Annotated in this window: 56 protein-coding genes and 4 tRNA genes (1 of these 60 running past the window's edge); 34 read left to right on the forward strand and 26 right to left on the reverse strand. The window is 40.2% G+C overall.

The features are described 5' to 3' along the window. Positions 1-192: GNAT family N-acetyltransferase (locus J8M01_RS09900; protein WP_211057875.1), on the forward strand; the 192-nt coding region annotated here is incomplete at its 5' end. A 67-nt stretch (positions 193-259) separates the two neighbouring features. Here J8M01_RS09900 and J8M01_RS09905 read toward each other — a convergent pair. The 6 genes from J8M01_RS09905 to J8M01_RS09930 form a co-directional block, all read right to left on the reverse strand. Beyond that, positions 260-1,606, reverse strand: a complete 1,347-nt coding sequence (locus tag J8M01_RS09905; RefSeq protein WP_192506885.1) for a sodium-dependent transporter — start codon at positions 1,604-1,606, stop codon at positions 260-262. Between the two features lie 223 nt (positions 1,607-1,829). Further along, on the reverse strand, positions 1,830-3,128 hold the full coding sequence (locus tag J8M01_RS09910) for an ATP-binding protein (protein WP_211057876.1): 1,299 nt from the start codon (positions 3,126-3,128) through the stop codon (positions 1,830-1,832). 9 nt (positions 3,129-3,137) lie between these two features. Continuing rightward, positions 3,138-3,845 (reverse strand): response regulator transcription factor, encoded by a 708-nt coding sequence (locus tag J8M01_RS09915; protein WP_192506887.1) that lies wholly within the window; start codon positions 3,843-3,845, stop codon positions 3,138-3,140. Then, the gene (locus J8M01_RS09920; RefSeq protein ID WP_192506888.1) at positions 3,845-4,225 is read right to left on the reverse strand and encodes a DUF3019 domain-containing protein; all 381 of its coding nucleotides are present in this window, start codon (positions 4,223-4,225) and stop codon (positions 3,845-3,847) included. The genes J8M01_RS09915 and J8M01_RS09920 overlap by 1 nt, the downstream gene beginning before the upstream one ends. Further along, complete coding sequence (locus J8M01_RS09925; protein ID WP_192506889.1) at positions 4,215-5,054, reverse strand: MipA/OmpV family protein; 840 nt, start codon at positions 5,052-5,054, stop codon at positions 4,215-4,217. Before J8M01_RS09925 ends, J8M01_RS09920 begins: the two co-directional genes overlap by 11 nt. 74 nt (positions 5,055-5,128) lie before the next feature. After that, positions 5,129-5,932 (reverse strand): hypothetical protein, encoded by an 804-nt coding sequence (locus tag J8M01_RS09930; RefSeq protein ID WP_192506890.1) that lies wholly within the window; start codon positions 5,930-5,932, stop codon positions 5,129-5,131. A gap of 95 nt (positions 5,933-6,027) precedes the next feature. Between J8M01_RS09930 and J8M01_RS09935 the strand changes: the two genes are divergently transcribed. Then, positions 6,028-7,167, forward strand: a complete 1,140-nt coding sequence (locus tag J8M01_RS09935; protein ID WP_211057877.1) for a serine hydrolase domain-containing protein — start codon at positions 6,028-6,030, stop codon at positions 7,165-7,167. Between the two features lie 18 nt (positions 7,168-7,185). Here J8M01_RS09935 and yhbY read toward each other — a convergent pair whose 3' ends face one another. Beyond that, the gene (gene yhbY, locus J8M01_RS09940; RefSeq protein ID WP_192506892.1) at positions 7,186-7,482 is read right to left on the reverse strand and encodes a ribosome assembly RNA-binding protein YhbY; all 297 of its coding nucleotides are present in this window, start codon (positions 7,480-7,482) and stop codon (positions 7,186-7,188) included. An 85-nt stretch (positions 7,483-7,567) separates the two neighbouring features. Between yhbY and rlmE the strand changes: the two genes are divergently transcribed. The 11 genes from rlmE to J8M01_RS09995 all read left to right on the forward strand — a co-directional run bounded on the left by rlmE (position 7,568) and on the right by J8M01_RS09995 (position 19,463). After that, a complete protein-coding gene (gene rlmE / locus J8M01_RS09945; protein WP_192506893.1) occupies positions 7,568-8,197 on the forward strand; it encodes a 23S rRNA (uridine(2552)-2'-O)-methyltransferase RlmE in 630 nt (209 codons plus the stop codon). A gap of 67 nt (positions 8,198-8,264) precedes the next feature. Further along, positions 8,265-10,199: an ATP-dependent zinc metalloprotease FtsH gene (gene ftsH / locus J8M01_RS09950; protein ID WP_192506894.1), complete on the forward strand. Its 1,935-nt coding sequence runs from the start codon at positions 8,265-8,267 to the stop codon at positions 10,197-10,199. Positions 10,200-10,343: 144 nt separating this feature from the next. Further along, on the forward strand, positions 10,344-11,189 hold the full coding sequence (gene folP, locus J8M01_RS09955; RefSeq protein ID WP_211057878.1) for a dihydropteroate synthase: 846 nt from the start codon (positions 10,344-10,346) through the stop codon (positions 11,187-11,189). Further along, positions 11,186-12,526 (forward strand): phosphoglucosamine mutase, encoded by a 1,341-nt coding sequence (gene glmM, locus J8M01_RS09960; protein ID WP_192506896.1) that lies wholly within the window; start codon positions 11,186-11,188, stop codon positions 12,524-12,526. The genes folP and glmM overlap by 4 nt, the downstream gene beginning before the upstream one ends. A 79-nt stretch (positions 12,527-12,605) precedes the next feature. After that, on the forward strand, positions 12,606-13,355 hold the full coding sequence (gene tpiA, locus J8M01_RS09965) for a triose-phosphate isomerase (protein ID WP_211047808.1): 750 nt from the start codon (positions 12,606-12,608) through the stop codon (positions 13,353-13,355). A gap of 1 nt (position 13,356) precedes the next feature. Next, positions 13,357-13,707, forward strand: coding sequence for a preprotein translocase subunit SecG (gene secG, locus J8M01_RS09970; RefSeq protein WP_192506898.1), 351 nt, complete (start codon positions 13,357-13,359; stop codon positions 13,705-13,707). A gap of 68 nt (positions 13,708-13,775) precedes the next feature. Further along, a tRNA-Leu gene (locus tag J8M01_RS09975) sits at positions 13,776-13,860 on the forward strand. Positions 13,861-14,104: 244 nt separating this feature from the next. Further along, positions 14,105-16,018: a UvrD-helicase domain-containing protein gene (locus tag J8M01_RS09980; RefSeq protein ID WP_211057879.1), complete on the forward strand. Its 1,914-nt coding sequence runs from the start codon at positions 14,105-14,107 to the stop codon at positions 16,016-16,018. Between the two features lie 93 nt (positions 16,019-16,111). Next, positions 16,112-17,230 carry an FIST N-terminal domain-containing protein gene (locus J8M01_RS09985; protein ID WP_211057880.1) on the forward strand — a complete coding sequence of 373 codons (1,119 nt, stop codon included), beginning with the start codon at positions 16,112-16,114 and terminating at the stop codon, positions 17,228-17,230. Between the two features lies 1 nt (position 17,231). After that, the gene (locus J8M01_RS09990; protein ID WP_211057881.1) at positions 17,232-19,130 is read left to right on the forward strand and encodes a bifunctional diguanylate cyclase/phosphodiesterase; all 1,899 of its coding nucleotides are present in this window, start codon (positions 17,232-17,234) and stop codon (positions 19,128-19,130) included. A gap of 102 nt (positions 19,131-19,232) precedes the next feature. Then, complete coding sequence (locus J8M01_RS09995; protein WP_192506902.1) at positions 19,233-19,463, forward strand: hypothetical protein; 231 nt, start codon at positions 19,233-19,235, stop codon at positions 19,461-19,463. A 59-nt stretch (positions 19,464-19,522) separates the two neighbouring features. Here the strand turns inward: J8M01_RS09995 and queC are convergent, their stop codons facing one another. Next, entirely contained in the window at positions 19,523-20,182 is a 660-nt protein-coding gene (gene queC / locus J8M01_RS10000; RefSeq protein ID WP_210996200.1) for a 7-cyano-7-deazaguanine synthase QueC, read from the reverse strand. Between the two features lie 122 nt (positions 20,183-20,304). On the opposite strand from queC, the gene queE reads away from it, so the two are divergent. After that, positions 20,305-20,970 carry a 7-carboxy-7-deazaguanine synthase QueE gene (gene queE, locus J8M01_RS10005; protein ID WP_211057882.1) on the forward strand — a complete coding sequence of 222 codons (666 nt, stop codon included), beginning with the start codon at positions 20,305-20,307 and terminating at the stop codon, positions 20,968-20,970. An 80-nt stretch (positions 20,971-21,050) separates the two neighbouring features. On the opposite strand, the gene bcp is transcribed toward queE, so the two are convergent. Together bcp and J8M01_RS10015 are read right to left on the reverse strand one after the other, a co-directional pair. Then, the gene (bcp, locus tag J8M01_RS10010) at positions 21,051-21,524 is read right to left on the reverse strand and encodes a thioredoxin-dependent thiol peroxidase (RefSeq protein ID WP_211057883.1); all 474 of its coding nucleotides are present in this window, start codon (positions 21,522-21,524) and stop codon (positions 21,051-21,053) included. A gap of 11 nt (positions 21,525-21,535) precedes the next feature. Continuing rightward, entirely contained in the window at positions 21,536-22,069 is a 534-nt protein-coding gene (locus J8M01_RS10015; protein WP_210996197.1) for an ACT domain-containing protein, read from the reverse strand. A 349-nt stretch (positions 22,070-22,418) separates the two neighbouring features. Here J8M01_RS10015 and bamC point away from each other — a divergent pair, with 349 nt between their 5' ends. Both bamC and J8M01_RS10025 read left to right on the forward strand, forming a co-directional pair. After that, complete coding sequence (gene bamC / locus J8M01_RS10020) at positions 22,419-23,480, forward strand: outer membrane protein assembly factor BamC (protein ID WP_211057884.1); 1,062 nt, start codon at positions 22,419-22,421, stop codon at positions 23,478-23,480. A gap of 64 nt (positions 23,481-23,544) precedes the next feature. Next, a complete protein-coding gene (locus J8M01_RS10025) occupies positions 23,545-24,918 on the forward strand; it encodes a YjiH family protein (protein WP_211057885.1) in 1,374 nt (457 codons plus the stop codon). 24 nt (positions 24,919-24,942) lie between these two features. Here J8M01_RS10025 and J8M01_RS10030 read toward each other — a convergent pair whose 3' ends face one another. Continuing rightward, positions 24,943-25,104, reverse strand: a complete 162-nt coding sequence (locus J8M01_RS10030) for a DUF2897 family protein (protein WP_192506909.1) — start codon at positions 25,102-25,104, stop codon at positions 24,943-24,945. A 216-nt stretch (positions 25,105-25,320) separates the two neighbouring features. On the opposite strand from J8M01_RS10030, the gene J8M01_RS10035 reads away from it, so the two are divergent. Next, entirely contained in the window at positions 25,321-26,649 is a 1,329-nt protein-coding gene (locus tag J8M01_RS10035; protein WP_211057886.1) for an ankyrin repeat domain-containing protein, read from the forward strand. 50 nt (positions 26,650-26,699) lie between these two features. On the opposite strand, the gene J8M01_RS10040 is transcribed toward J8M01_RS10035, so the two are convergent. From J8M01_RS10040 to J8M01_RS10060, 5 genes are read right to left on the reverse strand one after another with little or no spacing between them, the layout of a single operon-like run. Further along, positions 26,700-27,137 carry a DUF2069 domain-containing protein gene (locus tag J8M01_RS10040; protein ID WP_192506911.1) on the reverse strand — a complete coding sequence of 146 codons (438 nt, stop codon included), beginning with the start codon at positions 27,135-27,137 and terminating at the stop codon, positions 26,700-26,702. Beyond that, positions 27,134-27,685: an NAD(P)H:quinone oxidoreductase gene (gene wrbA / locus J8M01_RS10045; RefSeq protein WP_192506912.1), complete on the reverse strand. Its 552-nt coding sequence runs from the start codon at positions 27,683-27,685 to the stop codon at positions 27,134-27,136. Before wrbA ends, J8M01_RS10040 begins: the two co-directional genes overlap by 4 nt. Further along, positions 27,686-28,033 (reverse strand): arsenate reductase (glutaredoxin), encoded by a 348-nt coding sequence (gene arsC, locus J8M01_RS10050; protein WP_192506913.1) that lies wholly within the window; start codon positions 28,031-28,033, stop codon positions 27,686-27,688. A gap of 48 nt (positions 28,034-28,081) precedes the next feature. After that, positions 28,082-29,533, reverse strand: a complete 1,452-nt coding sequence (locus tag J8M01_RS10055; RefSeq protein ID WP_211057887.1) for a M48 family metalloprotease — start codon at positions 29,531-29,533, stop codon at positions 28,082-28,084. 1 nt (position 29,534) lies between these two features. After that, the gene (locus J8M01_RS10060) at positions 29,535-30,200 is read right to left on the reverse strand and encodes a hypothetical protein (protein WP_211047818.1); all 666 of its coding nucleotides are present in this window, start codon (positions 30,198-30,200) and stop codon (positions 29,535-29,537) included. 157 nt (positions 30,201-30,357) lie between these two features. Between J8M01_RS10060 and J8M01_RS10065 the strand changes: the two genes are divergently transcribed. Together J8M01_RS10065 and J8M01_RS10070 are read left to right on the forward strand one after the other, a co-directional pair. After that, a complete protein-coding gene (locus J8M01_RS10065; RefSeq protein WP_192506916.1) occupies positions 30,358-30,579 on the forward strand; it encodes a hypothetical protein in 222 nt (73 codons plus the stop codon). Beyond that, positions 30,572-31,654 carry an AI-2E family transporter gene (locus J8M01_RS10070; protein ID WP_192506917.1) on the forward strand — a complete coding sequence of 361 codons (1,083 nt, stop codon included), beginning with the start codon at positions 30,572-30,574 and terminating at the stop codon, positions 31,652-31,654. The genes J8M01_RS10065 and J8M01_RS10070 overlap by 8 nt, the downstream gene beginning before the upstream one ends. A gap of 202 nt (positions 31,655-31,856) precedes the next feature. Here J8M01_RS10070 and J8M01_RS10075 read toward each other — a convergent pair whose 3' ends face one another. Continuing rightward, positions 31,857-32,897: a LacI family DNA-binding transcriptional regulator gene (locus J8M01_RS10075; RefSeq protein WP_192506918.1), complete on the reverse strand. Its 1,041-nt coding sequence runs from the start codon at positions 32,895-32,897 to the stop codon at positions 31,857-31,859. 297 nt (positions 32,898-33,194) lie between these two features. On the opposite strand from J8M01_RS10075, the gene pgi reads away from it, so the two are divergent. The 5 genes from pgi (at position 33,195) to J8M01_RS10100 (ending at position 42,506) form a co-directional block, all read left to right on the forward strand. After that, entirely contained in the window at positions 33,195-34,835 is a 1,641-nt protein-coding gene (gene pgi / locus J8M01_RS10080; RefSeq protein ID WP_211057888.1) for a glucose-6-phosphate isomerase, read from the forward strand. A 319-nt stretch (positions 34,836-35,154) separates the two neighbouring features. Next, positions 35,155-36,627 carry a glucose-6-phosphate dehydrogenase gene (gene zwf, locus J8M01_RS10085; protein ID WP_211057889.1) on the forward strand — a complete coding sequence of 491 codons (1,473 nt, stop codon included), beginning with the start codon at positions 35,155-35,157 and terminating at the stop codon, positions 36,625-36,627. Beyond that, positions 36,627-37,334 (forward strand): 6-phosphogluconolactonase, encoded by a 708-nt coding sequence (pgl, locus tag J8M01_RS10090; protein ID WP_211047822.1) that lies wholly within the window; start codon positions 36,627-36,629, stop codon positions 37,332-37,334. The genes zwf and pgl overlap by 1 nt, the downstream gene beginning before the upstream one ends. A 783-nt stretch (positions 37,335-38,117) precedes the next feature. Further along, on the forward strand, positions 38,118-40,739 hold the full coding sequence (locus tag J8M01_RS10095) for a TonB-dependent receptor (protein ID WP_192506922.1): 2,622 nt from the start codon (positions 38,118-38,120) through the stop codon (positions 40,737-40,739). A gap of 204 nt (positions 40,740-40,943) precedes the next feature. Then, on the forward strand, positions 40,944-42,506 hold the full coding sequence (locus J8M01_RS10100) for a tryptophan halogenase family protein (protein ID WP_211057890.1): 1,563 nt from the start codon (positions 40,944-40,946) through the stop codon (positions 42,504-42,506). On the opposite strand, the gene J8M01_RS10105 is transcribed toward J8M01_RS10100, so the two are convergent. Continuing rightward, on the reverse strand, positions 42,503-43,177 hold the full coding sequence (locus J8M01_RS10105) for a DUF6445 family protein (RefSeq protein WP_192506924.1): 675 nt from the start codon (positions 43,175-43,177) through the stop codon (positions 42,503-42,505). The genes J8M01_RS10100 and J8M01_RS10105 overlap by 4 nt on opposite strands. Before the next feature lie 382 nt (positions 43,178-43,559). Between J8M01_RS10105 and J8M01_RS10110 the strand changes: the two genes are divergently transcribed. From J8M01_RS10110 to J8M01_RS10135, 6 genes are all read left to right on the forward strand, one after another. Next, complete coding sequence (locus J8M01_RS10110) at positions 43,560-44,270, forward strand: SapC family protein (protein ID WP_192508512.1); 711 nt, start codon at positions 43,560-43,562, stop codon at positions 44,268-44,270. A gap of 172 nt (positions 44,271-44,442) precedes the next feature. After that, a complete protein-coding gene (locus J8M01_RS10115; RefSeq protein ID WP_225738388.1) occupies positions 44,443-45,435 on the forward strand; it encodes an isoaspartyl peptidase/L-asparaginase in 993 nt (330 codons plus the stop codon). 70 nt (positions 45,436-45,505) lie between these two features. Further along, on the forward strand, positions 45,506-45,934 hold the full coding sequence (locus J8M01_RS10120) for a CBS domain-containing protein (RefSeq protein WP_192506926.1): 429 nt from the start codon (positions 45,506-45,508) through the stop codon (positions 45,932-45,934). A 96-nt stretch (positions 45,935-46,030) separates the two neighbouring features. Continuing rightward, a complete protein-coding gene (gene hrpA, locus J8M01_RS10125; RefSeq protein ID WP_211057891.1) occupies positions 46,031-49,915 on the forward strand; it encodes an ATP-dependent RNA helicase HrpA in 3,885 nt (1,294 codons plus the stop codon). An 89-nt stretch (positions 49,916-50,004) separates the two neighbouring features. Beyond that, the gene (locus tag J8M01_RS10130) at positions 50,005-50,388 is read left to right on the forward strand and encodes a response regulator (protein WP_192508513.1); all 384 of its coding nucleotides are present in this window, start codon (positions 50,005-50,007) and stop codon (positions 50,386-50,388) included. A 9-nt stretch (positions 50,389-50,397) separates the two neighbouring features. Then, complete coding sequence (locus tag J8M01_RS10135) at positions 50,398-50,688, forward strand: PilZ domain-containing protein (RefSeq protein ID WP_211057892.1); 291 nt, start codon at positions 50,398-50,400, stop codon at positions 50,686-50,688. A gap of 59 nt (positions 50,689-50,747) precedes the next feature. Here the strand turns inward: J8M01_RS10135 and J8M01_RS10140 are convergent, their stop codons facing one another. Further along, on the reverse strand, positions 50,748-51,938 hold the full coding sequence (locus tag J8M01_RS10140; RefSeq protein ID WP_192506929.1) for a class I SAM-dependent methyltransferase: 1,191 nt from the start codon (positions 51,936-51,938) through the stop codon (positions 50,748-50,750). A gap of 118 nt (positions 51,939-52,056) precedes the next feature. Here J8M01_RS10140 and J8M01_RS10145 point away from each other — a divergent pair, with 118 nt between their 5' ends. Beyond that, entirely contained in the window at positions 52,057-52,683 is a 627-nt protein-coding gene (locus J8M01_RS10145) for an HD domain-containing protein (protein ID WP_211057893.1), read from the forward strand. Between the two features lie 9 nt (positions 52,684-52,692). Here the strand turns inward: J8M01_RS10145 and J8M01_RS10150 are convergent, their stop codons facing one another. After that, complete coding sequence (locus J8M01_RS10150) at positions 52,693-53,673, reverse strand: ion channel (protein ID WP_210996183.1); 981 nt, start codon at positions 53,671-53,673, stop codon at positions 52,693-52,695. A gap of 86 nt (positions 53,674-53,759) precedes the next feature. On the opposite strand from J8M01_RS10150, the gene J8M01_RS10155 reads away from it, so the two are divergent. Next, complete coding sequence (locus J8M01_RS10155; protein WP_210996182.1) at positions 53,760-54,440, forward strand: SprT family zinc-dependent metalloprotease; 681 nt, start codon at positions 53,760-53,762, stop codon at positions 54,438-54,440. A gap of 36 nt (positions 54,441-54,476) precedes the next feature. Here J8M01_RS10155 and J8M01_RS10160 read toward each other — a convergent pair. The 3 genes from J8M01_RS10160 to J8M01_RS10170 all read right to left on the reverse strand — a co-directional run bounded on the left by J8M01_RS10160 (position 54,477) and on the right by J8M01_RS10170 (position 54,780). Next, positions 54,477-54,561: transfer RNA gene (locus J8M01_RS10160), tRNA-Tyr, on the reverse strand. 26 nt (positions 54,562-54,587) lie between these two features. After that, positions 54,588-54,672, reverse strand: a tRNA-Tyr gene (locus J8M01_RS10165). A 23-nt stretch (positions 54,673-54,695) separates the two neighbouring features. Further along, positions 54,696-54,780 (reverse strand) — tRNA-Tyr (locus J8M01_RS10170). A 112-nt stretch (positions 54,781-54,892) separates the two neighbouring features. Here J8M01_RS10170 and J8M01_RS10175 point away from each other — a divergent pair. After that, on the forward strand, positions 54,893-55,414 hold the full coding sequence (locus J8M01_RS10175) for a VC2046/SO_2500 family protein (RefSeq protein WP_210996181.1): 522 nt from the start codon (positions 54,893-54,895) through the stop codon (positions 55,412-55,414). A gap of 25 nt (positions 55,415-55,439) precedes the next feature. On the opposite strand, the gene J8M01_RS10180 is transcribed toward J8M01_RS10175, so the two are convergent. From J8M01_RS10180 to J8M01_RS10190, 3 genes are all read right to left on the reverse strand, one after another. Continuing rightward, a complete protein-coding gene (locus J8M01_RS10180) occupies positions 55,440-55,895 on the reverse strand; it encodes a YchJ family metal-binding protein (RefSeq protein ID WP_282098760.1) in 456 nt (151 codons plus the stop codon). A 12-nt stretch (positions 55,896-55,907) separates the two neighbouring features. Continuing rightward, complete coding sequence (locus tag J8M01_RS10185; protein WP_210996179.1) at positions 55,908-56,342, reverse strand: SulA-like leucine-rich domain-containing protein; 435 nt, start codon at positions 56,340-56,342, stop codon at positions 55,908-55,910. A gap of 325 nt (positions 56,343-56,667) precedes the next feature. Next, a complete protein-coding gene (locus J8M01_RS10190; RefSeq protein WP_211057894.1) occupies positions 56,668-57,129 on the reverse strand; it encodes a sel1 repeat family protein in 462 nt (153 codons plus the stop codon). A gap of 121 nt (positions 57,130-57,250) precedes the next feature. On the opposite strand from J8M01_RS10190, the gene J8M01_RS10195 reads away from it, so the two are divergent. Next, positions 57,251-57,671, forward strand: the 5' end (the start) of a protein-coding gene (locus J8M01_RS10195) for an NCS2 family permease (RefSeq protein ID WP_211057895.1). Its footprint extends 869 nt past the window's final position; only the first 421 of its 1,290 coding nucleotides appear in the window; the start codon lies at positions 57,251-57,253; its stop codon lies beyond the right edge, outside the window.

Below are 57,671 nucleotides of genomic sequence, written 5' to 3' on the forward strand. Positions count from 1 at the left end.
GTGGGACTTGCAAGCCAATTAATGAGTCGAACTATCGAGTTAGCAAGTACATATAAAGAAGCAAGAGACATTTTTTTATCTGCGCAAACTCAATTGCTGAGTTTTTATCAAGGCTTAGGCTTTCATGCGATAGGTGAGTCATATTTAGAAGATGGTATTGCGCACCAAGATATGGTGCTCAAACATAAATGAAATATGCTTTATGTCTTTCATAATTAAGGTGCTGTGCTCAGCACCTTAATTATGATGTTTGTCAAATCTATAAGGAATGAATGAACACTAAGGCAATGGCCAATGGGCAAATGAACTTAATGTACCAAGGCCAAACTTTCCAAAACCAACTAGCTGCAATGTCAGGGCTACCAGATTCAATTTCTTTAAGTAACGCACTGCGGTTCCAGAGCCAGCCTACGAATACACAACAAAACATGCCTAGTAGTGGTTGACCAAACTGTGTCGTAGCACTGACCACTAAGCCAAATAAGGTATTGAAGTTAAAAATGATGGTAAAGCTGACAATGGTGATCAGTACACCAATAATCCATGTTGCTTGAATGCGTTTTAGTGCAAACTTTTCTACGGCGTAAGACACTGGAGCTTCAAGCATTGAAATAGAGGAAGTCAACGCTGCAATACTCATCAATGCAAAGAATGCAAACCCAACAAATAGCCCCATTTGTCCCATACTGCTAAATAACGCAGGTAAAACTTGAAATACCAAGGTATCTTCAGAGAGTAGAGAACCATCGGCAGCGAATATTTCAACCCCTTGCGCCTGAGCTACATACATCGCTGGAATAATAAGTAATCCCGCGACAAAAGCAATGAGAACATCGATGAGTGTTACATAGGCGCCTAAAGATACTAAATTTTCTTTTTTACTAATGTAAGAGCCGTAAATGATCATGACACTAGTGCCAAGAGATAGAGAAAAGAAGGCCTGGCCTAATGCGCTCACTAATAAATCAGGGTTTAAAATGGATGAGAAATCAGGGATCAAATAGGCTTTAAGACCATCACTCGCGCCATCTTGCATTAGTACGTAAACGATAAGCAGAAATAGAATACTAAGCAGCGCAGGCATTAGCCTTTTTGACCACTTTTCAATACCGTTTTCGACTCCTTTACTGATAATAGAAATTGTCAAAATGATAAAGAGTGACGTAAAAATGAGATCTCGGTTTAACGACTGTGTGTTTAACCAGCTGGTCACATTGGTTGTACCGGTAAGCTTAGTCAAGGGTTCAAGTGTTGCGCTGAACATCCATCCAGCAACGATTGCGTAGAAGCTGAGAATTAGACCCGCACAAATAATACCGCCGAACCCGACGAAAAACGCGAAGCGTTTATGAATGGGCCTATCCGATAATTTTTGCAATGAAGATACCGCATTAGCTTGGCCGTGTCGGCCAATAACGAGTTCAGCCATTAAGGCTGGATATGCGAGACAAAAAGCCAGAATTAAGTAGACGAGCACGAATGCGGCACCACCGTTGCTCGCTGTTTGTGTTGGAAAGCCCCAAATATTGCCAAGACCGACAGCTGAACCTGCTGCGGCCATAATGAAACCAAAGCGAGAGCTAAACTCTCCGCGTACACTGCTCATATTGTTTATACTTCTCTATTTTTATAACGGCGCCCACAATTTACTGTAATTAATAGTAAATAAAAAGTGCTAATTACATTGAAACTACCATGATCTAGAACAAAAGTAGATAGTAGCGCATACTGTAATGTTTAAGCTGCGAAAATCTGTGTTTCAAAATACATAAAAATGTTTATCTATCATTGATTTGAGCTGTTGCTGAGAAGTGGGTGTTGAAGTATATTTACACTGCTTTATTTGGTTTACAGTTGATACTTAATGTGAACTTTGCGCCACCAAGTGTCTCAGATTGTGATACTGATGCTTTACCGTGATGCCAGTCAACCACTTTCGCAACGATTGCAAGGCCTAATCCGTATCCTTTCTCATCACGGTTACGGTGGTTTTGTTCTTGGAAAAATGGACTAAATACTTTGTGCCAATTATTTGGGGCTATACCAGGCCCGTCATCTTCTACGTCGATTAATATTAAATGCTCATGTTGTTGTACTCTGACCAAAATATTACGCGATGCAAACTCACACGCATTACTGAGTAGGTTGGTAATGGCACGCGCGAGCCAATGTAAGTCGGCATATAAGTATACTTGCGGGTCAACATCGTAGCTTCCGATGAGGTCAGCTTTAGTAAGCTTTGGTTGTATTTGGTCTATGAGTGCAGCTATGTAGGTTTGTGCCTGTGTCGATTCAAAAGTCAGCAAATGTGCTTTTTGCTCAAGTGTTGCAAACGACAAATAGCTTGCCAGCATGTCCTCCATTTGATCTAGATCGTTTTCCATACGTACTAAAATAGAACGAACTTGATTTAAATCCGGTTCCTCTATGGCGGCGTCTAATCCAAAACGCAAACATGCCACAGGCGTACGTATATCGTGGGATAAACTTGATGCCATGAGCTTATTTTCAGCAAGCAGCTTGTCAATTTGGTTCGCCATTCGGTTAAAGGTAAGTTCTACATCTTTAATATATGTGAAGTGGTTTACTTTGATGCGAGCACTTAAGTCACCACTGGCAAATTGCTTAGCGGCTTCTGTGAGTACGGATAGCCTTTTAGCTAGGGGCGACAAAATAAACCACATAAATCCACATACCCCAGCATAAAAAAGTAAGGTAAGTAGCACATCGTTACTTTGCTCGGGTTCTGGTTTTTGTAGTCTTAATTCAAGGTAATCAGGGAGTAAATTATCATGGGTTTTCAATAAATAAAAGCCCAATTCATCCTCAAGAACAAGCTCTTTTTTCAGGGCCATTTGTTGTTTTAGTTCATGAGGTAAGGCGAGCGTGTCACCTTGTTTATACGTTAGAGTTACGTCAAAATCAGCACTTAGGCGTTTGGCAAACGAGGCGCGTTGATGCTCCGGTTGCCTGGCTATTTGCAATGCAAAGCCACCCGTTAAAGTGCTTTGCCAACCAAAACTATCTTCAGTTGGCGCTGTTTGTTGATTGAGCGTATCAATAAGCCAACCCAATACAACAATGGATACAAGTGCGCTTGTTAATAAATATAAGTAGAGTTTCTTCACCGAATTAAATTACCATGCACTGGGCACCATCAAATAGCCTTTTCCCCAAATGGTTTTTATTTTTTCAGGTTGCTGTGGATCGTCATTGAACTTCTTGCGAAGTGCTGAAATTAAAACATCGACACTGCGGTCGAGACCGTCGTATTCTCGACCTTTGGTCGCTTTAAAGACTGAGTCTCTAGATACCACCTCACCCGCATTTGAAGCAAGGAAGTGTAATAACAAATACTCGGCACTTGAAATGTTGACTTCAGTACCTTGCAATGAAACCTTACGGGCTTGAGTATCTATACTTAAATTACCGACGTTGATAACGTTGGAATCATTATTTTCTATTACCTTAGTTTCTTGTGCTGCGCGTAACATGGCTTTGATACGAGCAAGCAGGGCACGCGGTCTTACTGGTTTTATAACGTAGTCACTGGCGCCAACTTCCAGGCCAATAACTTCATCCATTTCTTCATCTCGTGCTGTTAGCATAATGATAGGTTGGTGGTAGAATTGTCGTAATTCTCTACAAACGCTAATACCATCTTGACCAGGAAGCATGACATCGAGTAGCACAATATCAGGTGTTAGAGACTTAACCATTGCAACAACTTTGTCTCCTCGCTCACAAACATGTGTCGTATAACCTTGGTTATTTAAGTAGTCGGCAACCCATTGTGCAAGGGATGCATCATCTTCTACTAATAAAATTGTGCCGTAATTGTCCATTAAAATAATCTCCAACGTCTTTTTTTCTGACGGTTCTTATAAACCCATTGCACATGTACTTGAGTTTGCCCAAGTATGGCGCCGGTGTCACTATTTATTAATTGATATTCGTGTGTTTTCTGTTGATTAAATTCGTGCTCGACATGCCCACTTTTTGCAGCCTGCCAACAATAAAGCACACTTTCGCTATTGCTACTTTTTAAACAGTAGTTCGCTGCAATGGGCAAGTCCCAACTAAAAGTTAGTTGGGCATAGCAGTTTCGGCCTTTTCTAAGCGCTATACAGCGCTCAGGTTGTACCAAAAGAGTCGGCGGTATTGGGATTGCAGCCTCTGGTGTGAGTTGCACCAAGAACAAGACAGACAAGCTATTAAAATACATATCTTACGCCAACCTTGGCTTTGTGGTGGTAATATTGTCTGATTATAGGGCTGTTATAGATATCTTCGGAATACAGAGTTGACATCCACCCTGCAAGGAAAATCCAATGTTCATTGAGTGGATATTCAGCATGAAGTTCGGTGACAAGACTAAAAGAAGTATTCGCACTATAACTCGGCCTAAAGGGGGTCACTTCATTAGGCGTAATGCCAAAATAATAGTCGGTGAATTCTGGAGAATATGCATTTAGACCAACAGCTGCTCGAAACTCCCAGTTTCTCCAAGGTGTAATATGACTGAAAAATGAAGACAGTATCCAGCCATTATGGGCATTGGAAATGTCATTGAGTAGTTCGATTGAAAATAATGAGTCGGAAAATCGTTTGCTTAAACGTAACCCTGCATTATAGTCATATGCTCGTGCATTAATACCAGCTAATTCGGGCAGCACATCGAGTTTATAAAGCTCTAACCCTGTTTCATTAAATCCTTTTTGAATTTGCGTACCGATAATATCTAATTGCCATGTGTTAATGCTCGGTAGCGTATAGCCAATGATAAACCCACCACTTAGCTGGCTGTTATCTATATCAACAAACAGATTGTCATAGGATAGGGAAAGTGTAAGTTCGAGTTCAAAGCCCTTATTGTTACTGGGCATACCAATTAAGTACGGGTCCTCAATGTAGGCGCTTGCACCAAAAGTCCAATCCCACGCAAATCCATCAGAGGGAAGCAGAGTATTATCCGAATATAATCGACTTGACGCAGACACGGTACAGGCGCTAAACATAAGTAAACTAATTAAAGTTTTGAAAAACAGCTGCATAATGGTCACCAAACTAATGTTGGTCACCATTATAGGATGTTTTCAGGAGTATTAACTGTAAGAAATTGTATGTATTACTGAATGTTTATTTTATCGATAAGTAAGTTGGTCAATGATGTTTGCATGGCACTACTAAGGGCACTGACTTCTGTTTCAGTGCAAGCGCCAGCAATTTTAGTAGGTTGGCTAATTACCGTTTTAACATCATAAGCAGGAGGCGTGATATTTTGGTTAAAACGGGCTTTACGAGCGGTTTCGGTATTGTGTTTTACGATGAATGCAATAACGGCGTGTTCATTGGTGATTTTTTCTGTTTTAGTATAATTAAGCTGCAGTGGTATCGCTTGGAAGCTTGCGCTATCAATGGATGATTTGGCGAACCATACAACGTCAGACGACGCCTGATGGGTTAATCGCATGCTGACTGACGCGATGATGTTTGTACATTGGTAACTGGGCACTTGCTGGGCTAGTTGTGTAAAAAAAGCGTGTGGTTTGCGAGGTTGGTTAAGTGTGTAAGTTTTTTCTGACCCAAACTCTAAATCTAATTGGTGAATTGTTAGTATGTAATCAGCTTTACTCGTGGTTACTATTTTTAAATTTTTCTTATTGAGTGCAGCTATGAGGTGAGCTTTTAAAGTATCAGTCATGCCAACCTTATCTGAGACGATACGAACTGTGTTGTTTTTTTCTATTGGATGAGCAGGTAGTTGTACTGACTTAATACGCGCGGAGTCTAACTCCGTTGTGTAACTTAGTTGGTAAACCTCTTTTGTCAGCAATGGTTTTGCTGGGATATTGAGCTTTGGTGCCAGCTTTTTTGTTGACGCGCAGCCAAATGTAAAAGACAAAATAATAAAACAGAAAAATAACCGCATCCAAATACCTCAATCGCGTTAATATAGTTATACAGCCTTACAAACAAGGTAGAACTTCGTGTACACTCCCATCACTAAAAAAAGAATGGGTCAATATGAAGTTTCTAGTTCTTGCCATACTTTGGCTATTCACTGCGCCTTCCTTTGCAACGGATGTGGCAAAAAAACAGTGGAACCAATTTTTGAACAGCTATTCTAAGCAAGTCGAGCGTAAACTCAAAGAAAAATCAATTCCTGGGGCTGCATTAAGTATTGTTCACGGCAAATTTGGTGGTAAAGCACAAGGGTATGGCCGTACTAGAGTAAAAAACGGGCAGAAAGTGAATATTCACACACGCTTTAGATTGGCTTCAGTGTCAAAAACCTTTGCTGGTTCTTTAAGTGCTAAATTGGTCAGTGAAAATCGAATTTCTCTAGATGACAAAGTAAGTGAGTATTTACCTTTGTTTGCGTTGTCTGAGTATAAACATCTCAAGCTGTATCATTTGCTCAGCCACTCAAGTGGATTGGTGCCCAATGCGTACGATAATTTAATTGAATCTAGAATGCGATATGAGAAAATTGTCGAGCGTTTAGTCTCTGTGGATAAAATTTGCAATCCGGGGCAATGTTATGGATATCAGAACGTTATGTTTAGTGTGATATCTGACGTCATTTATAGAGCGACGGGGATCACTTACGAGCAATGGCTTGAAGAGTTTATATTTGCACCGTTAAATATGAATGATGGTGGGGTTGGTTTAGATAATATGACTAAAGACCAGAATTACGCATTGCCTCATGTTTTAGGGCGCAAGCGTTGGCATACCGCAAAGTTAAAAACAAACTATTACAAAGTGACACCTGCTGCGGGTATCAATGCCAGTGCTGCTGATATGATTCAGTGGCTTAAGTTACAGCTTGGTTATTACCCTGATGTTCTATCTTTAGATGCATTGGTGATCCAAAGTCGCCCGTATACACGTACAAAGAGGGAGTTAAGGCGAAGAATTTGGCGAGATTATATTACGCAAGCATATTATGGGTTAGGGTGGCGTATTTATGAATTTGAAGGCGTTACTCTTTACTACCACAGTGGTTGGGTACAAGGCTATAGAACGGATGTTGTGGTCATTCCTGAGTATGACATCGGATTTAGTTTACTGTTAAACGCTGAAAGTGGTGTTATTAACGAACTTACAACCGGTTTTATTAGGCAGGCCATTGAAGTGGCGCAGACTACGCCACAGGAATGAGCCGTGGCGTTTACTGAATTATGTGCGAGGTAACTGAATCTTTTTTTCTTCACTTTGGCGATACAAAATAATGACATGACCAATAGTTTGCACTTTATAAGCTTTAGTTTCTCTTACGATAGCGTCGAAAATCAGTTGTTTCGTTTCACGATCGTTAGTTGGTACTTTTACTTTGATTAGTTCATGAATGCTTAGTGAGTGGTCAATTTCCATGACAACACCTTCAGTTAAACCGTTTGCGCCAAGTAAAACAACGGGTTTTAACGGGTGTGCTAGTCCTTTTAAGTACTGCTTTTGTTTATTTGATAAAGTCATATTGGTACAATTTACTAAATGTAGGCTTGAATTATTGGTATTCTACCGCCATCTAGACAATATTACTAATGAGTTGCAGCGAATAATGACAAATAAAAAACACTCAGCGAGTTCTCAGCGCTGGTTAAAAGAGCATGTTGATGACCCTTATGTTCAAGAGGCACAAAAACGAGGCTTTCGTTCTCGTGCCGTCTTTAAGTTAGAAGAAGTGCAACAAAGGGATAAATTAATAAAGCCTGGCATGAGTGTTGTCGACCTTGGAGCTGCTCCCGGGAGTTGGTCACAATATCTAGCCGAGCAAGTTGGGTCCAAAGGGCAAGTCATCGCATGTGATATTTTGCCTATGGATTCATTACCCGGTGTTGATTTTTTACAAGGTGATTTTCGTGAAGAGGCTGTTTTGGACGCTTTACTAAATCGTATAGGCGGGAAAAATGTTGATGTGGTATTCTCTGACATGGCACCTAATATGAGTGGTAACATGTCGACGGATCAGGCAGGTAGCATGTATTTGGTAGAACTTGCACTTGATATGTGTCATCAAGTTTTAAGGAAAAATGGGGCATTTGCAGTGAAAGTGTTTCAAGGTGAGAGTTTTGATCAGTTTGTTCAAGAAGTACGAAAATGCTTCAATGTGGTAAAGATACGTAAACCAAAAGCGTCTAGACCCCGTTCTAGAGAAGTATATATAGTGGCGACAGGCTACAAACTGTAGTACAGTTGGACAGCATTAAGTTGAATTTAAACAATTTTGAATACAAGAGGTTAACCCCTTGAGCGATATGGCAAAGAATTTAATACTCTGGTTGGTTATAGCAGTGGTGCTAATGACCGTGTTTCAGGGCTTCAATGGCGGCGATCAAATTGATCGTCAAACGAGTTATACACAATTTGTGAAAGAAGTGCGCAGCGGTGCAATTCGAGATGTTAACGTTGACCGTTATACAGGTACTATTACTGGTATAAAGGGAAATGGCGAACGTTTTCAAACGATTATACCTATGCAAGATTCAGATCTCATTAATGACTTACTTAAAAATGATGTGAACGTTAAAGGCGTAAAGCCAGAAGAGCAATCTTTTTTGGCTAACATCTTTATTTCTTGGTTCCCGATGTTATTACTGATCGGCGTATGGATTTTCTTTATGCGTCAAATGCAAGGTGGTGGCGGTAAGGGCGCAATGTCTTTTGGTAAAAGTAAAGCGCGCTTAATGAGCGAAGACCAAGTGAAAACGACGTTCGCAGATGTTGCCGGATGTGATGAAGCTAAAGAAGATGTTACTGAATTGGTCGATTTTTTACGAGATCCATCAAAGTTCCAAAAATTAGGCGGCAGTATTCCTAAAGGCGTACTGATGGTAGGCCCTCCTGGAACGGGTAAAACATTGTTAGCAAAGGCTGTTGCTGGAGAAGCTAAAGTGCCTTTCTTTACAATATCGGGCTCTGATTTTGTTGAGATGTTTGTTGGTGTGGGTGCGTCTCGCGTAAGAGATATGTTCGAGCAAGCTAAAAAAGCAGCGCCTTGTATTATCTTTATTGATGAGATTGATGCTGTTGGCCGAAAACGTGGCGCTGGTATGGGTGGAGGTCACGATGAGCGTGAACAAACACTTAACCAAATGCTGGTGGAAATGGATGGTTTTGAAGGCAATGAAGGCATAATTGTTATTGCTGCGACTAACCGACCAGATGTACTTGATCCTGCGTTGCTAAGACCCGGCCGATTTGATAGACAAGTTGTTGTTGGGTTACCTGATATCCGTGGTCGTGAGCAAATTTTGAATGTTCATATGCGTAAAGTGCCGTTAGATGACAATGTTGAGTCTTCGGTAATCGCACGTGGTACCCCAGGTTTTTCTGGTGCAGACTTAGCTAATTTAGTTAATGAAGCCGCTTTATTTGCAGCGCGTGGAAACAAGCGCAAGGTAAGTATGGCGGAGTTTGATGCTGCAAAAGATAAAATAATGATGGGTGCTGAACGTAAGTCCATGGTAATGAGCGAGCATGAGAAAGAGATGACTGCTTACCATGAAGCTGGACATGCAATTGTTGGTCGATTAGTGCCTGAGCATGACCCAGTATATAAAGTATCCATAATTCCCCGAGGTCGTGCATTAGGTGTCACTATGTACTTACCAGAACAAGATAGAGTGAGTCATTCTAAAGAGCATTTAGAGTCGATGCTATCTAGCCTCTATGGTGGTCGTATCGCAGAAGCTCTTATCTACGGTGATGATAAAGTAACAACTGGAGCAAGTAATGATATTGAACGTGCAACAGATATTGCGAAGAAAATGGTCACTCAGTGGGGGTTAAGTAACAAACTTGGTCCACAAATGTACATGGAAGATCAGAATGAAATGTACATGGGTGGTGGCTCACAACGTATGTCTGGCATGTCGGATGAGACGGCCAAATTGATTGACTCTGAGATTAAAGGTTTTGTGACGCGTAACTATGATAGAGCGGAACAGATTCTTAAAGATAATATGGATGTGCTTCATAGCATGAAAGACGCACTTATGAAGTATGAAACAATTGATGCGCTTCAGATTGATGACTTAATGGCTCGCATCGAGGTGAGACCTCCACGTGATGCACATGACATTAAACCGAAAGCAAAACCGTCTAAATCTGATGGTGATGCGAATGATACAGAAAAAAAGCCAACTTCTGATTCTGAATCAAGTACAGAGCTTGATGATAGTCCGGAATAACGGTTAAAATACCCAGCAATGAAAAAGCCCCGTATATTCGGGGCTTTTTAATATTAAATAAATATAGAAGCCTGAATTTCGAGTAAAGTGATTATTATACTTAACTACTTTACTGGTGGGGTTGTTATTAAGCTAGGGTACATCATGACTACGTTAACTTTACCTCGGGATCGAGCCTTACATCTGACTGTGCCTCAAGTAATGGGGATAATTAACGTAACACCCGATTCATTTTCTGATGGCGGTGCTTACCTCACTACTGGACATGCCGTAGAACAAGCCAAAGTATTACTAAAGCAAGGTGCAACTATTTTAGATATTGGTGGTGAATCTACGCGGCCCGGTGCACCAGATGTTACCTGTGAAGAGGAATTAAAAAGGGTTATCCCTGTGATTGCTGCGATTAGAAATGTTTCTGATTGCGTGATTTCAATTGATACGAGTAAAGCGCAGGTAATGGAAGCCGCTATTGAATCTGGTGCAGATATTATTAATGATGTACGTGCATTACAGGAACCAAATGCATTACAGGTCGCCGCAAAATATTCAGATGTCCCTATTTGTTTAATGCATATGCAGGGTAAACCAAGAACCATGCAAGCAAGCCCATCTTACGTTGACTTATTCGGAGAAGTGAAAGCGTTTTTTGAGCAACGTATTGCGGCTTGTGAGCAAGTCGGAATAGCTAAGGAGCGGCTGATCCTTGATCCAGGGTTTGGTTTTGGTAAAAGCTTGGCACATAATTTTAGTTTGCTCGGTGAATTTGAACAATTTACTCAGCTTAAACTACCCTTACTGGCGGGTTTATCACGCAAATCTATGTTTGGTCAATTATTAAATCGAGAAACTGACGCGCGTGTTGCTGCGAGTTTGGCTGGTGCTTTACTCTGTGCACAGCAAGGCGCGAACATTATCAGGGTTCACGATGTTCAGGAAACCGCTGATGTTTTAAATGTATGGCATGCAGCTAGAAATGGAGTAACTTTATGACAACAAGAAAATATTTTGGTACTGATGGTGTAAGAGGTTTAGTCGGTGAATATCCAATTACGCCTGAATTTGCATTGAAATTGGGTTGGGCTGCAGGAAAAGTATTATCTAAATCTGGAACGAAAAAAGTCATTATAGGTAAAGATACGCGGATCTCGGGCTATTTATTAGAAACTTCGTTGGAAGCAGGGCTTATCGCAGCTGGAATAGATGTGGTTTTATTAGGGCCGATGCCTACACCTGCAGTGGCTTACTTAACACAAACTTTTCGTGCAGAAGCGGGTATTGTGATCAGTGCGTCGCATAATCCATATCATGACAATGGGATTAAATTTTTTAGTGGCAATGGACTCAAACTTGCGGATTCAGTTGAGCTTGAAATTGAAGCAATGTTGGATGATAAAATGACTTGTGTGCCATCGGAGCAGCTAGGAAAAGCACACCGACTAGATAATGCTGATGGACGTTATATTGAATTTTGTAAAGGTCAATTCCCAAATGACTTGTCTTTGGAAGGGATTAAAATAGTACTCGACTGCGCAAACGGGGCGACTTATCATATTGCACCAGCTGTTATGCGAGAATTAGGTGCATCGGTAATCTGCCACGCATGCGAACCTGATGGTGTTAATATAAACCTCAATTGTGGTGCAACACATGTTGATAGTTTAAAGCGCCAGGTACTTGAACATGGTGCTGATGTCGGTATTGCCTATGATGGTGATGGCGATAGAGTGATGATGGTTGATCATAATGGTCGAGTGTTTGACGGCGATGATATTGTGTATATTATCGCATGCCAAGCTTTTGAACAGGGCACCTTAGGTGGGGGCGTTGTTGGTACTGTTATGTCTAATATGGGATTAGAGAACGCGCTTAAGGCTAAAGGCATTGATTTTGCTCGTAGTAAGGTTGGTGACCGCTATGTGATGGAATTATTGGCTAAAAACGGTTGGAAAATTGGCGGAGAAAGCTCTGGGCATGTATTGAACCTCGACTTAATCAGTACTGGTGACGGTATTGCCTCAAGTCTGCAAGTCTTGGCCGCGATGGTTTCACAAAATAAAACATTACAAGATTTAGGGCAAGGGTTTGTTAAATACCCTATGAAAATGATTAATGTTAGGTATTCTGTGGCGACGGACCCTACCTTAGACCCAAAAGTATTGGCTGTGGTTGAAAGTGTCGAAAATGAACTAGCAGGTAAAGGTCGTGTTTTATTACGAAAGTCAGGAACAGAACCTGTCATAAGAGTCATGGTTGAAGCCGAGCAAGAGAAGCAAGTAATCGATTTTGCTCAAAAAATTGCTGAAGTTGTTGAAACTGTGAGCAATTAACCAATTATTTTATTTTATATCTTGTAACTTAGGGTGAGTCGAGTTAGTATCTCACCCGCTTTAGAATGCGGAGTATCGAATGGCGCAGCGTAAGCCAATAGTTGCTGGTAACTGGAAAATGAACGGCTCAGTCGAGCTTGTATCTGAAATCAGTACGGCAATAAACGAGTGCAAAAACGAACAAGTTGACATAATTATATTTCCACCAGCACCTTTATTATTGAAAGTGGTTGAGTCAGGAATAAGTGTTGGAACTCAAACGGTTTCTGAGTTCAACTCAGGCGCTTTTACTGGCGAATTGAGTGCAGAACTAGCTAAACAACTTGGGGCTACGCATACGTTGGTCGGTCATTCTGAAAGACGCATTATTTTCGGCGAAAGCAATGAATCAGTTGCTGATAAGTTTGCTAAAGCACAAGAGAATGGGCTAATTCCTATTCTGTGTGTTGGTGAAACAGAGCAGCAAAGAGATGCTGAAGAAACTGAGATGGTTGTTGCAGAGCAAATTAATGCAGTAATTTCCAAATTAGGTATAGCAGCGCTCTTAAATTCTGTGCTAGCATACGAACCCGTTTGGGCAATTGGAACCGGTAAAACGGCGACACCAGAACAAGCACAGGCTGTACACAAGTTTATTCGCGATATGCTAAGCAAGCAAAGTGAGCATGTTGGAGATACGCTGCAAATTCTTTACGGTGGCAGTGTTAACGATAAAAACAGTAAAAGCTTATTTATACAACCAGATATAGACGGTGGCCTTATTGGCGGCGCAAGTCTTAAAGCAGATGCATTTGTGAGCATTTGCAATAGTGCATTAGGGAACGTATAGCATGTACGAAATATTATTGGTAATTTATTTAATTGTGGCATTAGCACTTATTGGTATGGTGTTAGTGCAGCAAGGTAAAGGTGCCGACATGGGATCATCATTTGGAGCAGGCGCGTCAGCAACTGTTTTTGGATCATCTGGTGCGGGTAACTTTATGACAAAAACAACAACGGTTCTTGCAACTGTGTTTTTTGTACTGAGTATTGTTTTAGGTAATTTGACTGCGGGTCAAATTAAAAAGACGGATGAGTGGGAAAATCTTGAAGCACCTGTAGAAGCTATTGTAGCTCCAGCTGCGTCAGACGTACCGACATCTACCGAAGGTAATAATACTTCGGACGTACCAAATTAATAAAGAGTGGTAGCCTATAGTTACTCGGTTGTTTAACTCCTCAGTTAAACATTAGAGCCGGAAAATATGCGGATGTGGTGGAATTGGTAGACACGCTACCTTGAGGGGGTAGTGCTTTCGGGCGTGGGGGTTCAAGTCCCCCCATCCGCACCAAATTAGAGTTTTTTAACAACTCATTCAAAAAACCCGATATACTTATCGGGTTTTTTGTTTTCAGTAGTTTGAAATAACAGTTTACTTTACCGGTGAAACACAGTTTTTTCTTTATGATTTCATATACTTCAATTATGCTATAACAATATTCCTCTAGTTGTTACCGATCGTGATATTTATAACGCCATTAATATTTAAGTATTTCACGCCTTACATCTGTACCACCATTAGCGATACAGGGATAGTGTTAGATAGCCAAACAGGTCAGTCTGAATCATACCAATGGGCTCGTTTGAACGCCCCTCCCATGATTGAATATAAGCGGTTTGTTCACTATTTGGTGATCCGACATGGTCAGACAACAACAAAAATTCCTTTAAAAATAGAAAAACCAGATGAACTTAAGTGTTTTCTACAAAAAGCTTGGGCTGTTGCGCACCGAGGTGAATTATGTGACCGGATCAGAAAACTAGAAACACTACTAAAAGTCAGATACTTGTCACATGGTCTATACGATATGGTTAAATCAGCCGTTGCGCCGTTTAGTGAGCAATGGTTACCTTGGGCGGCTCAGCTAACGTTTGACCACAATTTAACCGATGCGATTATGACTTTAACTGAATTGGACTCTTGGTCTAAGCAAGATCTGAGTGAATTTAAAGAAGCATATGTCAATTATAAACTATCTGAGCATGAGGCGTTTTTTGACACAGTTGAAAGCCAGCCTTTGACCGCTGCTCAGCGACGTGCCTGCGTAATTCAAGATGAGCGGCAATTATTACTGGCCGGAGCTGGCACCGGAAAAACCAGTGTGATGGTGGCTAAAGCTCAGTATTTGTTTTACACCCGACAAGCATATGCAAAACAAGTATTATTATTGGCTTATGGTAAGCAAGCTGCACAAGAAATGTTAAACAGAGCAAGTCATTATCCTACCTTCCCTGACTGTATGACTTTCCATAAACTAGGTTTACATATTATTGAAAGTGTAGAAGGGATGATGCCTAAAGTGTCAGAGCTTGCTCAAAATGAGATAAGTAAACGGGCGTTTGTTAGGGAAACCATTTTACTCTTGTGTCAAGAGGAGCAATATAGGCTCCATTTAATAAGGTATGTTAAACAAGTTCAACGTGCTGATGTTGTTGATATTCATGATTATTTAGATAGCTCGAAGGGTAAGCGACTCATTAGTGACTTTAGTACATCACTTGGTTTACTTAAATGTAGACATGCTACGACTAGTCTTGCAAAACTAGAGAGTCAGTTCAACGAATCATTGGCTTGTGTTAGACCTATTTTAGCAGAGTATACTTTATATTTAAGTAATGAAGGAGCCATTGATTTTGAAGATATGATCATTCAATCTATTGATTATGTACAAAGTAAAAAGTTTATGTCTCCTTGGACACATTTACTTGTCGATGAGTTTCAGGATATTTCTCCGATTCGGGCGAAACTGCTCAAGTCCTTAATTGAACAATCAGAGCGGCATTACTTATTTGCAGTCGGTGATGATTGGCAATCAATATATAGATTCAGTGGCGCTGATATTGGGCTTACCACGGACTTTACGCATCACTTTGGTGATGGCACTGTTACTCAGCTAGATAAAACCTTCAGATATCCTCAAGGGCTTTTAGACGTAACGAGTCGATTTGTGTGTGCTAATCCAGCACAAATTATGAAACGTATCACAGCACATAATGTTCAACACTGTACGCCACTTGTATATGTTGAAGAACCTACAGAGGAGCAGTCATTGTCGCTCACTTTAGAAAGTCTAAATACGCAGGCAGAATGTTCAGTGAGTGTACTATTGTTGGCACGCTACCATAAGGTGCTACCAAGTAAACAGCAAATAGATGAGATGAATCATCGTTATCAACACCTACACCTGCGGGTGATGACATTTCATGCTGCGAAAGGTATGGAAGCTGATTATGCCGTGATACTTGGATTAGCCGGTGGTGCCAATGGGTTCCCCGCACAGGATACAGCGGTGGCATTTTTAGATGCATTACTTCCGGATAAAGAGCCGTTTCCTTACGCAGAAGAACGACGTTTATTCTATGTGGCATTAACTCGTGCTAAGCAACAGATATACCTGATCATACCGCCAGGAAGCCGCAGTGAGTTTGTGCAAGAGCTAGATAGTTAGTTATTAATTAGTAATTTAGGTGGGCAAATATTGTCGTATTTAGTGAACCACTGCTAAATTTATAACATTCCCTATATATTATGAAATCTAGAGATGGAAACAAGACAGTTTATTTACCAAAATCAGCAATGGGAATCTGTGCCAATTGTTGATGAAAATGTGCAGCTTGTTACAGTCTTTTTTAGTATTTATGACAGAAAGACAACGATATTGAGTTCTTTAGCCAAATACTATCCTAACGCGGAGATTGTGGGCTGTAGCAGTGCGGGGGATATCGCTGCAGCGCAGTTATATGATGATGCGATTGTTATAACCACCTTTACATTTTCAAAAACCTGTATTCGAGTATTTAATCGTTCAATAAGCGATAGTTCATTGCCTAACTTGTGCCAAAAAGCCGTTGAGATGTTAAAGGAGCCGAACCTTAAGTGGTTGATGGTATTGAGCGACGGACATGTTCTTAATGGCAGTGAAGTGGCTGAGTGCTTAGGAGCCGCGTTTGGTAATAATGTGGTAATTACAGGAGGGTTAGCTGGCGATGGAGAGCGCTTTTCAAACACAGCCTTGTGGCATATGAAACCGTTAGCTGAAGGGTCTATCATTTTATGTGGCTTTTATTCTGACTCACTGAATGTAAGCTATGCCAGTGTTGGCGGGTGGGATTCTTTTGGCCCAAGTCGAGAAATAACACGGGCAGAAGGAAATCGTTTGTATCAGCTCGATAATGAGCCTGCAATTACATTATATCGTAACTATTTGGGCCCTTATGCGAATGATTTACCGGCATCAGCTTTAAGGTTTCCTTTACAAGTTAGAAGCTCGTCCAGTAATCAACCAGTGATAAGAACTATATTGGGTATTGATTATGAAGACAATAGCATGGTGTTTGCTGGAGATATGCCGCAAGGTGGCCAAGCCCAGCTGATGAAAGCAAATTTTGATAGGCTTATTGACGGTGCTAATAGGGCCGTGACCTCGGCTTTAGAAACACCTCACAATACAACCGGTGTCGCATTGTTGATCAGTTGTGTTGGGAGAAAGTTAGTGTTGGGACCGCGGGTGGAAGAGGAGTTAGAGGTGGTGTTTAGTCAATTAACTGATGGGTTTCAAACAATGGGATTTTACTCTTATGGTGAAATTGCGCCAATTCAGGCGGGTGGGCGGTGCCTATTGCATAATCAAACAATGACTGTCACATTAATTTCTGAATAATATGCATCATTTATTGGCTAGATTACTTAAAAAAAGTGGCTTTTCTGGCATAGATTCACCGCAATACGCGCGACTTATTGGCTTATTGTCAGAAGCATTTGAACATGCAGATGAAGATCGCTGGATGCTCGAACATAGCTTGAATTTAACCAGTAAAGAGTTAACTGAAAACAATTTAGAGTTACGGACAAGACTGGTTGATATTGATAAGTATCAACGTAGTTTAGAATTGGCACTGACTAGGCAAAAAGCCATACTGGATGCAAGTCCAGAGGTTGTTGTAGAGTTTAACATTAGTGGTGAGATCACACATATAAATCAAAATGGGTGTAAATTTATCGGCTGTGACGAACATACAGCATTGGCGCTCGATGCAACGCAAGTACTTCACACAATTCTATCCTTGCTGACTTCTCCCGATATTTTTATTGAGCAAATTCAAGCGATGTTTGTATCTAAAAAAGCACAACTTACTGGTAATTTCGAAACAATTCATGGTCAATTCTATGAATATTATAGTGTCCCTGAATTGATTCAGGGGGAGTATATCGGACGAGTATGGTGCTGCCGAGATATTAGCGACCTTAGGGCACAAAAAGTCTTGTTATCACAGCAAGCAAATCGTGATTCGCTTACAGGCCTTGCTAATAGGTTTAATATTATAGAAACCGTCAACCGGATGATAAAAAAAGAAAACCCTCAACCATTTGCACTTGTATTGATAGACTTAGATGATTTTAAGAAAATTAATGATAGTTTGGGCCATTTGGCCGGTGATGATGCACTTAAAATTAGCGCTAAGCGGTTAGAAAGAAGAGTCGTTAAACCAGATTTACTCGCGCGACTCGGAGGGGATGAGTTTTTAGTGGTATTAACCACGCAAGACTTACAAGAGATCCACTTGCGTCTGGCGCATATTCTCAGCGCTTTTCATGACCCTATTAAAATCGAAGGTAATTGTTACCAGTTATCACTGAGTGTTGGTGTTGCAACTTACCCTGCTCATGGCGACCAAGTATCTGAGATACTTGGAAAAGCAGATATTGCAATGTATCAAGCAAAAAAGCAGGGTAAGAATCAGTATAAATTATTTGACGCTGCGTTAGAGGAACGCGTTCAGAAAGCAATTTACATCGAAGAACGGTTACGTCAAGCGATTTTATTAAAGCAATTTGAGCTTTATTTTCAGCCGAAAATAGATATCTCCTCGAGAGACGTTGTATCACTTGAGGCGCTTATACGATGGAATGTAAATGGTCACATGATATTTCCAGATGAGTTCATTCCAATTGCGGAAGACAAAGGGTTGATTGGGAAAATAACAGACTGTGTTTTAGAGATGGCTTGCGAAACGCTGAGCCAGTGGCACGGATTAGCGCATTTAAAAAACCTATCTATCGCAATCAATATTTCAGGCAAAGATATTAGCGTTGATAATTTCTTTGAAAAGCTGGCTGGACTGCTCAAGAGGTATAAATTTGAGCCTAGTTTACTAGAATTAGAGCTGACAGAAAGTGCATTGATTAGTAATCTAGCCAATGTAAAAGATACGCTGATGCATTTAAAAAATTTAGGTATTAAGGTGGCAATTGATGACTTTGGTACCGGTTATTCTTCATTGGCATATTTACAAGCATTAGATATTCATTACTTAAAAATAGATAGACAATTTGTGGCGGCGTTACTTACAGAGCCTAAAGCGGAAGCCATTGTACAGAGTATTATTGATGTAGGGAAAAACTTAGGACTGGGATTAATTGCGGAGGGAGTAGAGCAAGCAGAACATTTAGCAAGATTAGATGCAATGGGCTGCGACCAAGCACAAGGGTATTATATTTGTCGACCATTACCCCTGTCAGAGCTGATTAAGTTCATTAGTGGTCAGAGGAAGTGCACTTAGTATTTGCACCATAACGAGCTGCACTTGAGGTTTCTGACGTTTGTCACTTTGGTATTTAGGATTGTTTTGTTATTGTTGATAAAAACACAGAAGGAGAGAAGTATGAGTGGAACAACAATGATATTTTTAATTGTGCTTGTATCTGTAGGTTTTGGCGCATTTAGAGAAATATATATGACTAAACTGGAGTTAAAAAAGCAAAGTAGTAAAGGTGGCAAAGATGTTGATGAACTAAAGTCTGAAATTTCGACTTTACGAGAGCGAGTCGAGGTGCTTGAAAAGTTAGTGACTGATGATGGTTATCAGGTCGCGAAAGATATTAACCGATTATAACTAATAACAATAGAATCGGTAGGAAGGCGCAAAGCCTCCCTTATCTTAACTTATTTACATTACACTTCGTATGAAATGGGGTCTTGAGCATTGTTGAGTGAAAAGGCTTCTAAGCGCTCTTGACACGCACCACACTTTCCGCAGGCATGCTTTCGACCATTATAGCATGTCCATGTATGGCTATAATCTAGACCCATTTTTAAGCCGTCAGTTAGTATATCGATTTTAGTATTGTTTAAATACGGACTAACAATCTCGACTGCATCATAATTGGCAATGCGACACACATCGTCCATTTTTTTTACAAACTCAGGTCGACAATCAGGGTAAATTGCATGGTCTCCCGAGTGTGCTCCGTAGAAAACCTTACAGGCTTTGATTGATACGGCGTAACCAACTGCCAGAGAAAGTAAGATCATATTTCGATTCGGTACAATGGTACTTTTCATACTCTCTTCTTCATAGTGGCCCTCAGGTACCTCAATATCATCAGTCAGCGATGAACCACCAATAAGTTGGTTGATAGCTGAAATATCAACAATTTTATGAGCGATGTTAAGTTGCTCACATACCTCAGCCGCAACTTCTAGTTCTTTAACGTGGCGTTGGCCATAATTAAACGATAATGCATACACTTCATGTCCTGAACGGACAGCTTTATTTAAAACTGTGTATGAATCCATACCGCCAGAATAAATCACAACAACTTTTTCGCTCATAACTCTTTTGCCTCGATTTTGATAGAGGTTTACTTCAGGGCGCGATATACTACACGGCCGGCGAAAAAATAACAATTTTCATCGGCATTTTTTTGAGTTTAGAAAGTTGTATCGGAGCTGTTTTGTACAAAATCAACGAAGTTTTTGAAACTATTCAGGGTGAAGCGAGTTATACGGGCGTCCCATCTATCTTTTTGAGGTTACAGGGCTGTCCAGTAGGCTGTTCATGGTGTGATACTAAGCAAACATGGGATATAAACACGACATATTTGGTATCACTTGATAAAACGGTTGAGAAAAAAGCAGATTCAGAGCTTTGGGCCGAAGCTTCAGCAGAGCAAGTTGTCAGTTTGTTTAAAGAAAGAGGTTACTTAGCTAAGCATGTTGTGATCACTGGTGGCGAACCTTGCATGTATGACTTAGTACCATTATGTGAGCAACTACATGACGCTGGGTTTTCAACGCAAATTGAAACCAGTGGTACGTTTGACATTAAAGTACCTAAGAGTACCTGGGTCACTGTGTCTCCCAAAATTAATATGCGAGGGGGTTATAAAATTCTGGCTGACGCGATGCAACGTGCCGATGAGATTAAACACCCAGTTGCAATGCAAAAGCATGTTGAAGAACTAGAAGCTTTATTTATAGAAACGGGTGTTACACCGAAATTGGTCTATTTACAGCCAATTAGCCAAAAGGCTAAAGCGACAAAGTTAGCGATAGACACATGTATGAAGAAGAATTGGCGTTTATCGATACAGGTCCATAAATACATTGGCATAAACTAAAGCCTGTTGATATTTGGTGTGTGAATGCTACGAAATCATGGAAAGGGACAGGCACAACGTATTTGGTTGTGCCTTAAAGATTAGCTATTTTCGCTAATGTAATCAATAACTACTTGATGATGTTCTTTTGTTTTGAACTTATTAAATACATGCTTAATTGTACCGTCTTGACCGACTAAAAAGCTTAGTCTATGAATACCATCATATTCTTTCCCCATAAATTTTTTGAGTCCCCATACACCAAATGCATCAGCAATTGCATGATCTTCGTCAGAGAGCAAATCAAAATTCAGTTCTTTTTTAGTTTCGAAATTTTTCAACTTTTTGACCGGATCTGGACTTATGCCCACAGCAACCGTATTTAACTGTGCTAACTGTTGTTTGTGATCCCTCAGTTGCTCAGCTTGTACGGTACAACCCGGCGTGAGCGCTTTTGGGTAAAAGTACACCAGAACTTGCGTGCTGTTTAATAGCGATGCAAGCTCTATGGCTTCACCATTTTGATTATGTAAGGTAAAAAGTGGGGCGTTATCACCCGCTTTGAGTATATTCATTCAAGTAATCCTTAGCGAATGCGTCTTAGTATATAATCTACGTCTAAAGTACTGGAAAGATCTTCAAATTTGATCTTAAAAGTATCGACGTCAACATTAGTAGGTATATTTATTTCTAGTTCGCAGCGCATATGTGTATCGGTGCTTTTTTGGTAGGTATCTGATTTTAAAGAGCATATATTAATGCTTTGTTCAGCAAAGAAACGTGTAACTTTACTTAGGGTACCCGGAGTATCGATACCGTTATATTCCAGTGTATATCCGGCGCTGAAATCTGAGTGGTAATGCGTACTTGTGCGTTTCATCATGGTAAGTAAGCCTAGCTCCATACCTTTGACAGGCAAAGTGTGCTCAACACGACTTATGGCCGACATGTCACCACTTAGTAACATTATGAAGGTAAATTCATTGCCTAAAATGGCGATACGGCTGTCAGTAATATTACAATGACAATCACTGACTAATTGCGTCAGTTCACTGACAATACCGGAGCGATCTTCACCGATGGCTGTTAGTACCAATTGTTGGTTTTCAAAAGCAGTCATTCAAGGTGCCTAAAATTGGGTCAGGATTACTCACGAAGCTTCAAACGCTGCAGTAATACGACGAATAATTGATATTTAACCAAAAATAGTAACATAGATACGCCATCAAGGCATGGTTGATTTTGTAATAAGTAGGTTAAATATGCAATAAATGAACGGCTTTCTTGTGTTTAGTAGTTTTGGAAAGTACCATAGTGTCGTTTTTGCGTTTGCAACTAGTGAAGCGCTTTTATTTATGTTTTATCTGTTTAATTAAGACATAATTTTATATTTTACAGTGAACCAAATCAGCATTCCCCACTCATAGTATTGAATTAAAAAATAAAGGGTTTGCTAAGGAGAATAATCAGTGCAGTATTGGATCCCAAAAGCGTTGACAGTTGGCGTGGTTCTTGGTTTATCTGGGTGTAGTGTATTTATAAACGATGCGCACAATAAGCGAAATTATCGTGTTAGCGAGGCCGTTAAAGTTCCGGCGCAATTAGAGCAGCCGTTTCAAGATGATACGTATAAAATGGACGTAGCTCAGTTCAAAAATGATCCCGAGGCTAAGAGTTTCCGTCCTCCTCAGCAAGTATTGACGCTCGCTGCGGGAAGCTGGGTAGAGGAAAATGAAACTGTTGCACGTGTTTATTTTGATAAAAATGATGGAATTGAAGATTTAAATCAGTTTATTTGGCGTTCAGTCGATAACGTCGTAGCAAGTCACCAAAGTCGTATTATCTCAGACCAACGCAATGATGGTGTTGTTGAATTAGATTGGTATTCGTTGATAAAGCCAACAGAAGGTTGGTTTTGGGAAGATTCAGAGGCTGTTTCAGAGCAACGTATTAAATTTGTGATTGAACGTAAAGAGCATCAGCGAACAGCTTCGTTAAAAGCCGAATTGATAGATTACCGCAGTGACACTCGACCTTTGACAGACCTGTTACAGCAACAATTAGAAGTGAGAGCCCTAAACGAGGTGGTTGCTGAGTTTGATTACTTATATCGTTTGTTAGAAGTTGAATTGAGGAAGCAGCAAGGTATTTTGTCACTGAGAATCGGATTTGATGATGACGGTAATGCGGCATTTATCACCGAGCAAAATCATGAAAAAATAATAGATCGGTTTGCTAACTTTCTAGAGCGCGTGAATTTTACTGTGATCCGTATTGATAGAGATACCGGTGCAGTCTCAGTACGCTATGAGAAACCAGAAGACAGCGTATGGGATTCAATTTGGGGAGATGATGTACTTGAGCTGCCAATTGAGAGCGGGGATTATGTGATAACTGTGGCAGCAACTAAAGAAAATAGTACATCGCTGACATGGCGAGATAGTAACGACGAAGTACTAGATGCTAGTACAATGACGTTGCTACAGGAAACACTACTTTCTGTATTGCGTGATAAAGGGTTAACAATTTAATCACCTTATTTTTGAAAAAGAAAAGAGCTTAGGCTCTTTTCTTTGTTTTTGTAGGCAAATTATAATGACAACACACTCTAGCCGCGCAAAGTCGGTAGATTTACGCACTTTATTCGCTTTTATTGTTCCTTCATTAATAGGTGTTTTCTTATTTATGACACCCGTTGCAATTGGGGAGGCAATGACCATACCCATAGCAGTAATGGCCAAGGCTTTGCAAACATTTGTAGCACCATTTATTAGTGAGGTTATTTTAGCCATTATCACAGTTACCGGAGTGATGAGTTTATTGGTGAAGCAGGTTAAGCCTGTGTGGGTGGAAAAGTTACCAATCTTAAAACATCTATTTGATGTCAGTTGGATTTGGCTAATTACGCGTTTACTTGGTATGACCTTTATCATCATGACATTCTTTCAAGTAGGGCCAAGCATCATTCACTCCGAACATACCGGTTCTCTGGTGCTAAATGACTTACTCCCTGTTTTATTCTCCGTGTTTGTACTCGCTGGTTTACTCTTGCCTTTATTGCTCAATTTTGGCTTATTGGAGTTAGTAGGTACTTTATTAACACGTGTGATGCGTCCGTTATTTGGGGTTCCAGGAAGAAGCGCGGTGAATTGTGTTGCATCTTGGCTTGGTGATGGCAGTGTCGGTATTTTGATGACAGCACGACAATATGAAGACAAATACTATACGCAAAGAGAAGCCGCAATTATTGGCACGACCTTCTCAGCGGTGTCTATTACGTTTTGTTTAGTGGTAATTGGACAAGTTAAATTAGAACATCTATTTGCACCATTTTATCTAACGGTGTGCTTAGCAGGTTTCGTTGCGGCAATCATCGTTCCTAGGTTACCTCCACTTCGCTTCAAGCAAGATGTATATATTGATGGCAGTGCTGTTGATACGGATGCAGAAGCTGTACCGGAAGGGAAGACTTTATTGTCACATGCATTAGATGTCGCTTTAACCAAAGCAAAGAAAGCACCTGGCGTCAAAGGGACGATTCAAGAAGGGCTGGTTAATGCTTTGGATATGGTGTTTGCAGTTTTACCAGTCGTAATGGCGGTGGGAACAATGGCATTAATTATTGCTGAACATACGACGATATTCCAGATATTAGGTACTCCGTTTGTACCTTATTTAGAGTTGCTACAAGTTCCTGAAGCAGCGCAGGCTGCGCAAACAATAGTCGTAGGCTTTGCAGATATGTTTATTCCATCAATTCTTGCCGCCAGTAATATTGAAAGTGATGTGACTCGCTTCATTGTTGCAGCGATGAGTGTTACACAGCTTATCTACATGTCAGAGGTGGGAGCATTGTTGTTGGGTAGTAAAATTCCAGTGAACATTTTTGAGCTATTTGCTATTTTTATTTTGAGGACACTTGTGACGTTACCCGTTATTGCAGTGATGGCACATTGGCTGGTGGGTTAGCGTTTTGAAATATGAAAAAAGCGCTTAATCAGCGCTTTTTTTTGTTGTCTCTTTATGTGTCTGTTTTTCTAATTTCTGTTTTACTTCAAATTTAGTTGCATATTTGAGTAAAGCAATATTACTCCAAATTATCCCCAGCACCCCGATAATAATTAAGGTGACTTGCCAAGTTTCTAACTGTTCCATAGTGCTCTCCAGATAGTCAACAGCCTTTATTGTACTGCTCAAAATAGTAAAATGGAATTAAGCACAGTAACCTTGAGTATATTTTTAAAATGTACTGAAAATTGTAGCTTTTACGAAGCAATTTATATATTAACTTGATACTATTCACATCTCGGTCAGGCTTATTATTTTAGGCTAAGGTGTATTATTTTTTTGGATGGAGTGAGTAGTCAATCAATGGAACATGTATTAATCTGGCCAGCACAATATCCATTGTTGTTAAGAGGGCTAGCAGAGCAAAATGGGGCCTTTATTTTAGACGCTTTGGAATCGTGGCCAACTTGCGAAACGTCAATCGATGAACAGGGCGTTGAAGCAACCATATTACCACCTATATTTTATCTGCTGTGGTTAAAGCCATTAGAACCGTTTGAATCATGTTATTTTCAACATATAGACGAATACGATGAGCAACAGCAAGCATATTCTCAACAATTATTCGAGCACCTTGATTCTACTGGTATGACTAGACAGTCGCTTACGGCGACTTTATTAGAAAGGTTGTTAGAGTATAGCGACTTGCAGCTGCAGATTGATAGTGTAGCCAACCCGAGTTTTTTTGAACTGTTATTACATCGGCGCTATTTTCAAGTCATCAAATGGGGAGTGAAGCAAGGTTTAAAAATGGAAGCTGTAGATGTGTGTAACGCATGGGTGCACGAAGATTTACGAGAAGCCATTATTCACGCTTTACCTAATTGTATTATCGATATCTCTGAAACCACAAAGCGCGCTACACAGAACTTATTAAAGGGAGATGAGTATTACTCTTTACTTAAAGAGCTATGTGACGATGAGGAGTTAACAAGTTTATTAGAGCAGGCGTTGTTAGCACACGTGATGCAAGATCAAGCAAAACAATCGGTATTGATCGCATTTATTAGCCAAGGTGCTCAAGGGCACGCAAAAGATGAATTAGGTTGCTCTGCATTTATGTGGGCGATTGAAAAAGGTTTTGTGAATGTGGTGGAGCAATTGTTACCATATCAGGATATTAAATGTATAGATGATATGGGGCAAACGTGTTTGCATTATGCTGTTCGCTCAAATTTACCAAGCATGGTTAAAGTGATATTAAATGCAGGCTGTGACCCACATCAAAGAGATGTGTCAGAGCTTACAGCGTATCGATTAGCAATGAAAAATGGTGCATTAGCGGCGAGAAAAGTGCTTGAGGAGTTTGGTGTTATCGAGCTGTCAGAGCAAGCACAGTATAATAAAATTAAGCAAGTTCATGCCTTATATGCTTTGGCTATTTTACTATTACCATTACAGTTATTCTTTTTTTTCCATGACAACTTAAGTACAAAACAAGAATTTGTATGGGGCTCGGCTCTGTTAGGGGTAAGTGTGTTCGTTTTAGCTAGGGGAATTAGGGGAGGGCCTCTTTATCCTTCTCGGATACATCCTTGGTCACTTAAAGGGCTCAGTGCATTAAGTTGGTTGAGCATTAGTTTACAGGGTATGTTTTCATTGTTGGTGCTTATTACATTGCTCGGTGTCTAACTACATTAGACACCGAGGGTGCTTGTACTACACAATATAAGTGTTTCTAACTACTCTTTAGGTGCTTGGTGGGCTTGTTTCTCGTCCGCTAAGTCTTCTTTTAGCTTCCTGATCTTTAAGCCTAACTCTTGTCCTCTATGCCTTGCATAATATGTGCAGCCAACAAACATTGCGGTTGCCAGTAATAGCTCAAGTAATGCAATAATTCGTTGTTCTGGTGCAATCCATATCATCGTCAAACTATGCATAAAGTAGATCATAACAATAAAATTTGCCCAAGCATATGTGTAAGGCTTATCTTGAATTATGCCTTTTAAAGGCAGTAATAGTGGGAGTATATAGATGGTAAAAATAAACCCTGTACTGTAATTCTCTTTAGGCACAAGTACAAACATCCAAATAGGCATTAATAAAAGTAAGCCGATATACCCAGTTAAGGCTAAGCGTTGATAATTGAGGGTTACTTGGTTTTTTGCAATTTTCTTCATTTAAGTTTACTTGCTATAGTAAATAATCGTTTGCCGACTGATTGGCATATTTTAATTTCCGTATTTGATAACTTTGTTGTGTTATCTGCCCCAGCAACATGTGTTGCACCATATGGCGTGCCTCCTGTTGTGGTATCAATGAGTTCAGGAACGTCATAGGGTACGCCTAATAACATCATCCCATGATGAAGCAAAGGTAATGATAAGTTCAAAAGCGTAGCTTCATTGCCACCATGCATGCTACTTGATGATGAGAATACACAGGCAGGTTTATCTATCAGTTGCCCCTTTAACCAAATGTCACTGGTGGTTTCCCAAAAGAGTTTCGCTTGAGCGGCCATCATCCCAAACCGGGTGGGGGTACCAAAGGCGAGCGCATCACATTCTATAAGGTCTTGTTTCGTTACGACAGTATCGTGTGATAACTTCTTCTCAAAAGTTCTCAGTTTCACAGATGCGCCTAAATATTCAAGCGTGTCACTAATTTCATGGGCCATGTTTGCAACTGACCCGTGACTTGAATGATACAAGACAACAATATTTACCATTTATAGTATTGCCAATACAGACTCAGGAGGTCTACCGATTGCGGCTTGATTATTACTTACAACGATAGGGCGCTCTATCAGCTTTGGGTTGTCAATCATCGCATTTTTAAGTGTACTTTCAGGTGTTTCAGGTGTTAATGCAAGTTCTTTGTAAAGCGCTTCTTTGTTACGCACAAGCTGATGTGCAGAACGATAACTGAGTTGTGTAAGTAGCGTCTCTAATTGTTCTAAGTTGATTGGTGTTTTTAAATATTCGACAATTGTAGGTGTTACGCCTTGCGTTTCTAAAAGGGCCAATGTCTCACGAGACTTTGAACAACGAGGGTTATGGTAGATGGTGACAGACATAATAACTCCGAATAAGTTTTGTATATTTTACTGTATCTATGTGGATTCTTAAAGCTTTGCTAGCTCTTTTTGCATTTGCCTATATTGACTTAAAAGAGCTTTGAGGCGACTTGCTTTAACGGTTTCTTGCTTTTTAACATTGTTCAATGCACGTTGTATTTCATCGGCTGCTTGAATATACGCGCCGTACTGGGCCAGCAAACTTGCTTTAGTTTCGTGATATGCTGATTTATTGTCTTGTTCTTTGTAAACTTTACTCAATAAGTCGATTGCCAGAGAATGTTCCGGTTTATCTAATAAGAATATCTTTAACAATTGAGCGGCTTTATTGTATTGTTTTGCCTCAATAGCGGCATTCGCGAAGTTAAGCGTTATCACTTGATTATTTGGTCTGAACTCATGTTTTTCTTGGAGTAATTTGACGGCTTCAGCTGCTTTTTCTTGCCCTATTAATATATCTGTATAAGCATCTAAGTAGAACAAGTTATCTGGTTCATTACTGAGTAGTTTTAAGATAATATTTTCAGCTAAAAGATACTTGTCCTGATCGAGTAGTGATAGTGCTAGCCCATACTGGAGTGCTCGGTTATCTAGCTTTGAGGAGTGCTTGAGTTCACGTTCAAAAAAGGCTTGGGCGTCTTCGCTTTTATACTGATTCCTGGCAAGTACACGGCTTTTTGCTAACTGAAACTTAGTGCTTTCCATAAGTCTAACGGGACTGTATTGCTGTGCTCTTAGCCTCACATCGGATATACGTGAATCTGGTAATGGGTGGGTTAACAAAAACACTGGAGGCTTGTTTTTAAAACGAGTTTGCGCGGCAAGTTTACTTAAAAACTCAGCCGATTGAGTTGCATCAAAGCCAGCCGCATGAAGAGTTTGCATACCAAATCTATCTGCTTCTTGCTCGGCTTTTCGGCTATGCGTCAGTTGACTAAGTGCTGCTTGAGTTGAATTTGCCGCGATAATAGCCATACCTGCATCTGGCGCAACGACAGTGGCTAAAACTCCCGCAATCATACCTGCAATTGTTAAAGCACTATTGTCCTGTGCTTTTTGTATTCTTCGTGCAAGATGGCGTTGTGTTACATGGGCAATTTCATGGCCTAAAACGGATGCAAATTGACTTTCATTGTCTGATTGCGCAATCAGACCAGAATGAACACCGACGTGCCCCCCGTAAAATGCAAAGGCGTTAATTGCGGGGTTATTGATCCAGAAGAAAGTAAAAGGGAATCGCACGTCATTGGCATTCGCAACTAACCGATTTCCAAGTGATGTTAAGTATTCGTCTAAAACAGGGTCTTGCAATAATGGAGAACCTGAACGAATTTGCATCATCATTACATTACCAAGCGCTTGTTCTTTTTCGATAGGCAACGCTTGCAGTGCTGAAGTGCCTAAATCAGGCAGCTTAAATGGACTTTGTGCAGCTGCTTGGCAACTCGATATCAACAACCCAGCACCTATTATATACCTTAGAAGTGTGTTAAATGTCATACTAGTCCTTCTTTATATCGTCACCAAGCATCAGTTTTGCGAGATCTATTTCATCACTGCATGCTCGGCTGTCTTTTTCGCAGAGCTGGTAAAAATCTTTTATTGAGACACCATCAACAGTTTTGACGTTCAATTCTTTTTTTAAAAAAGTAATTATCTTATGAACTACTTTATGAGCGTGTAAGATAATTGCTTTATCTGCTATATCACCTCGCTCGAAGTAAAACCCAATAAATTTATGGAGTTGATTTATACGAATAAGGTTTTTCATTGTATGGGGGTCCCAAATCTGAAACTCCATAAATCGGTTATCTTTGATATAATTATCGACTTTCATATCTTTCGCATAAGGGTATGCCCAAAGTTCAAATCCTCTGTCAGTAAACGCTTGATGCAATGCAATCCGAGGTTTTTCATGAGTGTGTATGATCCCATTATCATCTTCATAGCCATCTAATAGCGCGAGGTTCCAATTGCGTTTGTCTAATAGTTGCTTTACAGCATTATCAAAGCCATGCTGTAGAATCCCTTCACTCTCGCTGACTGAAGATGCGACAAGGTGGTAAAACGGAGGAAGTTCGCCCCAATTAATTTGTTTTTTATACCAATTAATTTCTTTTAACGTTGGGTTATCGGGTAGTTGGGCTTTACCGCTGGGTTTAGGCATAAAAAAACCTTACAAATTCTACTTATATCTATAAGGATAAACCATTGCGGTGTACCAAGCTATAGAACTAACCTTTTTAGTTTGTACATCACAGTGTTACACTAATTGTCTGTTATTTGATACAGGCTTCATAGAAAATTGCTGAGAGTCCACGTATATGCTAGACATTGACCTATCAGAGTTTAAGTGTCCACAGTTTTTTGTGCAATTTAAATGGCACTTGTTACAGGCTGACAAAGCTGAAGGTACAATCCGGTTTCATCATTTAGGCGAACAAGATATTAGTGATATTGTGCGATATTTAACACTACATAACTATCATTATTATAGTCAGGTTACCTCCCAACCTTTCATTGAGGTGAGTATTAAACATGTTTGAAATAGTAAAACAGTGGTATCAAAACAAATTTTCAGATCCACATTCAGTAACACTGTTACTGATGCTTATTACATTAGCAATGCTACTTTACTTCTTTGGTCCGTTTGTTGTACCTGTACTTGTAGCCTTAGTGATCGCGTATTTGCTAGATTGGCCAACTGCGCATGTTCAAGCGGTAGTTCATAATAGGGTACTGGCGACAACTCTAATCATGTTATTGTTTGTTGGAGTGGTACTTGCCTTGTTGCTGGGTATTGTTCCTGTGCTGTGGCAGCAACTGAGCAACCTATTACAAGAAAGCCCGCACATGATTGAAAAGGGCAAGTATTTTTTACTTCATTTGCCAGATGACTACCCCAACTTGATAACAACTCAACAAGTGCAGTCGTTTGTAACGACATTTGAGTCTAAAGTTATTGAACTAGGGCAAGTCGTTGTATCTGCATCATTGACATCTTTAAAGGACGTCGTAGCCTGGCTAATTTATTTAGTCCTTGTACCATTATTAGTATTTTTCATGCTGAAAGATAAAGTCACGTTAACAGATGGTATTGCTCGCTTGGTCCCGAAAGATAGACGTTTGATCATTCAGGTTTGGCATGAAATGGATCACCAAATCATGAACTATATCCGTGGGAAAGTATTCGAGATCATCATTATTGGTAGTACTACATTTATTGCTTTTTATATTTTAGATTTACGTTATGCAGCATTGCTTGGTGCGCTTGTTGGTTTATCAGTATTAATTCCATTTATTGGTGCGGCACTTGTCACAATTCCAGTTGCGGCGGTTGCTTTATTTCAATTTGGTGTTGATACGCAGTTTTGGACTGTGCTCATTGTCTATGGGGTAATTCAAGCGTTAGACGGCAATGTATTAGTACCACTTTTGTTTTCAGAAGCGGTTGACCTCAACCCAGTATACATTATTGTTGCTGTGCTATTTTTTGGTGGGATATGGGGTTTCTGGGGGGTGTTTTTTGCAATTCCTCTCGCTTCTTTAGTTAAAGCACTGTTCAATGCTTGGTCAACTCAATGGCAAGAACCGGAAAAGCCTTTACTGAAAGAAAGCTAATATAAGTTATTTTTTTGTGAATATCGTAGCAAAAATTAGCTATTATGCGCTTTTCCCCCAATGCTTTGAAGAATAACAAGTACTGGGATGAAAGCCGCTCTGATATTCCTATTAAGCTTCTTAAGCTGACGTGTTTTTGTGAAAAGTATTTAATAAAGGCAGCTAATATAAGTTGCCTTATTAGTAAGCATTGTAGCAAAAGTTAACTATTATCTGCTGCGGCACCAGTACTTTGACGAATAACAAGTGATGGTGTAAAAGTCGTTATGATATCTCTATCTTGTGACCTTGAACCTCGTGTCTTTGTGAAAAGTAACCTTGCTGCATGCTCTGAAATAACATTATTAGCTTGATGTGCAGTGGTTAATTTAGGCCATGTTTGGCGAGAGAAGGGAGAATCTTCGAACCCTGTGATTGAAAGTTGAGCAGGTATGTCTATATTCATTAATCGAGCGGCAAACAATGCACCTGCAGCAACCTCGTCATTCCCACCAAGAATCGCCGTAATATTATTTTGGTTGTTATCTTTGAGTAAACTTTGTGCGCCAAGTACACCAGATTCGAACGAGTAACTTCCTTCATAAATTAGTTGCTCATTATACGCAACATTATGATCTTGTAGTGCTTGACGATAACCAGCCAGGCGCTCTGAGGTCGATTTATGTTCTTTGTCTCCTAATACAAAACCTATTTTTTTATGGCCTAATGAAATAAGGTGCTCTGTTATTTCATGAGACGCGGCGAAATCATCCACAAAAATACAATTGCTACTATTCTCAGTTTCTTGTGCTCGACCCGATAAAAGCCGGACATATTGAATACCAATTTCGTCTAACATATCAATGATCGCTTGTTGCTCCGATAGTGGTGGTGTGAGTACTAAACCAGCTAATCGTGAACGTTTAATCATGGTCACAAATTCTTCTTGCATATTATCGTCAGAGTAGCTGCAAGGATGAATAACCAGTTCATACCCCTCTTCTTTACAGCGTGACAAAACCCCATTTTGCATATCAATTACATAGTAAGCATTGGGGTTGTCATAAACTAAACCAACCGCAAATGATGAAGTACCTGCGAGGTTTCTAGCTGCAATATTGGGCTGATAGTTCAACTCTTTAACCGCATTCATTACAATATCATACGTTTTCTTTCGAACTGACGGTTCTTTATTGATCACACGAGAGACGGTTTTCATTGAAACACCGGCTAACTTAGCGACATCATTTATGGTGACTTTCATTTTGTTGTTCTTTTATTTGAGAGAGCGCAACGAGCTCAAAATTCATTAAATGATAATATTTGTAGCTTAGTCTATCTAATCCAAACATAAAATAGCAGCATAAAGATCATAAATAAATTAATGATACCGGTGTCAAAACATCAAAATTGAGTTATTATCTCCGTAGTAAAATCAAAAAGTAGATGATTGACAGCGTTGTCATTTTAACTTAAGGTTAACTGAACAAGTGTTATTTTACTCGTTGAAATATTGTATTACTTCATTTTTCAATAAGTTATTCGTGTTTAGGGGAATAGTATGAGTTGCCGAAGCAACCTTAGTAGTTGGCAAGCGCTAGAGCAGTCTGCAGCAAATTTAAAACAACAAAAACTAAAAAGCCTGTTTGCTCAGGACGATCAGCGGTTTAATAAATTTTCGTGCCAAATCCCAGGTTTACTTTTTGACTATTCCAAGCAACTGATAGATGAAGATGCTTTTTCTCATTTAATTTCTTTAGTTGAAGAAGTAAATCTAGATGCGTGGCGTAAAAAAATGTTCTGTGGTGAGAAAATAAACTTTACTGAAGATAGAGCGGTTCTTCACACGGCATTGCGTAATCGTTCAGGTTCATCGGTCATGGTTGACGGTGAAGATGTTATGCCTGCGGTTCAAACAGAATTGGATAAAATTAAGCATTTTACTGAGAAAGTGCGCTCGGGTGAATGGACTGGATATACCAGTAAAGCAGTAAAAGACATTGTCGCTATTGGTGTGGGAGGTTCGAACCTAGGTCCGCAAATGGCAACTGAGGCGCTTAAAGCGCATACAGACAATAAGCTAAAAGTGCACTACGTTTCGAATGTAGATGGTGTACAGCTAGCGGATGTACTAAATAAAGTTGACCCAGAAACAAGCTTGTTTGTGATTTCTTCAAAAACGTTCACAACATCAGAAACAATGACTAATGCAAATTCTGCGGTTAAATGGTTTTTAAATAGCGCAAAAAGCGAAGCTGCAATTGAAAAGCATTTTGTTGCTGTCAGTACGAACTTACAAAAAACCCGTGCATTCGGTATTGCTGATGAAAATGTATTTACTATGTGGGACTGGGTCGGTGGCCGGTTTTCTCTGTGGAGTGCCATTGGCTTACCAATATCGTTATATCTCGGTTTTGAGGTGTTTTCTGATATATTAGCTGGTGCCTATGAGATAGACGAGCATTTTAAAAATGCACCGACATCACAAAATATACCCATAATCATGGCACTTTTGAGTGTTTGGAATACCAGCTTTTTGGGGTATAAGGCACAAGCAATATTACCTTATGATCAGGCACTTCATATGTTACCGGCTTATTTACAACAGGGTGAGATGGAGAGCAATGGCAAGTCAGTTGCATTTGACGGACGAACGGTTGAATATACAACAGTACCATTAATTTGGGGAATGACAGGGATCAATGGCCAACACGCATTTTATCAATATCTGCACCAAGGCAATAATATTGTACCGGCAGATTTTATCGCTTCAGTAAAACCACAAAAAGTGGTTGATAAGCATCATGATATTTTGTTATCAAACTTTTTTGCTCAAACTGAAGCAATGATGGCAGGTGTAGATGAGCAACAAGTTCGCAAAGATTTGGCTGAGAAGGGCATCGCTCAAGAAAAAGTAGAGCAACTAATTGCACATAAAATTCATCAAGGAAATAGGCCGACAACCTCTATGATACTTGATACGGTTGATGCAAAGGCAGTTGGGCGATTGATTGCGTTATATGAACATAAAATATTCTGCCAAGGTATCCTGTTAGAAATTTGTTCATTTGATCAATGGGGTGTCGAGCTAGGAAAAGGGTTAGCGTCAGCCATTGAAGCTGAATTGACCCAAGATAATGTGCATCATGAACACGATAGCTCAACAAGTGGTCTAATCGCTTACTATAAGCAACGTCGCTAACTATTGTAACAAATTGGTCTCAATATATGAGGCAACTGAATCACGCAATGTGAAAAGATTACCTTTGAACGGGTAGCGCTGGAGTTCTTAGGGCCTGTATTTTTGTGAGAGGAATTACAGGGCCCCTAAGACTCATTTATCGCAAAATATCCACCTCCAGCTTATTCCTGTTAGAGTACTTTGCAATCGAATTCAATGCTGTATAAAACGGCGGTTTTGGTAGACTGGGCGGTAGCTTAACTGTCAAATATTATAATGAAATATTGCGCGCCTTTTAACATGGTTTGTTTCGACGCGCCTAACCTGTAGAGAGTAAATTATGCTTAATCCTTTTGATATCGTAATTTTTGGTGGTGGGGGTGATTTAGCCTTACGTAAATTATTACCAGCGATGTATCGTGCATATCAAGAAGGGAACCTGCCCGAAGGCTCTCGTATTCTGCCGACTGTTCGAGAAGAAAGTAAACAACAAGAATACATCGAAACGGCACATCAAGCACTTCAATCGTTTTTGGGGGCTGATGAATTTAATGAGAAAGATTGGCTTGCGTTCTCTGAATTTTTAGTACCCGTTGTGGTTAATGTTACTGACATTGATGACAACTGGGATAAGCTAAAAACTACTTTAGATCAAGATGCAGCCGATAAATCTCGCGTTTTTTACTTATCGTTACCACCCGCTGTTTATGGTAAATGCTGTGAGATCTTATCACTGAAGTCTCTTATAACTGAAACGTCTCGCGTTGTTGTGGAAAAACCAATTGGTTACTGTGGCAAGTCTGCGGAAGAGATCAATGGTAAAATTGCGGAGTTTTTTACGGAAGAACAAATTTTCCGTATTGACCATTATCTGGGAAAAGAGACGGTACAGAACTTAATGGCGTTGCGTTTTTCAAATGCATTATTTGAAAACCTCTGGGATGCTAAGTCTATAGATAATATTCAAATTAGCATTTCTGAAACCGTTGGGTTAGAAGCTCGAGCTGGGTTTTATGATAAAGCCGGCGCTTTACGAGATATGGTGCAAAATCATCTATTGCAGTTGTTGTGCCTTGTTGCGATGGAGTCGCCGCATAAGTTAAATGCAAATAGTATTCGTACCGAAAAGCTTAAGGTATTAGAAGCGTTGCGTCCTCTTGTTGGCACAGGCGTTGATGATAACATCATCCGTGGCCAATATGTTCCTGGTGATTTACAAGGGAAGTTAGTTCCTGGGTATTTAGAGGAACTCGGTGAGGGATCTAGTATTACCGAAACTTTTGTGGCTATTCGTGCTCATATTGATAACTGGCGTTGGTCAGGTGTGCCGTTTTATTTAAGAACGGGCAAGCGAATGCATAAACGTTGTGCGGAAATTGTTGTTGAATATAAGCCCGTTTCTCACAATGTGTACGATGACTCTGTCGGTCCAATTCAACCAAATCGCCTTGTGATCCGCCTACAACCCGAAGAAAGCATTCAACTGACTCTGATGTCTAAGCGGTTAGATAATTTGGATATGCAATTAGAGCCAGTTACATTAAACATTGAGCTGAGCGAACAATACAAAAATGGTTTCCACTCAGATGCATATAAACGTCTAATGTTGGATGCGGCAGCAAATAACCCAGCTTTATTTATTCACCGTCATGAAGTAAGGCAAGCGTGGCAATGGATTGACCCAATTGTAGCTCGTTGGCAAGAAAAAGGTGCCCCGGCACTTTATCGCGCAGGTTCATGGGGCCCTGAAGGTGCTGATGAGTTATTACAGGAGAATGGTCATGTGTGGTTTAACGCTGGAGAGAAAATATAATGGCAATAATTAACGAACGTTTATTTGACTCTAAGGCACAAATGACAGAAGCATTAGCCGCTTTGTTAGAACATGGTATTGATGGTGGTATTCAACGTGATGGCAATGCGTTGGTGATGGTTTCAGGAGGGTCTTCCCCAGCACCTGCTTATAAGCATTTATCTAACTTACCATTAGAGTGGCAAAAAATCTCAATTGCAATGGTAGACGAGCGTTGGGTTGATGCCAATCATGACAAGTCAAATGAAGCTTTCATTCATGAGACTTTACTACAAAATAAAGCTTCAGGTGCGGCGTTTATTACTATGAAAAACTCTGCTCAGTCTGCGAGTATCGGGCAAGTAGAGTGCGAGCAAGCTTATCAGGCATTAAAGGTTCCAGATGTTACTATTTTAGGTATGGGCCCAGATGGTCACACGGCATCATTGTTCCCGAATTCACAAGGTTTGCCGCATGCTCTGCAAACGACAGAGATTGTTTGTGCAATCGACGCGATTGAAAGTGAAGTGACAGGCAGTATTACCGAGCGGATGAGTTTGACCTTATTCGGTATTGCGCGATCGCGAGAGGTTGTACTGTTAATTAGTGGTGACGAAAAGCGAGCGATGTATGAACAGGCAAAAGTGCAGGGTTCCGAACTTGAGATCCCTTTGCGCGCGGTATTAAACCATCCTGATATAAACCTCAGTGTTTTTTGGTGTCCGTAGTAACGATTTTATGTGAGTACACACGTTGTGTGCTCACATTTCGTTTGTTATGTACTTAGCGCCAATTTAAACGCTGAAAGGGCGAGAAGCGATACAATCCCACATAGTTGTACTTACATACCTTTAATCATTAAATCAACACCTTACTTTTCGTTTGGTCTCCCGTTAATCCAAAAAAGCAAATTATCCGAATATTACTTATTGTTGCCTTGTTAGTGAAGATATCATTATGGTTGTTACTTTGAATCGTCTATTATTATATTTTGACGCTATTGATGAATGATCACTGAATATGAATTGGCTGGTATGTACCGTAATTAAAGGAGATAGGCTGAAAAAGTTATGAGTATTTTACAGTAAAGGACTAGACAGAAAGAGTATGAGAATCTATAATGACAGCGTTGTCATTGAGAATGGTTATCACCCTTGAACACTTCTGCCAAAGTATTCTCATCTCAATTGACAGTAAAAATCACAATAAATTAGCCCCTTCATATAACCCTTAGTTATAAAGGTCCCCAATTTGAGTAATTTATTACTGCATATTGGTTTTTTATGCTATATTCCCATCGATATTTTGTAACAAAAAATCATACGAAAATTACAGTTTTCATAAAAATCAAAGACTTACCGATATTTGTGACTGTTTTTTGTCTAATATGACAAAAAAGATGTAGCGAATTTGTAATTTACGGTGTATGTTTGTTATTAGATGACAGCGTTGTCATCATCACTGGGCAGAAGTGATTTAAAAAACCAACAATATGATTCAAGGGGAATCCTGTGTTAGCTAATAATTTTAAAAAAAGCTTACTAGCAGTTAATGTCGGTCTTGTACTTAGTGCAGGCGTATCAGGCATAGCTTATGCTGCTGATGAAAATAAAGTTCAAGAAGACGTTGAAGTAATTGAAGTTCGTGGTATTCGACGTTCTTTAAAAGAGTCTGTTAATACTAAACGTTTTGCGAACGGTGTCGTTGACGCTGTATCTGCTGAAGATATCGGTAAATTCCCTGACAGTGATGTTGGCGAAGCGCTAGGGCGCATCCCAGGTGTGGCAGTAAACAGACAGTTTGGTCAAGGTCAACAAGTGTCTATTCGTGGTGCTTCGAACCAGTTAACATTAACAACTTTGAATGGCCAAGCAGTTGCATCAACTGGTTGGTACGATCAGCAAGCGATTGACAGAAGTTTTAACTACTCTCTTTTACCACCTCAAATGATTTCGGGTATCGAAGTATACAAATCTTCACAAGCTGACATTGTTGAAGGCGGTGTGGGTGGTACGGTCAATGTAGAGACGCGTAAACCGTTAGATTTAGACTCAGGCACTGCATTTTTATCAGTAGAAGCTGAGTACTCATCGGAGTCAGACGAAACAGATCCTGGTGTGTCAGGGCTTTATAGCTGGAAAAATGCGGACGAGAATTTTGGTATTTTAGCCGCTGTTGCATTTGAAGATACAACCTATGCACGTCGCGGTAATGAAGCGTCATACGGTTGGTCAGGTGCTGAGTCTGTAAACTACTTCGAACAAGCACGCGAAAGAACGGCTGTTGATTTAACTGCACAATATGCAATTGATGACACATCTGAGCTTGTATTACATTATATGACATTAGAGCTCGATGCGAACAACCACAATAACAGCTTGTTCTTATTCTCTGATACTGAAAACTGTCAACAAACACTAGCAAGTGGTGTATGTACAGTTCGTTCAAATACACGTGATGACTCTGCAGGTAGAACATTCCTTCAAACGTTTGCTCGTTTCGCTTCAATGGAATCAGAAGTTATTGATTTAGCATACAACTTTGAAGGCGATGGCTTTAAAGTAGAAACTCGCATTGGTAATACAACAGCTGAAGGTGGTACAGACCTTACTATTAACCATGCAACTTTTATTGGTACTGGTGCTGATGTTAATGGGTTAGTGTTAGATAACTCGGGCAAAGCTTCAACGGTTAACCTACCAAAAGGTGGTTGGAATATTTCTGAGTATGCAGATGACTGGGATGGTCGAGGCTTACAGTCTTGGGCATCACAACGTGCTCCTAACAAAGATGAAGAAACCTATTTCCAAGTTGATGCTACGTTTGAGTTAGATCACGAATATGTATCAAGTGTGAAAGCAGGTATTCGCTGGACTGACCACTCAGTAGAGAAAAAATCTTACCGTCCAACACATAAAGATCACAACATTATAGACCCGACTCAATATTGGACAGGGTCAGATTCTGCAGGTACGCAAGATATTGGCATTCCTACGCCAGATATCAATGCGATGCGTCAAAATGCAACTGCGTCATTTGACCAGTGGTATGAAGACCGCTCAGGTTTCTCGACAGTCGATGAAGAAAACTTAGCGATTTATGTAATGGCAAACTACAGTGGTGAAAACTACCGTGGTAACTTTGGCGTACGTTATGTTTCTACCGATGCATCTTCAAGCTATTATGCACCAACCCCAGGCAGTGAAGATCCAAACGGAATTGCTCAGAATAATGGTCTTGGCACCAACATCATTAAAGACGAAGGTGATTACAGCGAGTTTTTACCAAGCTTCAACTTAGCCTATGACGTGAATGAAGATACGATTGCACGTTTCTCAATTGCACAAGTAATTTCTCGTCCAAACTATGATGATATGTTTGCGGCTACTGCTATCTCTGGTTACGGTGATACGCAACGTGGTAATGAAGAGTTAACTAAGGGTAACCCTAACCTTAAGCCATATAAAGCGACACAGTCTGATTTAGGTATTGAATATTATTACGGTGATGCAGACATGATTGCCGTGACTTTATTCTATAAAGACGTTAGTAACTTCACCACAACTGATACATTATTGAATCAAAATGTGGGTATTGTTGACCCTGTAACAGGTGAAGACAACTGGCAGGTTAATACGCGTGTTGATGGTACTGGTGGCGATATCTTTGGTGTTGAATTCCAATCACAACATGAGTTAGGTGGTGGGTTTGGTACTATGTTTAACCTGACATATGCTGATGGCTCTGTAGAAGAATCAAACTTTGTTGATGCGATTGGTGAGTTTTCAGATAGCTCTAAGACGACGATCAACGCTGTTGGTTATTATGAAAATGATGACGTATCACTTCGTCTAGCTTATAACTGGCGTTCAGAGTACATGATCCGTGAAACAGGCTTCTACGGAAACCGTCGTCATGATGACTATGGTTCACTTGACCTGACAGCGAGTTATACTGTATCAGAAATGATCACTGTTCGCTTTGCTGGTACAAACTTAACGGGTGAAGATAGCGTACAGTTTGGCGATGCACAATCTCCAGCTGGTTCAAAAGCATCTTTACGTGATGGCTATGCAGCATGGTCATACTCTGCAGATACCCGTTACTCTGTAGCTGTTGACTTCCGTTTCTAGGTCGTAACTTAATAATAAAAACCCTGATCTTTGGTCAGGGTTTTTTTATAGCTGATGAAAAATAATGGTATTTTCTTTCAGTATCAGGGATTGATTTTAATATGATATGGTGAGTTCTTGGTCAGGGTTACTTGATGCAGCTAGCGTATTAGAGCGCCAATATTATAAACGGTAGTGTATTATTTGAAGTAGGTAGTGATAACGATGACAGATAAACAAAACATTAAGCGCATTGTAATTGTTGGGGGCGGGACGGCCGGTTGGTTAGCGGCTTGTCACTTAGCAAAAAAGTTAGAGCCTTTTAAAGACAGTACAATTTCAATTACCCTGGTAGACTCGCCAGATATACCGACCATTGGTGTAGGTGAAGGCACAGTGCCAGTAATGAAAGATACACTGCGCTATTTTGGAATTAGTGAAACAGAGTTTGTGCAAAAATGCGATGTTTCTTTTAAGCAAAGTATTAAGTTTGTTGATTGGGAGGTTGCGCCTAATAAAGGTCAGTCATCATTTTATCATCATATTTTTGACTTTCCTAAGCTTACACCTGTTGATGTTACACCTTATTGGTTGTTAGATAAGACATTGGGCCAAACGCATTTTGCAGATCTTGTATCGGTGCAGTCTCATGCATGTGCGCTTGGAGTTGGTCCTAAGAGACCTAATGATAAAGAGTACACAGGGATTTTTAATTATGCCTACCATTTAGACGCGGGGAAGTTCACACAACTGTTGTCACAGCATGCGATAGAAAACCTGGGAGTGAAGAATGTTAAAGCAAATGTGGTGGATGTTCACACAAATAAGCAGAACTTTATTTCTCATCTCACTACGGATCTTCCTTCAACATTGACTGCTGATATATTTGTTGATTGTACCGGGTTTAAGGCGTTATTGATTGAACAGGCATTGGGAGGTGAGTTTTTAAGTAAAAAAGAGGTTTTATTGACAGACACCGCCTTTGCGATTCAAGTACCTTATGATCACCCAGAACAAACAATTCCTCCATTCACAATATCTACAGCACAAGAAAATGGCTGGATTTGGGATATTGGTTTACAAAGCCGCAGAGGGGTAGGGTATGTTTTTTCAAGTAAGCATCAATCTGATGATGATGCATTACAGACGTTGTCAGATTATCTAAAGCGGCCGCTGACGTATTCTGATGTACGTAAAATAAAGATGAAAGTTGGCTATCAAAAGCGTGCATGGATCAATAACTGTGTCGCGATGGGGTTGTCTCAAGGGTTTGTCGAGCCATTAGAAGCCACTGGGTTACTGATGTTTGATGTGACTGCAAGGGTGTTCGCGAATATGTTACCAGCTCATACTGAGAATATGGCACTGAGTGCAAAGCGATTCAATCAAGACATTTGCCAAATGTGGGAATCAACCTGCGACTTTATTAAATTGCATTATTACCTATCGAAGCGAGACGACTCAGGGTTTTGGAAAGATAATAGAAATAGTGCGTCATTATCAGATGAATTAAAAGAAAAGCTAGAGGTGTGGAAGTATAAAATACCATCACAATTCGACTTCAGATATACAATTGATTCATTTAGGTTAGACAACTTTTTATATGTACTTTATGGAATGAACTTTCCAACGAACTTATCTCATGAAGCAAGTAAATATAAGGATGTAGATAAGCTAAACAAATTAAAATATGAAATAGATCAGGGCGTACTGTTTTGCAAAAAGCATTTGCAGCCACACCGCACTTTATTAGAGCATATTTGTCGCCATGGTATGGCGAAGGGTTAGATATCTTCTCCTAAGGTGGCAAATGTTGTAATGGTTAATCGCCCAGAGCGTAAATCGTTCGCTTTAGGAAGCTGCTGTGGGATACATGCAGAATGGAGTAAGTTACCAGGGTAAGCAACTATCTTTCCAAATTGTGCCGCTTCATAATGCTCGCGCACGAATAAAGGATGAGTGTGTGTGATATATTGTGGGGATTGTGCAGTGTGCGTGTCTATTTCTTTTTTAATGGAGTGAATATAGTCATCATGATTGTGTCTTGAGACTCTATTGATCCCCGTTGATTTATGACTATAAAACCCTGTACCACCAAATTGTGCGTCACACAGATAATGAACGAGAGCGATTTGATTATCCTTTGGTAAATCGAAATGTGGAATTGTTTGAAATGGTTGTAAACTACTCGGCTCTTGTGTAACCAATGCATAATTGCAACTGACGCGTTTTACATTATTTGCTGAATAGTTAAACGGTGTTGAAAGCGCGTCAATAACGTTTTTGATAAAGGCGAAATAGTCATTGTGCACTTTAGCCCATAACCCTGGGTAACTGTTGGTTGGTAACACCCAATCTGGGCGATAATTTGAGGCTGTTTTTAACCACTTTTTGCTGTCAGTTGAGGCATCTATTGTTTTGACCAAAGCATGATTCGTTGAGTTGTTTTGATATTGCAAAATATGCTCCTTTTAATCGTTCGGTTTATTAGCAGGTTGGTATCGTTCAAGTTTGTATAAATACCATGCAAAACAACTCTGTTATCACTTTAAATAAGCGGAATGAATGGTTGAATTTATGTCGCCCAGTATACGATATTTTTTCGAGTGGAGCAGTAAGAAACTTATAACTAAATTGCTTTAAGTGAAACCTAGTTTTATGTTTTTAATCGGGTTTGTGACGAGTATAGAAAGGTAAGTTGATTCATGCTCTTTTCGTTGTTATCGCTAATCATAAATAATTAACGATATTCCCTAAGTTAGGGCTTTCCTTTTCTTTTTAAAACCTTTAGCCTTATGCCAACAAAAAGTAATAAATATGAAAATTGAATGGAGTAATATTATGGCAGAGCAACAAGTGCAGCCTTTACACAACGAAAAACATGCCAACACGAAAGTACAAAATGGCATCAATGTTGATTTCTTAAAATCTCAGCACTTAATGCCAGTTGTTGCGCATGAGTTTGCGCGTGTAGCCACTGAATTTCCAATGGCCTTTGTTAAAAATACAGAATCAGGTCAATTTCAGCCAGTGGCTATGTTTGGCTTGGAGCCGGGCGAAAATTTGTTTGTTGAAAATGGCAAGTGGACATCTGGTTTCGCTCCGTTAGCTGCAACTCGTTACCCATTTGGGCTTGTTAAGCACCCAGAAGAAGATCAATACGGTATTGTGATTGATGAAGCGAGTTCACTGGTTGGTGAAGAGCAAGGTAACGCGTTGTTTAAAGACGGCGAGGAAACGGATTATTTAAAAGCACGTAAAGAAGCATTGGTTAACTTCATTGAGTTTTCACGTGTTACAGAAGCGTTTACACAGTACCTTGCTGATAAAGAGCTTCTTGTACAGCAAACGCTGACAGTAGACATTAAAGGTGAGAAGAAAGATATTAATGGTATCTATTTAGTTGATGAGCGTAAGCTCAATGAACTAAGTGATGAAGAGCACCTTGAGCTACGCAAGCGTGGTTATTTAGCCCCAATTTTCGCTTTTTTAACGTCAACACACCAGGTTGCACGTTTAGCGCGTTTAAAAGCACAGCAACAAGCTGATTAAAAATTCGATTGAATTTAAAAAGCACCGTAAGGTGCTTTTTTTATGCCTTAAGAAAATTGGTCGTGTATAGCTTGCATTAAGATCCGATAAGACGCATGGTCGATATTTTAGCAATGAGTTTTATAATATGAATAAGAAGCCACTCAGTTTTTGTGCTTTATTTGCATCGCTTATGTTTATTGGGAAATTCGCTAGTGCAGCTGAGATGCCTATTGCAATCGCGATACATGGCGGCGCTGGTACCATAGAAAAGAGCAAATTTACACCCGAAAAAGAACAAGCATATAGAGCGAAGCTGCAAGAGGCAGTGGAAGCTGGATACGCTGTACTGGATAAGGGGGGAAGCAGTTTGGATGCCATTACCCAGGCAGTGACTATTCTTGAAAATTCACCGTATTTTAATGCAGGTAAAGGTGCTGTATATACTCATGATGAAGAGCATGAGCTTGATGCTTCAATTATGTTTGGTAAAACACGAGAAGCTGGTGCGGTTGCTGGTGTTAAGCATATCGAAAACCCAATTCATCTTGCTCGGTTAGTAATGGAAGAATCTGTGCATGTCATGCTTAGTGGCCAAGGGGCTGAAGTGTTTGCTCAACAGCAGGGCGTTCAGTTAGTGGATAATAAGGTTTTTGATACACCGCATAGATATAAAGCGCTAGAGCGTGCTAAAGATAAAATGGAAAAAGCAAAACAACAGAATAAAGAGTATCAAGCTGCACACCAATCGTTAGACGTTGAATATAAAGTAGGGACAGTAGGAGCTGTGGCATTGGATAAAAGTGGTAATATTGCAGCAGCTACATCCACCGGTGGTATGACCAACAAGCGCTATGGCCGAATTGGCGACTCGCCAGTTATTGGTGCTGGGACATTTGCAGATAATGCGTCTTGTGCAGTATCTGCAACAGGTCATGGAGAGTACTTTATTCGTTATAATGTGGCTGCTGATATTTGCGCGCGAGTACAATATCAAGGAAAAACTATAGCTGAAGCCGGTAAAACTGTCATTCATGACGTATTGCTGCCAGTGGGGGGGACCGGTGGGGTGATAATTGTTGATACCCAAGGCAACATAAGTATGCCATTTAATACCAGAGGAATGTATCGAGCTAGTAAAACGAATACCCAGCCAACAAAGGTCGGTATTTTTAAACACGACTAAAAATTACAGGCAAATTGCTTGACGCCAGCTATAGTTATGAATGCTGGCGTTTTTTAATGGAGCCGATACCATGCAATCAATTCAAGTAGCAGACTATTTAAATCATCGCCCTGTCACTTTTTCTGCCGATATGCGCATAGAAGCGGCAGTTGAGAAATTATTACAAAGTGGCCAGTCAGGTGGCCCTGTTATCGATAGTAACAAACACGTCCTAGGGTTCTTGTCTGAACAAGACTGTCTTAAGAAAATGCTAGAGGCGACTTACCAAAATGAGTCCCATAGCGTTGTTAGTGATGTTATGAATAGTGATCCTATCTGCGTAGCCCCAACTGACAGTATCGTACAGATGGCAGATCGTATGACAGTAAATGCCCCTAAGCTTTATCCAGTTTGTGATGAGGATGGGCGGTTAAAGGGAGTAATTAGTCGAGCGAATGTACTTTTGGCGCTTGATAAGCACTTACATGATACATATGAGTCGGGGAATCGATACGTGTAACCATCATTTTATATAATAACTGGGCATAATTATGGGCTCAGTTAGATGTTTTTGATACACTACTTCGCGATTTGTATTATATAAAGGTATCGCGAAGTGAGTGTTGGACCGCTGTTTTCTGAACTAAAATCTTGCCTAAAGAAAGATCAATTCATTTTAAAAAAACGCCTTCACGGCACAAAAAAAATTACAGATGAAATGAAGCAAACTAAAGCAGTTCAATCTATTGCCCAAGCGATTGCACGTAGCCAAGCATTGAAACTAGCTCGTATAGAGCAATTACCAGAGGTGACTTATCCAGAGCAGCTTCCGGTAAGTCAGAAAAAAGATGAAATTAAGGCCGCGATAGCTGCACATCAAGTTGTTATTGTTGCGGGTGAAACAGGTTCAGGAAAAACCACTCAGCTACCAAAGATATGTTTGGAGCTTGGACGCGGTATTGATGGCTACATTGGACATACACAGCCTAGACGCCTTGCAGCACGTACTGTTGCAAATCGTATTGCCGAAGAAGTCGGCTGTGAATTGGGCAATGAAGTTGGCTTTAAAATTCGTTTTAGCGATCAAGTATCAGATAACACCTATGTTAAATTGATGACTGACGGTATTTTATTGGCAGAAATACAACAAGATCGTTTTTTAAATCAATATGATACAATTATTATTGATGAGGCCCATGAACGTAGTCTAAATATTGACTTTATATTAGGTTACTTGAAGAACTTGTTGCTTAAACGGCCAGATTTAAAAGTTATAATTACCTCTGCAACTATAGACCCTCAGCGCTTTTCTAAGCACTTTAATGATGCCCCAATCATTGAAGTATCAGGAAGAACTTATCCAGTAGAAGTACGCTATAGACCTGCGGCTGAAACTGCAAATAATGATATCGAAGCACAAAATGATCAATTACAGGGTATTTTTGATGCGGTAGATGAGCTGTGTGATGAAGGTCCTGGTGATATTCTAATCTTTATGAATGGTGAACGTGAAATTCGTGATACCGCTGATGCATTGGCAAAGCGTAATTTACGAGGGGTAGAAGTACTCCCTTTATATGCACGATTATCTAACGCAGAGCAGAACCGAATTTTTGCCGCTCATAGCCAACGACGTATAGTACTATCGACGAACGTGGCTGAAACGTCTTTAACAGTGCCGGGTATTCGCTATGTTATTGACCCAGGGACAGCACGGATCAGTCGTTATAGCTATAGAACCAAGGTACAGCGTTTACCAATTGAGGCTGTATCACAAGCCAGTGCGAATCAGCGTAAAGGTCGCTGTGGACGAGTTGCTTCAGGAGTATGTATTCGTCTGTATTCTGAGGATGATTTTTTATCTCGTCCTGAATTTACGGATCCAGAAATATTAAGAACTAATTTGGCCTCGGTTATTTTACAAATGCTCGGACTCGGACTTGGTGATATCAGTGAGTTTCCTTTTGTTCAGGTACCAGATAATCGTAATATCAATGATGGTGTATCGTTACTGGAAGAACTTGAAGCAGTTTACCCAAGCAAACGTCATCAAGCGACCAAGTTGACACAATCTGGACGGTTATTGAGCCGATTACCTATTGACCCGCGTTTAGCTAAAATGGTATTGAGTGCGGATAAGTTAGGGGCATTACGAGAAGTCATTGTTATTGTTGCTGCTTTATCGATTCAAGACCCTCGGGAACGTCCTTCAGAACGTCGAGGAGCGGCAGATGAGAAACATGCACGCTTTGAGCACCCAGATTCGGATTTCATTGCATTTTTAAACCTTTGGTATTATTTAGAGCAACAGCAAGCAGAGCTTTCCCGAGGCCAATTTCGAAAATTATGCCAGAAAGACTTTTTGGCATATATGCGTATTCGTGAATGGCAAGATATTGTTTATCAGTTAACCTCAGTTGTTGAAGAAATGGGTTTGAAGTTAACAGACAACGAAGCTGAATTGGATAATGTCCATCAGGCACTTTTGAGTGGGATGCTCAGCCATATTGGTTGTAAAGATGAAAAGCAGCATTATAAAGGGGCTAGGAATAGCCAGTTTCACGTGTTTCCAGGTTCAACTTTATTTAAGAAAAGCCCGAAATGGTTGATGTCGGCTGAATTGGTTGAAACCAGTAAGCTTTACGCACGCGTTAATGCAAAAATAGATATTGCTTGGGTGCCTTCGATGGCTCAGCACTTGGTTAAGCGCAGTTATAGTGAGCCACATTGGGAAAAGAAACCTGGGTGTGTGATTGCGTATGAACAACAAACACTTTATGGGCTGATCATTGTTGGCAGGAAGCGCAGTGTGTATAGTCAAATTGACCCTAAGTTATGCCGTGAATTATTCTTAAAAGAAGCTTTAATAGGTCAACAGCTGGGTCAGAATGAAGGGTTCTTGCAATACAACCAAGATTTGATTGATGATATTCAGGTCTTAGAGCAAAAGGCACGACGTCGCGATATTTTAGTTGATGAGCAACAGTTATTTGAGTTTTATGACCAAAAAATCCCTCAAGAAGTAAATACTCGTGCAGCGTTTTCACATTGGTGGAAAGATAAAAAGCACCAAGATAAACGCTATTTACATATGAATAAAGCACAGTTGATGCGCCACGGTGCAGAGCAGGTTACGGAGTTTGACTATCCTGACACTTGGCAGCAAGGTAATATTATTTTGCCGTTGAGTTACCACTTCGAGCCAGGGAAAGCCGTGGATGGTGTCACCGTTAATATTCCATTGGCACTGCTTAATCAAGTCTCAGAGAGTGGTTTTGATTGGCATATTCCCGCTCTTAGGCATGAGCTGATCTGTGGTTTAATTAAAAGTTTACCAAAGGCGATTAGGCGTAACTTTGTACCTGCACCTAATTATGCAGACGCGGTTTTGGCTACGGTTGAACCTTTACAAGGTAATTTGATCGATGCATTGAGTACTAGGCTGTTACGTATGACAGGTGTCAAGGTGGACGCTGATGCGTGGGATTTAACCCTTCTAGATGCACATCTTAAAATGCAATTTCAGGTACTTGGTGATAAAGATGTTGTGCTTGCTCATGGGTTTGACTTGCATGCAATCAAAACACAGTTGCAGGGAAAAGTTGCAGATACACTGTCTCAAGTCGCTGAAAAAGGCATAGAGCAGCAACAGATCATAGAGTGGCAATTTGGAGATTTACCCAGTGAATATACAAAAAAGCAGGGTAGTTATGAGATAAAAGCGTTTCCAGCGCTTGTGGATAAAAAAAGCAGTGCAGCAATTGAGTTGTTTGATAGTCAAATAAAAGCACTGTCAGCACATCAACAAGGTTTACGTCGTTTAGTCTTGTTAAATGTACCATCACCAATAAAATATTTGCAACAGAAGCTCCCAAACAAAGCCAAACTTGGTTTGTATTTTAATCCATTCGGTAAAGTACAAGACCTGATTGATGATTGCATCGCGGCTGGGGTAGATAAACTGTTGCTTAAGTATGGAGATATTCGTAATGAGCAGGCGTTTGAGCATGCAAAAGAGGCAATTCGTGGTGAACTAGGTGATTGTGTTGTTCATATTGCGACTCAAGTTGAGCAAGTATTAAGTGTTGCGCATGCAATTAATAAGCGTATGAAAGGGTCTATTGATTTAACTATGATAACGGCTCATGGAGACGTTAAGTCGCAATTGCAAAGATTAGTATTTAGAGGCTTTGTAACCAGTCATGGCAGTGAAAAACTTGATGATTTGTTACGTTATATGAAAGCAATAGAAAAACGATTGGAAAAACTACCTGTAGATCCAAATCGCGATAGGTTGTGTGTATTGGAGTTAGAAAAAGTAGCGCAAGTATATAAAAAGGCGCAGTCAAGGATACCTAAAGGGCTACCGATTCCCGAGGAATTAGTACATATTTTTTGGATGCAAGAGGAACTAAGGGTGTCATTGTTTGCTCAAACATTAGGAACACCTTATCCAATTTCAGCCAAAAGGATTATGAATGCGCTCAAAGAGTGTGAATAATTTAACTTGAAGCTTGCTTTTTGGGTCAAGCCCATTATTTTAATAAGAGGAATCAATTTTTGGATCTTGAAAAGGAAGTGACACTAACCATGTCCGCAGAGCAAACAAGGAATACCACGCCTCATGTATTGGTTGTGGATGATGAATATTTTAACTATGAAATGCTGAGTATGGCATTGTCTGAGGTGTTTACACTGAGTTATGCAGATTCAGGTAAAAGTTGTTTGTCTAATGCGATAGCGCAGCGGCCAGATGCGATTTTACTTGATGTGTGTATGCCTGGACTGGATGGTTATGATACATGCCGACTGTTAAAAAATACACCAGAAACCAAAGATATACCAGTTGTTATGCTATCAGGGCTTGAAACTGAGCAAGAACAACAGGCTGGCTTTGAAGCAGGGTGTGACGCATATGTGGTTAAACCCTTTTCAATGCAATCCTTATTAGAAAAACTAAAATTAATGGTCTAGGAGTTGGGTATGTTGCACGAAGACAAGCGTCGTTTTATGCGAATGATGGTCAACGCGAAAGCACAAATTAAATTGTTAGAATCTGGGCTGACTTTAGAGGGAATATGTAACGACTTGAGTGCAACGGGGTTATCTATTGAAATCGAAGAACCGATAGAAATGGATACGTTGGTGGAAGTATACATAGATTCAAATAGCAGCTCTACGCCTCCTTTGAACGCGCATGCTAAAGTGGTACGATGTACACAAGAACAAGAAACTGGTTATTTACTTGGGCTTGAGATCACCCAGTTTAATTAAATGTATTAGGTTAAAATTAAAGGGGGCAATAGCCCCTTTTTAGATATTGCACGGATACGTTAATACACTTTACAAACTAAACCTTTGAGGTAAAACCCTTCTGGGTAATTTCCTGAAATAGGGTGATCTGCTGCTTGGTTTAATCGTTCAACAATCAGCAAGTCTTTCCCTGCGTCAAGTGCAGCATCTGCAACCACCTTTTGAAACAAGTTTTGTTCCATTAAGCCTGAGCAAGAGAAAGTCAGTAATGTGCCACCTGGCTTTAATATTTGCATTGCTATCATGTTGATATCTTTATAGCCGCGACATGCTCCGTTGAGTTGTGCTTTACTTTCTGCAAACTTCGGTGGATCCATCACAATGGTATCAAACTGTCGGCCCTCATCACGGTATTGGCGTAACAGTTTAAAGACATCTTGTTTGACAAATTCGGCTCGCGATATGTCGAGTTCATTGTGCTCAACATTACGTTTGGCGATATCGAGAGCGGCTTGTGATACGTCAACATTTATCACATTTTCACAACCGCCTCTTAGTGCGTATAAACCAAAAGTTCCTGTGTAACAAAAGCAATTTAAGACGCTTTTACCTTTTGAAAAACGTTCTAATGCAGCTCGACTGTCTCGCTGATCAAGATAAAAGCCAGTTTTGTGGCCGTTAATGATATCGACTTCTAATTTTAAGCCATTTTCTTCAATGAGTATTGGTTGAGTTGGCGCATCACCCCACAGTGCGCCTGTAGTTTTATCTAAGCCTTCTTTGGTACGAACCTCCACATCAGAGCGTTCATATATCTTGCACTCAGGAAAGACATGACGAAGCGCCATGAGTAAGTCGCCTTTGTGGCGTTCAGCACCGGCACTGAGTAGCTGACAGACTAAATAGTCGTCAAACTTATCAATAGTAATGCCGGGAAGACCATCAGATTCTGCAGCACTAAGTCTAAATCCCGTTAAGCCTCCTTCATTAATCACATGTTGACGAGCATTAAGTGCACGCTCAAGCTTCTTAATGAAAAACTGGGTGTCAATTTGTTCATGTTCATCAAAAGTCCACACGCGGGCTCTGATCTGTGACTCAGGGCTATATGCTGCTGTAGCAAGGAACTTTCCGTCATGACTATATACCGTTACAGTGTCACCCAGCGCAGGCTTGCCTTTTATTTTTTTTATTGCCTTGGAAAATATCCAAGGGTGTTTACGTTTAAGTGACTTTTCTCTACCGGGTTGCAAATAGACCACACTAGACATACAAATTCCTAACTAAATTGAGTACTTGCCATTTTAGTTAAGCCCGTGTCAACATACAATGAAAACACCGTGATTAATGGGTTTTAGGTCAGTTTCATTCATTTTTTAAGAGATTTTTATGCAAAATATAGAAGCGGCATGTCGCGAATTTATGCTAGGGGGTACGTTTGCTGATACTGCGCACGATATAACGCATATTGAACGCGTGGTTAAAGTCGCAAAGCAACTTACCGAAGTAGAAAATGCAGATCTGAGTATTGTGCTTCCTGCAGCGTGGTTACACGACTGCGTGGCCGTGGCAAAAAATCACCCCGATAGAGCAAAAGCATCACACATGGCAGCCGATAAAGCGGTCATTTTTCTGCAATCACAGGGATATGATGATACTAAATTAGCTGCGATACATCATGCGATTGTGGCGCATAGCTTTAGTGCGAATGTAACTCCAATGACATTAGAAGCAAAAATTGTTCAAGATGCAGACCGGATGGATGCATTAGGCGCAATTGGTGTGAGTCGCTGTATGAAGGTTGGGGGAGCGATTGCACGACATTTATATCATCCAGAAGATCCAATGTGTGAATATCGAGAGGCTGATGATAAGAAGTACACATTAGATCATTTCTTTATTAAGCTATTGCATATCGCGGCGCAAATGCACACGGATGCAGCAAAGAGTGAAGCAGCCAAACGCACCGCTTTCATGGAGGACTTTTTGATGAAATTAAAAGAGGAAATCAGTTAAACATATATGCTATCGGGTCATACGTTTAACGAAAACTACCACGAACAGAGCCAGAGAGAAACTGCCAGTAAAAGCTTCAATACTGGCAATAAGTCGAGATATACCAACCGGGGTAATATCTCCGTAACCGAGCGTTGTAAATGTGACAACACTGAAGTAGAAGCTATTGAGTAATGCACTGAGGTTTTCTACGAATGTATTGCTACTGCTCAATTGTATGACCTGATCTTGGTAGCTAATGCCTGTAATAAAGTATAAAACGGCGCAAACGGCGATCATAATTAAGCTAAAACGAATTACATTTTCAGGCTTTTCACCATATCCACAGAGTAAATTTATGGCGCTAGATATCCAGCGTTTCTTGGAGTTTTTAGGGTATTGTTGATGTCGCATACGCAGTTCGTTATACGTATACTTACCCGCCATTTCAAATAATCCTTGTTGCTCTGCAGCTTTTCTTAACAACCGATAAATTTCCTCGGATTGTTGGAACAAGTCAATGGCATCATCTGGCGCTTTTTCTTTGATTGCTTGATGTGCCCGTACTTCCTGCATAAGTTTGTCACCTAGATGTAGGTTATCAATACGGGTATTATCTAATTTAACACCTAACAAATTTGTATTTTCCAGTTTACAGCAATGTAGATTGGCTTCACGTAAATCTGCTTTCATTAAAGAAGCATGCTCAATCGTATTGTTAAATAAATGCGCACCGCGTAAATTAGCTCGGTAGAAATTACCATAAGAAAGATCATATCCATTGTGATCACCAAACTTTACTAAATTAAGCCCTTCGAGATTTGCACGCTTTAGTTCCAATCCTTGTAGTAGACCACCGCGTTTTGCGTACCGTTCAAGCTTTTGAGTGAGCTCTAGTCCACTTTTGTCGAATTTTGCATCATGCCAAAAACAGAACCCTGAACCCATATCAATTTCCTGACATATTTGTCCATCAGGTGATTGATACTGGCAACACGGTTTTGAATTCATAGCTATCTGATCTTTTTCATCATTTACTTATAGGTTAGCAGTTAATTTGCAAGGTAGAATGGAGAAAAGTAAATAATTTTATCGTTATGTTTGAATACCAATTAAAACAAAGCAACCGTCGGCGCAGTATTGCTATAAAAGTTACAGAGGCAGGTGTCGTCGTACATACGCCAATGGGTGTTTCTACGCATCAATTGCATAGCTGGCTGCTAAGCAAACAGAGCTGGGTATTGGCACAGCAGAAAAAACTACAGACTCTGCCTCAATTACAAGTGCCTTGGGTGTCTTCTAAAGTTCGTATTTTTGGAGAGGTTTTCGAGTGCCACTTTCACTCTACGGGTGAAAGTGAAGTTATTCATAATAAACAGACTGTGAATGTGTGTGTCACGCAGCCAAGCAATACGGCAGAGTGCAGAAAGGCGTTGTTGTTACTCTTACAAAGTGAGCTAGAGCGGTATGTCATGTCCGTGTTACCAGCGTTGACTAAAAATATGGGAGTTTGTATAGCGTCGGTGAAGTTTAGAGAGTACAAGAGCCGTTGGGGAAGTTGTTCCAGTAATAAAGCACTGACATTTAATACATTGTTAGTAGGCGCTCATAAAGCCGCTATAGAGTATGTCATTATTCATGAATTAGCGCATTGTCATGTATTGGCACATAATCATGCATTTTGGCAAATTGTTTCACGTTACTGTAGTGATTATCAAGAGCATGTAAGATGGTTTCGGGTAAGTGGCAGAAGTTTGTTTATTTCCAAAGCACAATAAAAGAAGAATAACGGAGTTTTGAGAAAATAAATAAGATGGTGGAGGGGGCTGGATTCGAACCAGCGAAGGCAGTGCCGTCAGATTTACAGTCTGATCCCTTTGGCCGCTCGGGAACCCCTCCATCTTATGGAGCTATCAAAAACAATTTGGTGGAGGGGGCTGGATTCGAACCAGCGAAGGCAGTGCCGTCAGATTTACAGTCTGATCCCTTTGGCCGCTCGGGAACCCCTCCAAATTGTATTTGTTTCGTTGTTATGGTGGAGGGGGCTGGATTCGAACCAGCGAAGGCAGTGCCGTCAGATTTACAGTCTGATCCCTTTGGCCGCTCGGGAACCCCTCCTAAACAACGGCGCTGATAATATCAAAGTTTTTAATTAAGTAAAGAAAACCACTAAAGAAAATGTAAAAAATGCCGATAAATAATTATATTTAGACACAATCGGTGAAACTCTATGCAAATAGGCAGTATTTTAACCAGAGAAGATCAACTTGGCGGAGCACTCTCTGTTAGCGTTAATGAACAACGCCGTGCTGACTTTTCGATGTTATTAGCTATGCTGTCTCAAGATGCACTTGATTTTAGTCAGTTTCACCTACCAGAAGATGAAACAGTAGAATCAGACTTAAGCGAAGATGCGCTCAAAAAAGAGTTTCAAGTTGGCCCAAAACAAAGCTTAGCGCCAGCACAGTTTGATATGCTCATAGGAAAAAATAACGCCGAATCTTTGTCTCGAAGCAGTATGGCAAGTCTGCGCTTAGCTAATTGCCTTGACCCTGAACCTCTGGCTATTCGTGATGATTACAAACATATTCCGTTAATGGTTGTTGATAATTGTGAGTTAGCTGTTAGGCGTAGACTTGAGTCAGAAATACATGGTGGTGTGGCGATCGATAAACCAAAAATGGATGCAGCGGCAATGTACGATCAACTTAATAGTCAAGAAATGCAAAATGCGCTAATGCAAAGCGCATAATGCCATTATTTTTAGTGCGACTAGACTACCCGTGGCACTTTTTAAATTTTTTACTACTTCCGCAGGGGCATAGATCATTTCGGCCTATTTTAATTTCTGGCGGGTCAAATAACTCACCGTCTAAGTACTTCCAAAGCCCACACTCTTGAACAAATCTCGAGTTTTCATGGAGCTGACAATGTTTATCCTCAACTAAATAATGTGCTTTAAATTCTACGTAGTTATATAAATCATTGTCTGAAGTCTTAATAACGTCAAGCTTAATAAAGCTGACTTCATTGGCGAATTGCAGTATGTCAGTCGTGTTATGCATCTTCTGTTGAGAAGATGCATACGTATCAAGAATATAATTTGCATTCTTTATGCAATATGCTGAGTACCTAGAGCGCATTAGTTGCTCTGCTGATGAAGGGCTATTACTGCCCTCAATGAAGGGTTTACAACATTTATCGTAAGGTAGTAGATCGGAGCAATAGCACATATTAGCGGTTATTTAAGAAATCATAGCGTCTATTGTACACGTATCTTGGCTTGGTATTTTTGAAAAACAAAATAATTCTGTACCAGACAAATTTAAGTTCATGTTTTTTAACTGATCTGCGGTGGTTACATTGGTCCATGTGATCACAGCTGCAAAGTTACCATTATTGAGTGCTTCATTTAGTACATACTGTAAGTTTGAAATATGTTTTTGTTTAATAACCAGCAATTTACTTGAGTCTATTGAGCATCGCTCAAGCATAGATTTATTAGGAATATGCTCAGGCGCTATTAACAATGTCCAACCATGCTTTTGGTTACACAAATGAATAATATTCAATAACTCTAAATTCGCACTGATATCATCACGAGTGTGAACCATCTTTAAGCGTGTCTGCTGGTGCACTTTACTACGCAAAACGAGTGGATAGGTATTGGTGTTTAACATATTTACTCACTGGTGTTATATACAGTATTTATATACAGTAGTTTATACAGTATTTTAAGGCAAGAAGAATTTTAATTATTTTGTTTAAAAAATGTGCGGGAGCTCATAAGGTACTCATCTTTTAAATAAGTACTTTTTTATAGTGGACATATACGTGAGTTGTGTCTTTTTGGGTATAAGTTGAGCATGAGCATGAGAATGTGGCCACAGAAGCGCAAAGGTAATGCTATTTGTAAAAGCACTAACAGAATAGTCAGAGTACGCTCAATACGCACTCTTTAATGTGGTAACTATCAGCGTTTTATACTACCAAACAGGAGACGATTTACTTTTGCGGTTCAGGGCTTAAAAACTGCAGCTGGTGGATTTGCTCATATAATGTTGCGGCATAGCATTGTGCATCTTTAATTCGTTTGGTTGTTAGATGGGGTTTTACTTGTTTAATCATTTCTTGCGCGGCGGCAACCCCTTGACTTTGGGCTAATACCAACCATGCCATACCGTGGAATGCACTTTGTGGAACACCTTGTCCTTTAATAAACAGTAGACCAAGATAAAATTGTGCTTTGGTGTCACCAGACATCGCGGCAAGACGTATCCATTTAGCAGCTAACGGGTATGACTGTTCTTTGAGGTAGTATAAGCCTTTTTTATAAGCTTGTGCTGTGTCAGTTGCTTCAGGTAGACGAGCTTCACTATTTATTGGTGCTGTGACAAATTCAAGTACGTTCAATAATTGCTGTTCAAGATCATGACTTGCTGCATTGTCTAACTGAGATTTTTCCATATTACAACCGTGTTTATTTATGCACTATTTAGTGTAGCTGAATTCTAACGTTTTTGTCCGATTAAGTCAGTGCTTTATGTTAAAATCCAAGCACTTGTTTCTAATTTATATACCTTACATTATGCTGGAACGTTTATTTGCACTTTCCCATCAAGGGACGACGGTCAAAACCGAAGTGATCGCCGGATTAACTACATTTGTTACTATGGTTTATATTGTATTTGTAAACCCAGCAATGCTCTCTGAAGCGGGGATCGATATGGGGGCCGCGTTTGTGGCAACTTGCATCGCTGCGGCGATTGGGTGTTTCATAATGGGGTTTTGGGCAAACTATCCGTTAGCGCTAGCCCCTGGGATGGGGTTGAACGCATTTTTTACTTATGGCGTGGTGTTGGGTATGGGGCACGCATGGCAATCCGCCCTCGGTGCCGTATTTTTGTCTGGCTGCTTATTTCTATTACTTAGTCTGTTTAAAGTGAGAGAGTGGGTGATCCAAGCAATTCCGTTGGTTCTAAAGCAAGCTATTGCGACTGGTATTGGGG

The organism is Pseudoalteromonas sp. MMG005, from assembly GCF_018101015.1.
GTDB classification, from domain to species: Bacteria; Pseudomonadota; Gammaproteobacteria; order Enterobacterales; family Alteromonadaceae; genus Pseudoalteromonas; species Pseudoalteromonas aurantia.

Excerpts from the sequence above, each read along its gene's own strand:
- J8M01_RS09905 (WP_192506885.1), bottom strand. The coding sequence starts at position 1,606 with ATGAGCAGTGTACGCGGAGAGTTTAGCTCTCGCTTTGGTTTCATTATG.
- J8M01_RS09915 (WP_192506887.1), bottom strand. The coding sequence starts at position 3,845 with ATGGACAATTACGGCACAATTTTATTAGTAGAAGATGATGCATCCCTT.
- J8M01_RS09920 (WP_192506888.1), bottom strand. The coding sequence starts at position 4,225 with ATGTATTTTAATAGCTTGTCTGTCTTGTTCTTGGTGCAACTCACACCA.
- J8M01_RS09925 (WP_192506889.1), bottom strand. The coding sequence starts at position 5,054 with ATGCAGCTGTTTTTCAAAACTTTAATTAGTTTACTTATGTTTAGCGCC.
- J8M01_RS09930 (WP_192506890.1), bottom strand. The coding sequence starts at position 5,932 with ATGCGGTTATTTTTCTGTTTTATTATTTTGTCTTTTACATTTGGCTGC.
- J8M01_RS09935 (WP_211057877.1), top strand. The coding sequence starts at position 6,028 with ATGAAGTTTCTAGTTCTTGCCATACTTTGGCTATTCACTGCGCCTTCC.
- yhbY (WP_192506892.1), bottom strand. The coding sequence starts at position 7,482 with ATGACTTTATCAAATAAACAAAAGCAGTACTTAAAAGGACTAGCACAC.
- rlmE (WP_192506893.1), top strand. The coding sequence starts at position 7,568 with ATGACAAATAAAAAACACTCAGCGAGTTCTCAGCGCTGGTTAAAAGAG.
- ftsH (WP_192506894.1), top strand. The coding sequence starts at position 8,265 with ATGGCAAAGAATTTAATACTCTGGTTGGTTATAGCAGTGGTGCTAATG.
- folP (WP_211057878.1), top strand. The coding sequence starts at position 10,344 with ATGACTACGTTAACTTTACCTCGGGATCGAGCCTTACATCTGACTGTG.
- glmM (WP_192506896.1), top strand. The coding sequence starts at position 11,186 with ATGACAACAAGAAAATATTTTGGTACTGATGGTGTAAGAGGTTTAGTC.
- tpiA (WP_211047808.1), top strand. The coding sequence starts at position 12,606 with ATGGCGCAGCGTAAGCCAATAGTTGCTGGTAACTGGAAAATGAACGGC.
- secG (WP_192506898.1), top strand. The coding sequence starts at position 13,357 with ATGTACGAAATATTATTGGTAATTTATTTAATTGTGGCATTAGCACTT.
- J8M01_RS09985 (WP_211057880.1), top strand. The coding sequence starts at position 16,112 with ATGGAAACAAGACAGTTTATTTACCAAAATCAGCAATGGGAATCTGTG.
- J8M01_RS09990 (WP_211057881.1), top strand. The coding sequence starts at position 17,232 with ATGCATCATTTATTGGCTAGATTACTTAAAAAAAGTGGCTTTTCTGGC.
- J8M01_RS09995 (WP_192506902.1), top strand. The coding sequence starts at position 19,233 with ATGAGTGGAACAACAATGATATTTTTAATTGTGCTTGTATCTGTAGGT.
- queC (WP_210996200.1), bottom strand. The coding sequence starts at position 20,182 with ATGAGCGAAAAAGTTGTTGTGATTTATTCTGGCGGTATGGATTCATAC.
- bcp (WP_211057883.1), bottom strand. The coding sequence starts at position 21,524 with ATGAATATACTCAAAGCGGGTGATAACGCCCCACTTTTTACCTTACAT.
- J8M01_RS10015 (WP_210996197.1), bottom strand. The coding sequence starts at position 22,069 with ATGACTGCTTTTGAAAACCAACAATTGGTACTAACAGCCATCGGTGAA.
- J8M01_RS10025 (WP_211057885.1), top strand. The coding sequence starts at position 23,545 with ATGACAACACACTCTAGCCGCGCAAAGTCGGTAGATTTACGCACTTTA.
- J8M01_RS10030 (WP_192506909.1), bottom strand. The coding sequence starts at position 25,104 with ATGGAACAGTTAGAAACTTGGCAAGTCACCTTAATTATTATCGGGGTG.
- J8M01_RS10035 (WP_211057886.1), top strand. The coding sequence starts at position 25,321 with ATGGAACATGTATTAATCTGGCCAGCACAATATCCATTGTTGTTAAGA.
- J8M01_RS10040 (WP_192506911.1), bottom strand. The coding sequence starts at position 27,137 with ATGAAGAAAATTGCAAAAAACCAAGTAACCCTCAATTATCAACGCTTA.
- wrbA (WP_192506912.1), bottom strand. The coding sequence starts at position 27,685 with ATGGTAAATATTGTTGTCTTGTATCATTCAAGTCACGGGTCAGTTGCA.
- arsC (WP_192506913.1), bottom strand. The coding sequence starts at position 28,033 with ATGTCTGTCACCATCTACCATAACCCTCGTTGTTCAAAGTCTCGTGAG.
- J8M01_RS10055 (WP_211057887.1), bottom strand. The coding sequence starts at position 29,533 with ATGACATTTAACACACTTCTAAGGTATATAATAGGTGCTGGGTTGTTG.
- J8M01_RS10060 (WP_211047818.1), bottom strand. The coding sequence starts at position 30,200 with ATGCCTAAACCCAGCGGTAAAGCCCAACTACCCGATAACCCAACGTTA.
- J8M01_RS10065 (WP_192506916.1), top strand. The coding sequence starts at position 30,358 with ATGCTAGACATTGACCTATCAGAGTTTAAGTGTCCACAGTTTTTTGTG.
- J8M01_RS10070 (WP_192506917.1), top strand. The coding sequence starts at position 30,572 with ATGTTTGAAATAGTAAAACAGTGGTATCAAAACAAATTTTCAGATCCA.
- J8M01_RS10075 (WP_192506918.1), bottom strand. The coding sequence starts at position 32,897 with ATGAAAGTCACCATAAATGATGTCGCTAAGTTAGCCGGTGTTTCAATG.
- pgi (WP_211057888.1), top strand. The coding sequence starts at position 33,195 with ATGAGTTGCCGAAGCAACCTTAGTAGTTGGCAAGCGCTAGAGCAGTCT.
- zwf (WP_211057889.1), top strand. The coding sequence starts at position 35,155 with ATGCTTAATCCTTTTGATATCGTAATTTTTGGTGGTGGGGGTGATTTA.
- pgl (WP_211047822.1), top strand. The coding sequence starts at position 36,627 with ATGGCAATAATTAACGAACGTTTATTTGACTCTAAGGCACAAATGACA.
- J8M01_RS10100 (WP_211057890.1), top strand. The coding sequence starts at position 40,944 with ATGACAGATAAACAAAACATTAAGCGCATTGTAATTGTTGGGGGCGGG.
- J8M01_RS10110 (WP_192508512.1), top strand. The coding sequence starts at position 43,560 with ATGGCAGAGCAACAAGTGCAGCCTTTACACAACGAAAAACATGCCAAC.
- J8M01_RS10115 (WP_225738388.1), top strand. The coding sequence starts at position 44,443 with ATGTTTATTGGGAAATTCGCTAGTGCAGCTGAGATGCCTATTGCAATC.
- J8M01_RS10120 (WP_192506926.1), top strand. The coding sequence starts at position 45,506 with ATGCAATCAATTCAAGTAGCAGACTATTTAAATCATCGCCCTGTCACT.
- J8M01_RS10130 (WP_192508513.1), top strand. The coding sequence starts at position 50,005 with ATGTCCGCAGAGCAAACAAGGAATACCACGCCTCATGTATTGGTTGTG.
- J8M01_RS10135 (WP_211057892.1), top strand. The coding sequence starts at position 50,398 with ATGTTGCACGAAGACAAGCGTCGTTTTATGCGAATGATGGTCAACGCG.
- J8M01_RS10140 (WP_192506929.1), bottom strand. The coding sequence starts at position 51,938 with ATGTCTAGTGTGGTCTATTTGCAACCCGGTAGAGAAAAGTCACTTAAA.
- J8M01_RS10145 (WP_211057893.1), top strand. The coding sequence starts at position 52,057 with ATGCAAAATATAGAAGCGGCATGTCGCGAATTTATGCTAGGGGGTACG.
- J8M01_RS10150 (WP_210996183.1), bottom strand. The coding sequence starts at position 53,673 with ATGAATTCAAAACCGTGTTGCCAGTATCAATCACCTGATGGACAAATA.
- J8M01_RS10155 (WP_210996182.1), top strand. The coding sequence starts at position 53,760 with ATGTTTGAATACCAATTAAAACAAAGCAACCGTCGGCGCAGTATTGCT.
- J8M01_RS10175 (WP_210996181.1), top strand. The coding sequence starts at position 54,893 with ATGCAAATAGGCAGTATTTTAACCAGAGAAGATCAACTTGGCGGAGCA.
- J8M01_RS10180 (WP_282098760.1), bottom strand. The coding sequence starts at position 55,895 with ATGTGCTATTGCTCCGATCTACTACCTTACGATAAATGTTGTAAACCC.
- J8M01_RS10185 (WP_210996179.1), bottom strand. The coding sequence starts at position 56,342 with ATGTTAAACACCAATACCTATCCACTCGTTTTGCGTAGTAAAGTGCAC.
- J8M01_RS10190 (WP_211057894.1), bottom strand. The coding sequence starts at position 57,129 with ATGGAAAAATCTCAGTTAGACAATGCAGCAAGTCATGATCTTGAACAG.